General features: G+C 69.8%; 59 protein-coding genes (1 of these 59 only partly in view). 24 read left to right on the plus strand and 35 right to left on the minus strand.

Annotation, left to right across the window (positions count from 1 at the left end):
* Both KILIM_RS10060 and KILIM_RS10065 read right to left on the minus strand, forming a co-directional pair.
* Positions 1-743: serine dehydratase beta chain (locus KILIM_RS10060; RefSeq protein WP_006592561.1), on the minus strand; the 743-nt coding region annotated here is incomplete at its 3' end.
* A 249-nt stretch (positions 744-992) separates the two neighbouring features.
* Positions 993-1,907 (minus strand): LysR family transcriptional regulator, encoded by a 915-nt coding sequence (locus KILIM_RS10065; protein WP_006592562.1) that lies wholly within the window; start codon positions 1,905-1,907, stop codon positions 993-995.
* A gap of 176 nt (positions 1,908-2,083) precedes the next feature.
* On the opposite strand from KILIM_RS10065, the gene KILIM_RS10070 reads away from it, so the two are divergent.
* A complete protein-coding gene (locus KILIM_RS10070) occupies positions 2,084-3,004 on the plus strand; it encodes a Cof-type HAD-IIB family hydrolase (protein ID WP_006592563.1) in 921 nt (306 codons plus the stop codon).
* A 39-nt stretch (positions 3,005-3,043) separates the two neighbouring features.
* Here KILIM_RS10070 and KILIM_RS10075 read toward each other — a convergent pair whose 3' ends face one another.
* Both KILIM_RS10075 and KILIM_RS10080 read right to left on the minus strand, forming a co-directional pair.
* A complete protein-coding gene (locus KILIM_RS10075; RefSeq protein ID WP_040562917.1) occupies positions 3,044-3,700 on the minus strand; it encodes a response regulator in 657 nt (218 codons plus the stop codon).
* A complete protein-coding gene (locus KILIM_RS10080; protein ID WP_169330754.1) occupies positions 3,697-5,502 on the minus strand; it encodes a sensor histidine kinase in 1,806 nt (601 codons plus the stop codon). Before KILIM_RS10080 ends, KILIM_RS10075 begins: the two co-directional genes overlap by 4 nt.
* A 188-nt stretch (positions 5,503-5,690) precedes the next feature.
* On the opposite strand from KILIM_RS10080, the gene citC reads away from it, so the two are divergent.
* The 6 genes from citC (at position 5,691) to KILIM_RS10110 (ending at position 12,433) form a co-directional block, all read left to right on the plus strand.
* On the plus strand, positions 5,691-6,845 hold the full coding sequence (gene citC, locus KILIM_RS10085) for a [citrate (pro-3S)-lyase] ligase (protein ID WP_006592566.1): 1,155 nt from the start codon (positions 5,691-5,693) through the stop codon (positions 6,843-6,845).
* Positions 6,836-7,180, plus strand: coding sequence for a citrate lyase acyl carrier protein (gene citD / locus KILIM_RS10090; RefSeq protein WP_006592567.1), 345 nt, complete (start codon positions 6,836-6,838; stop codon positions 7,178-7,180). Before citC ends, citD begins: the two co-directional genes overlap by 10 nt.
* A complete protein-coding gene (locus KILIM_RS10095) occupies positions 7,177-8,112 on the plus strand; it encodes an aldolase/citrate lyase family protein (RefSeq protein ID WP_006592568.1) in 936 nt (311 codons plus the stop codon). Before citD ends, KILIM_RS10095 begins: the two co-directional genes overlap by 4 nt.
* Positions 8,109-9,644 carry a citrate lyase subunit alpha gene (gene citF / locus KILIM_RS10100; RefSeq protein ID WP_006592569.1) on the plus strand — a complete coding sequence of 512 codons (1,536 nt, stop codon included), beginning with the start codon at positions 8,109-8,111 and terminating at the stop codon, positions 9,642-9,644. Before KILIM_RS10095 ends, citF begins: the two co-directional genes overlap by 4 nt.
* Positions 9,644-11,002, plus strand: coding sequence for a citrate lyase holo-[acyl-carrier protein] synthase (gene citX, locus KILIM_RS10105; RefSeq protein WP_006592570.1), 1,359 nt, complete (start codon positions 9,644-9,646; stop codon positions 11,000-11,002). The genes citF and citX overlap by 1 nt, the downstream gene beginning before the upstream one ends.
* 66 nt (positions 11,003-11,068) lie before the next feature.
* Complete coding sequence (locus KILIM_RS10110; protein ID WP_006592571.1) at positions 11,069-12,433, plus strand: CitMHS family transporter; 1,365 nt, start codon at positions 11,069-11,071, stop codon at positions 12,431-12,433.
* A gap of 56 nt (positions 12,434-12,489) precedes the next feature.
* On the opposite strand, the gene KILIM_RS10115 is transcribed toward KILIM_RS10110, so the two are convergent.
* The 4 genes from KILIM_RS10115 to KILIM_RS10130 form a co-directional block, all read right to left on the minus strand.
* Positions 12,490-12,903, minus strand: coding sequence for a type II toxin-antitoxin system VapC family toxin (locus KILIM_RS10115; RefSeq protein ID WP_006592572.1), 414 nt, complete (start codon positions 12,901-12,903; stop codon positions 12,490-12,492).
* Positions 12,900-13,139, minus strand: coding sequence for a type II toxin-antitoxin system Phd/YefM family antitoxin (locus KILIM_RS10120; protein WP_006592573.1), 240 nt, complete (start codon positions 13,137-13,139; stop codon positions 12,900-12,902). The genes KILIM_RS10115 and KILIM_RS10120 overlap by 4 nt, the downstream gene beginning before the upstream one ends.
* Positions 13,140-13,206: 67 nt before the next feature.
* Complete coding sequence (typA, locus tag KILIM_RS10125; RefSeq protein WP_006592574.1) at positions 13,207-15,126, minus strand: translational GTPase TypA; 1,920 nt, start codon at positions 15,124-15,126, stop codon at positions 13,207-13,209.
* A 45-nt stretch (positions 15,127-15,171) separates the two neighbouring features.
* On the minus strand, positions 15,172-15,648 hold the full coding sequence (locus KILIM_RS10130) for a (deoxy)nucleoside triphosphate pyrophosphohydrolase (protein ID WP_255247636.1): 477 nt from the start codon (positions 15,646-15,648) through the stop codon (positions 15,172-15,174).
* A gap of 144 nt (positions 15,649-15,792) precedes the next feature.
* Here KILIM_RS10130 and KILIM_RS10135 point away from each other — a divergent pair, with 144 nt between their 5' ends.
* Positions 15,793-16,224: a CBS domain-containing protein gene (locus KILIM_RS10135; protein WP_040562919.1), complete on the plus strand. Its 432-nt coding sequence runs from the start codon at positions 15,793-15,795 to the stop codon at positions 16,222-16,224.
* A 99-nt stretch (positions 16,225-16,323) separates the two neighbouring features.
* On the opposite strand, the gene KILIM_RS10140 is transcribed toward KILIM_RS10135, so the two are convergent.
* The 4 genes from KILIM_RS10140 to KILIM_RS10155 are packed head-to-tail and all read right to left on the minus strand — an operon-like array spanning position 16,324 to position 20,234.
* Positions 16,324-16,974 (minus strand): response regulator transcription factor, encoded by a 651-nt coding sequence (locus KILIM_RS10140; protein ID WP_006592577.1) that lies wholly within the window; start codon positions 16,972-16,974, stop codon positions 16,324-16,326.
* Positions 16,971-18,263: a sensor histidine kinase gene (locus tag KILIM_RS10145; RefSeq protein ID WP_006592578.1), complete on the minus strand. Its 1,293-nt coding sequence runs from the start codon at positions 18,261-18,263 to the stop codon at positions 16,971-16,973. The genes KILIM_RS10140 and KILIM_RS10145 overlap by 4 nt, the downstream gene beginning before the upstream one ends.
* Before the next feature lie 25 nt (positions 18,264-18,288).
* Positions 18,289-19,167: an ABC transporter permease gene (locus tag KILIM_RS10150; protein WP_006592579.1), complete on the minus strand. Its 879-nt coding sequence runs from the start codon at positions 19,165-19,167 to the stop codon at positions 18,289-18,291.
* A gap of 35 nt (positions 19,168-19,202) precedes the next feature.
* Positions 19,203-20,234, minus strand: a complete 1,032-nt coding sequence (locus KILIM_RS10155) for an ABC transporter ATP-binding protein (protein ID WP_006592580.1) — start codon at positions 20,232-20,234, stop codon at positions 19,203-19,205.
* A gap of 281 nt (positions 20,235-20,515) precedes the next feature.
* Here KILIM_RS10155 and KILIM_RS10160 point away from each other — a divergent pair, with 281 nt between their 5' ends.
* The 3 genes from KILIM_RS10160 to KILIM_RS10170 all read left to right on the plus strand — a co-directional run bounded on the left by KILIM_RS10160 (position 20,516) and on the right by KILIM_RS10170 (position 23,443).
* A complete protein-coding gene (locus tag KILIM_RS10160; RefSeq protein ID WP_006592581.1) occupies positions 20,516-21,730 on the plus strand; it encodes a pyridoxal phosphate-dependent aminotransferase in 1,215 nt (404 codons plus the stop codon).
* Positions 21,731-21,975: 245 nt separating this feature from the next.
* Positions 21,976-22,596, plus strand: a complete 621-nt coding sequence (locus KILIM_RS10165; RefSeq protein ID WP_051988734.1) for a type 1 glutamine amidotransferase — start codon at positions 21,976-21,978, stop codon at positions 22,594-22,596.
* The gene (locus tag KILIM_RS10170) at positions 22,559-23,443 is read left to right on the plus strand and encodes an alpha/beta hydrolase family protein (protein WP_006592583.1); all 885 of its coding nucleotides are present in this window, start codon (positions 22,559-22,561) and stop codon (positions 23,441-23,443) included. The genes KILIM_RS10165 and KILIM_RS10170 overlap by 38 nt, the downstream gene beginning before the upstream one ends.
* Positions 23,444-23,499: 56 nt before the next feature.
* On the opposite strand, the gene KILIM_RS10175 is transcribed toward KILIM_RS10170, so the two are convergent.
* The 6 genes from KILIM_RS10175 to KILIM_RS10200 all read right to left on the minus strand — a co-directional run bounded on the left by KILIM_RS10175 (position 23,500) and on the right by KILIM_RS10200 (position 31,174).
* Positions 23,500-24,747 carry a kynureninase gene (locus tag KILIM_RS10175; RefSeq protein ID WP_006592584.1) on the minus strand — a complete coding sequence of 416 codons (1,248 nt, stop codon included), beginning with the start codon at positions 24,745-24,747 and terminating at the stop codon, positions 23,500-23,502.
* Positions 24,744-25,598 (minus strand): tryptophan 2,3-dioxygenase, encoded by an 855-nt coding sequence (kynA, locus tag KILIM_RS10180; RefSeq protein ID WP_006592585.1) that lies wholly within the window; start codon positions 25,596-25,598, stop codon positions 24,744-24,746. Before kynA ends, KILIM_RS10175 begins: the two co-directional genes overlap by 4 nt.
* Before the next feature lie 47 nt (positions 25,599-25,645).
* Positions 25,646-27,262, minus strand: a complete 1,617-nt coding sequence (locus tag KILIM_RS10185) for a glutamate synthase-related protein (RefSeq protein WP_006592586.1) — start codon at positions 27,260-27,262, stop codon at positions 25,646-25,648.
* Positions 27,263-27,385: 123 nt separating this feature from the next.
* On the minus strand, positions 27,386-27,895 hold the full coding sequence (locus KILIM_RS10190) for a DUF3817 domain-containing protein (protein WP_006592587.1): 510 nt from the start codon (positions 27,893-27,895) through the stop codon (positions 27,386-27,388).
* A gap of 110 nt (positions 27,896-28,005) precedes the next feature.
* Positions 28,006-29,775 (minus strand): heparinase II/III domain-containing protein, encoded by a 1,770-nt coding sequence (locus tag KILIM_RS10195; protein ID WP_083876060.1) that lies wholly within the window; start codon positions 29,773-29,775, stop codon positions 28,006-28,008.
* A gap of 286 nt (positions 29,776-30,061) precedes the next feature.
* Positions 30,062-31,174 (minus strand): acyltransferase family protein, encoded by a 1,113-nt coding sequence (locus tag KILIM_RS10200; protein ID WP_157551631.1) that lies wholly within the window; start codon positions 31,172-31,174, stop codon positions 30,062-30,064.
* Between the two features lie 93 nt (positions 31,175-31,267).
* On the opposite strand from KILIM_RS10200, the gene KILIM_RS10205 reads away from it, so the two are divergent.
* Complete coding sequence (locus tag KILIM_RS10205) at positions 31,268-31,546, plus strand: type II toxin-antitoxin system Phd/YefM family antitoxin (protein ID WP_006592590.1); 279 nt, start codon at positions 31,268-31,270, stop codon at positions 31,544-31,546.
* A gap of 3 nt (positions 31,547-31,549) precedes the next feature.
* Entirely contained in the window at positions 31,550-31,948 is a 399-nt protein-coding gene (locus KILIM_RS10210; RefSeq protein WP_006592591.1) for a type II toxin-antitoxin system VapC family toxin, read from the plus strand.
* Here the strand turns inward: KILIM_RS10210 and KILIM_RS10215 are convergent.
* On the minus strand, positions 31,945-32,334 hold the full coding sequence (locus KILIM_RS10215) for a hypothetical protein (protein ID WP_040562921.1): 390 nt from the start codon (positions 32,332-32,334) through the stop codon (positions 31,945-31,947). The two genes, KILIM_RS10210 and KILIM_RS10215, sit on opposite strands and share 4 nt — an antisense overlap.
* A gap of 273 nt (positions 32,335-32,607) precedes the next feature.
* On the opposite strand from KILIM_RS10215, the gene KILIM_RS10220 reads away from it, so the two are divergent.
* Both KILIM_RS10220 and KILIM_RS10225 read left to right on the plus strand, forming a co-directional pair.
* Positions 32,608-32,895, plus strand: coding sequence for a helix-turn-helix domain-containing protein (locus KILIM_RS10220; protein ID WP_006592593.1), 288 nt, complete (start codon positions 32,608-32,610; stop codon positions 32,893-32,895).
* Positions 32,892-34,124, plus strand: coding sequence for a type II toxin-antitoxin system HipA family toxin (locus KILIM_RS10225; RefSeq protein WP_006592594.1), 1,233 nt, complete (start codon positions 32,892-32,894; stop codon positions 34,122-34,124). Before KILIM_RS10220 ends, KILIM_RS10225 begins: the two co-directional genes overlap by 4 nt.
* Before the next feature lie 56 nt (positions 34,125-34,180).
* Here the strand turns inward: KILIM_RS10225 and vapB are convergent, their stop codons facing one another.
* From vapB to ychF, 10 genes are all read right to left on the minus strand, one after another.
* Entirely contained in the window at positions 34,181-34,402 is a 222-nt protein-coding gene (vapB, locus tag KILIM_RS25555) for a type II toxin-antitoxin system VapB family antitoxin (RefSeq protein ID WP_444542770.1), read from the minus strand.
* Between the two features lie 152 nt (positions 34,403-34,554).
* A complete protein-coding gene (locus KILIM_RS10230; protein ID WP_006592595.1) occupies positions 34,555-35,385 on the minus strand; it encodes an SDR family oxidoreductase in 831 nt (276 codons plus the stop codon).
* A 37-nt stretch (positions 35,386-35,422) separates the two neighbouring features.
* Entirely contained in the window at positions 35,423-36,124 is a 702-nt protein-coding gene (locus tag KILIM_RS22290) for a Uma2 family endonuclease (RefSeq protein WP_006592596.1), read from the minus strand.
* 212 nt (positions 36,125-36,336) lie between these two features.
* A complete protein-coding gene (locus KILIM_RS23980; protein WP_006592597.1) occupies positions 36,337-36,714 on the minus strand; it encodes a hypothetical protein in 378 nt (125 codons plus the stop codon).
* Positions 36,714-37,169: a hypothetical protein gene (locus KILIM_RS22295; RefSeq protein WP_006592598.1), complete on the minus strand. Its 456-nt coding sequence runs from the start codon at positions 37,167-37,169 to the stop codon at positions 36,714-36,716. The genes KILIM_RS23980 and KILIM_RS22295 overlap by 1 nt, the downstream gene beginning before the upstream one ends.
* A gap of 143 nt (positions 37,170-37,312) precedes the next feature.
* Positions 37,313-38,083 (minus strand): VOC family protein, encoded by a 771-nt coding sequence (locus KILIM_RS10245; RefSeq protein ID WP_006592599.1) that lies wholly within the window; start codon positions 38,081-38,083, stop codon positions 37,313-37,315.
* 159 nt (positions 38,084-38,242) lie between these two features.
* Positions 38,243-39,001 (minus strand): DinB family protein, encoded by a 759-nt coding sequence (locus KILIM_RS10250; RefSeq protein ID WP_006592600.1) that lies wholly within the window; start codon positions 38,999-39,001, stop codon positions 38,243-38,245.
* A gap of 60 nt (positions 39,002-39,061) precedes the next feature.
* Positions 39,062-39,457 (minus strand): type II toxin-antitoxin system VapC family toxin, encoded by a 396-nt coding sequence (locus KILIM_RS10255; RefSeq protein ID WP_006592601.1) that lies wholly within the window; start codon positions 39,455-39,457, stop codon positions 39,062-39,064.
* Positions 39,454-39,711 (minus strand): hypothetical protein, encoded by a 258-nt coding sequence (locus tag KILIM_RS10260; RefSeq protein ID WP_006592602.1) that lies wholly within the window; start codon positions 39,709-39,711, stop codon positions 39,454-39,456. The genes KILIM_RS10255 and KILIM_RS10260 overlap by 4 nt, the downstream gene beginning before the upstream one ends.
* Positions 39,712-39,766: 55 nt before the next feature.
* Positions 39,767-40,846, minus strand: a complete 1,080-nt coding sequence (gene ychF / locus KILIM_RS10265) for a redox-regulated ATPase YchF (protein WP_006592603.1) — start codon at positions 40,844-40,846, stop codon at positions 39,767-39,769.
* Between the two features lie 85 nt (positions 40,847-40,931).
* Here ychF and KILIM_RS10270 point away from each other — a divergent pair, with 85 nt between their 5' ends.
* Positions 40,932-41,585 (plus strand): histidine phosphatase family protein, encoded by a 654-nt coding sequence (locus KILIM_RS10270; RefSeq protein WP_006592604.1) that lies wholly within the window; start codon positions 40,932-40,934, stop codon positions 41,583-41,585.
* A 34-nt stretch (positions 41,586-41,619) separates the two neighbouring features.
* Here KILIM_RS10270 and KILIM_RS10275 read toward each other — a convergent pair whose 3' ends face one another.
* The gene (locus tag KILIM_RS10275; RefSeq protein WP_006592605.1) at positions 41,620-42,453 is read right to left on the minus strand and encodes a thioesterase family protein; all 834 of its coding nucleotides are present in this window, start codon (positions 42,451-42,453) and stop codon (positions 41,620-41,622) included.
* Between the two features lie 81 nt (positions 42,454-42,534).
* Here KILIM_RS10275 and KILIM_RS10280 point away from each other — a divergent pair, with 81 nt between their 5' ends.
* Complete coding sequence (locus KILIM_RS10280) at positions 42,535-43,785, plus strand: DNA recombination protein RmuC (RefSeq protein ID WP_006592606.1); 1,251 nt, start codon at positions 42,535-42,537, stop codon at positions 43,783-43,785.
* Between the two features lie 59 nt (positions 43,786-43,844).
* Here the strand turns inward: KILIM_RS10280 and KILIM_RS10285 are convergent, their stop codons facing one another.
* From KILIM_RS10285 to KILIM_RS10295, 3 genes are all read right to left on the minus strand, one after another.
* Positions 43,845-44,321, minus strand: coding sequence for an NAD(P)H-dependent oxidoreductase (locus KILIM_RS10285; RefSeq protein ID WP_006592607.1), 477 nt, complete (start codon positions 44,319-44,321; stop codon positions 43,845-43,847).
* Between the two features lie 203 nt (positions 44,322-44,524).
* A complete protein-coding gene (locus KILIM_RS10290; RefSeq protein ID WP_006592608.1) occupies positions 44,525-45,526 on the minus strand; it encodes a 4-hydroxy-3-methylbut-2-enyl diphosphate reductase in 1,002 nt (333 codons plus the stop codon).
* A 58-nt stretch (positions 45,527-45,584) separates the two neighbouring features.
* Positions 45,585-46,400 (minus strand): MerR family transcriptional regulator, encoded by an 816-nt coding sequence (locus KILIM_RS10295; protein WP_006592609.1) that lies wholly within the window; start codon positions 46,398-46,400, stop codon positions 45,585-45,587.
* Positions 46,401-46,491: 91 nt separating this feature from the next.
* Here KILIM_RS10295 and KILIM_RS10300 point away from each other — a divergent pair, with 91 nt between their 5' ends.
* The 3 genes from KILIM_RS10300 (at position 46,492) to KILIM_RS10310 (ending at position 48,869) form a co-directional block, all read left to right on the plus strand.
* Positions 46,492-47,034 carry a GNAT family N-acetyltransferase gene (locus KILIM_RS10300; RefSeq protein ID WP_157551632.1) on the plus strand — a complete coding sequence of 181 codons (543 nt, stop codon included), beginning with the start codon at positions 46,492-46,494 and terminating at the stop codon, positions 47,032-47,034.
* Positions 47,035-47,134: 100 nt separating this feature from the next.
* Entirely contained in the window at positions 47,135-48,580 is a 1,446-nt protein-coding gene (gene xseA, locus KILIM_RS10305; RefSeq protein ID WP_083876062.1) for an exodeoxyribonuclease VII large subunit, read from the plus strand.
* 4 nt (positions 48,581-48,584) lie between these two features.
* Positions 48,585-48,869 (plus strand): exodeoxyribonuclease VII small subunit, encoded by a 285-nt coding sequence (locus tag KILIM_RS10310; protein ID WP_006592612.1) that lies wholly within the window; start codon positions 48,585-48,587, stop codon positions 48,867-48,869.
* Positions 48,870-48,897: 28 nt separating this feature from the next.
* Here KILIM_RS10310 and KILIM_RS10315 read toward each other — a convergent pair whose 3' ends face one another.
* Both KILIM_RS10315 and KILIM_RS10320 read right to left on the minus strand, forming a co-directional pair.
* On the minus strand, positions 48,898-50,691 hold the full coding sequence (locus KILIM_RS10315; RefSeq protein ID WP_006592613.1) for an NAD(P)/FAD-dependent oxidoreductase: 1,794 nt from the start codon (positions 50,689-50,691) through the stop codon (positions 48,898-48,900).
* A 102-nt stretch (positions 50,692-50,793) separates the two neighbouring features.
* Positions 50,794-51,492 (minus strand): DUF4245 family protein, encoded by a 699-nt coding sequence (locus tag KILIM_RS10320; protein ID WP_006592614.1) that lies wholly within the window; start codon positions 51,490-51,492, stop codon positions 50,794-50,796.
* A gap of 146 nt (positions 51,493-51,638) precedes the next feature.
* Here KILIM_RS10320 and KILIM_RS10325 point away from each other — a divergent pair, with 146 nt between their 5' ends.
* The 4 genes from KILIM_RS10325 to KILIM_RS10340 all read left to right on the plus strand — a co-directional run.
* On the plus strand, positions 51,639-52,553 hold the full coding sequence (locus KILIM_RS10325; RefSeq protein WP_040562954.1) for a carbohydrate kinase family protein: 915 nt from the start codon (positions 51,639-51,641) through the stop codon (positions 52,551-52,553).
* 160 nt (positions 52,554-52,713) lie between these two features.
* A complete protein-coding gene (locus KILIM_RS10330; protein ID WP_006592616.1) occupies positions 52,714-54,429 on the plus strand; it encodes a fumarate hydratase in 1,716 nt (571 codons plus the stop codon).
* Positions 54,426-55,112: a carbonic anhydrase gene (locus tag KILIM_RS10335; protein WP_006592617.1), complete on the plus strand. Its 687-nt coding sequence runs from the start codon at positions 54,426-54,428 to the stop codon at positions 55,110-55,112. The genes KILIM_RS10330 and KILIM_RS10335 overlap by 4 nt, the downstream gene beginning before the upstream one ends.
* A gap of 127 nt (positions 55,113-55,239) precedes the next feature.
* Positions 55,240-55,434: the beginning of a carbonic anhydrase gene (locus KILIM_RS10340; protein WP_006592618.1), read on the plus strand. It continues 537 nt past the right edge of the window; 195 of the gene's 732 nt are visible here — the first part of the coding sequence; its start codon is at positions 55,240-55,242; its stop codon lies beyond the right edge, outside the window.

The raw sequence follows: 55,434 nt of genomic DNA on the forward strand, positions 1-55,434 counted from the left end.
CGGCGCACCCGCAGACCGCCGGGCAGCTCGCCGGCGTCGCGGTGGCAGCCGCGGTCGACGCAGTCGCGCATGACCGACCAGATGTTCAGCAGCGCGGCGCGGGTCGCGGCGGCCGGGCGCAGGGCGCTCTCGTTGGCGAGCATCACGTCGCTGATCGACAGGTCGTGCCGGGCGCACTGGTCCAGCAGCTGCGCGGCGTTGGCGAACGGATAGGGCAGCTCGACCTCGTCCGTAGCGGCCGCGCCACCGTTCTCCTGGGCGGCCGCGAACTCCTCTTGGGAGAGCACGAAGCCGCCGCCGATCGAGAAGAAGGTGCGCTCGAGCAGCACGTGACCCTCGGCGTCGAAGGCCGCGCACGTCATCCCGTTGGGGTGCCCCTCCAGCCGTCCGCGCAGGTGCAGGACGACGTCGCGGGAGCGCTCGAAGTCGATGGCGCGGGTGCCGAGCAGGGCGATCACGCCCAGGTCGGTCGCCATCGCGACGCGCTCGTCGGCGGTGTCGGTGTCGACGCTCTCGGGAGTGGCACCCATGAGGCCGAGGATCACGGCCTTGTCGCTGGCGTGCCCGCGACCGGTGGCGCCCAGGGAGCCGAGCAGGTCGACCTGCACCCGGGCGACCCGCTCGAGCAGCCCCGCGACCTCGAGCTCGACGACGAACCGTCGGGCGGCCCGCATCGGGCCGACGGTGTGCGAGGACGAGGGGCCGATGCCGACCGAGAACAGGTCGAGGGCGCTGAGCGTCACGAGGAACCTCCGGACGCGACGCGGGGCGTCGCAGGGCAGGCGGCAGCGACGCGTGGGCGCGCGTCATTGCGGCAAGGGAATCGGGATCACGGCACCCCGGTAGACCACTGAATCCGGTGTTTCCACCTGGCTGGCGCCGTGTCTTCAGCGTAGGAGATGCGTTGTGACGGCGTCCATCTCGACAATCTGGAGGCGCTGTTCAGGGTTGGTTAACGATCGCGGAGCCGGCTCGACTAGGGTTCGCCGCCGCTATGGTTCGCCGCCGCCGGAGCGCGCCCGGGAGCGGGTCGCGCGCCGCAACGCGCGCACGACGGCCCGCACCGACGGCGCCTGCACGCTGGACGCTCGCATCGCGACGAGGATCGTGCGCTGCACCGGCGGGTCGACGCGGCGCACCACCAGTTCGGCGGTGGCTGGACCGAGGTTCAGTTCGCTCATGAGCGCCACCCCGTAGCCGGCGCGGACGAGGCCGAACGAGGCGAGCAGGTTGCTGCAGTGCGCCACGACTCTCGGCTCGAACCCGGCCGCGCGGCAGACGGAGAGCACGAACTGCTCGAAGGCGCTGCCGTCGCTGTCGACGATCCACGGCAGCTGCGCGTAGTCACGCAGCTGCACGCTCGGCCCCGTGGCCGGTCGATGCTCCGGTGGCGCACACAGAACGATCTCGTCGCGGGCCAGTTCGACGGTGACGATGCCCTCGCCCTCGATCTCGTGCACGTCGTCGATGACCGCGATGTCGACGCCGCCCCCGCGCAACTGGGCGATGCTCTCCATGGGTTCCATGTCGCGCACGCTGGTGTCCAGTTGCGGATGGTCGCGGCGCAGCGCCATGAGCGCCACGGGGAGCACGACGCTGCAGAAGCTCGGAAAGGTGCTGATGGCGATCGTGCCGCGAACGTCGCTGTGGAACGTGCGCAGGTGCGCCTCCGCCTCCTCCACGGCCTCGGCGATATGGGCGTAATGGCCGACGAGCGCCTGCCCGGCCTCGTTGAGCACGACGTTGCGGCCGCTGCGGACCAGCAGGGGCAGCCCGACCTCCTTCTCCAGGAGGGCGACCTGCTGGCTGACGGCGGAGGTCGTCAAGTGCAGTCGCGCCGCCGCGGCGGTCATCGTGCCTTCGGCGGCCAAGGCGGACAGGATCGCCAGCCTGCGCAGCTCGAGCATCGTCGCCCACCTTTCGAGAGTCGCCTGCGGCGCGCCCCACCTACTCCGGGTGGCGCCGGACCTCCCCGGTCGATCCTGGCATCACCCGCCCGGCACGTCACCCACTCGAGCACCGCTAGCCGCCCACGTCGTGACCGTTCTGTGACCTGGTCGGCGTGGGCTGCCATGCTGGAGGCGTGACCAGGACACCTTCGCTCATCGCCGTGGACATCGACGGAACGCTGCTCTCTTCGACCGGCCGGGTGCTGCCCGGCACGCGGGCCGAGTTCGCCCGCGCGCAGCAGGCGGGCGCGACGATCGCGCTCGTCTCGGGTCGGCCCGTGGCCGGCCTGCGCCGCCTCATGCATCGGTTGCAGCTGGAGGGTGCGGGGTTCGTGCACGTGGGGTCGAACGGCTCCCGCAGCGCGGACGCCCAGACCGGCGAGGTGCTGACCTCACACACGCTGGGGATCGACGTGGTGCACGAGGTCGTGGCGCTGTGCAAGGAACACGGCATCACCGTGATGCTGTGCGACGGCGACGACCTCGTCGTCGATCGCCCGCAGGACCGTCAGGTGGTGTTCGAGGCCGAGGGTAACGACCTGCGGATCCGCGCCGTGCCCGATCTGCGGGCGATCGGCGCGGCTGAGGTGTCGGTCAACAAGGTGCTGATGAACGCCGATCCGACGGTGCTGCGACCCTTCGCGGAGGTCTTCGCCGAGCAGCTGGGCACCCGCGTGGAGCACGCGTTCTCGGCGCCGTTCTACTTCGAGGCGACCCCGGCGGGCATCGACAAGGGGTCGGCGTTGCGTGAGCTCGCCGCCGCCCGCGGCCTCGACGCGGCCGACAGCGTGGCCTTCGGTGACAACTTCAACGACCTGCCGATGCTCGCGGCCGCGGGCCTGGGCGTGGCCATGGCCAACGCCACCGCCGCGGTCCGCGACGCCGCCGACCGCGTCACGGCCTCCAACGACGACGAAGGCATTGCCGCTGTCCTGGCCGACCTCTTCGGCCAGGGCGAACCGGCTCCTGCCGTCCCCGAGCCGCAGGACCAGCAGCCCCTCTACGCCCTCGACCTGCGCGAGATCGGCGGCCTGGTGCACGCCGACGACCGCTGACGGCTGACCGCCCCCAACCAACCCGCAGCAGGGCGCGGGTCAGCGGCTCCAGATGTAGCTGTGCTGAGGGCGGCCGGCGGTGCCGTAACGCAGCAGCAGCTCGACCTCGCCGGCGGCGACGAGGTCGGCCAGGTAGCGGCGCGCGGTGGCGCGGGAGATGCCGATCGCGTCGGCGACGGCCATCACCGTGTGCGGTCGGCCGGAGTCGCGCAGTAGGTCGGCCACGGCGCTGGCGGTGACAGCCGAGCGACCCTTGGCCGGGGCGCCCGGATCGAGCCGGGGGCGCAGCATCCCGAGCTGCGCGTCGATCTCGACCTGGAGCAGGCGGCCCTCGGCGGCCAGGGACTGTCGGAACCGCACGTAGGCAGTGATCCGCTCGGTGAGCACCCGCATCTCGAACGGCTTGACGATATAGCCGATCGCCCCGCGCACCAGCGCGCGCCGCACGGTGTCCGCGTCGTCGGCGGCCGAGACGAGCAGCACCGAGGCGTCGCCGGCCCCGACCAACTCGGTGCCCGAGCCGTCGGGCAGGTATTCGTCAGCAACAACGAGGTCGGATCGCGGGAGCGCCTCGCGGGCCTGCGCAAGCGTCGTGGCTTGGGCGATCACCTCGCAGCCAGGCACCGCCCCCGCGACCGCCGCATGCACTGCGGCCACCCGAAAGTCGTCATCGACGATCAACACCCGCACCCTCATGGCCTCACCTCGCGCGACTCCTGCTCGCGCCGGTCGCGCGCCCCGTCGAGCATCCCGACCAGAAGTGCCTCGAACGCCGCGCCGTGCCCCCTGGCGCCATTCGTCGCCACACCGATCCGGCCCCTTGATGCCCGATCCTCGCCCTTGGACTCCGGCTTTCCCTCGCGTGCGGCCGCACCGGCAGCCGCACCTGCGACGGGGCCGGAGGCTGCGACGAGCCGCACGTCGCCACCGTGATGACGAGCGGTGACCCGCGCCAGAGCGAGCCCAACTCCGTGCGCGCCGCGACCGCCGGGCCCTGTCTCCTCGCCGACCTTGGTCGTCCAGCCGTCGCCGAAGATCGCCTCCTCGCTGCCGGGCCGCACCCCGTCGCCACTGTCGACGACGTGCACGAGCAGATCGGAACCGCCTCTGCCGGCCACCAGGAGAGTCACCTCCACCCACGCGGGGCGGCGCTGCCCGTCTGCCGCGGCGCGGATCGCGTTGTCGAGCAGGTTGCCGACGACGCTGACGCAGTCCAGGGGCCGCTGCACCCGGCCGGGCACCCACGTGTCCTCGTCGATGCGCAGGGTCACGCCGCGTTCGGCCGCGGCGGCGGTCTTGGCGGCGAGCAGCCCGGCGAGGTAGGGGTCGTCGACGTCGCCATCCCACGCCAATGTGCCCGCGAGATCGTCCAGGTAGGTCTGCGCCTCGGTCACGTGATTCAGGTGCAACATGCCGGCGAGCGCGTGCAGCCGGTTGGAATGCTCGTGGGTCTGGGCACGCAGGGCATCTGTCAAAGCCCGGGTGGCCTCGAGTTCGCGACCCAGGTCGTCGAGGTCGGTGCGGTCCCGCAGGACGACCACGCGGCCGAGGTCGTGGCCATCACGCTCGACCGGTAGGGCGCGCACGTCGAACACGCGACCCTTGGCCACGACCAGGCGACCGGCGGGTCTTGCCGGAGCGACCTGCGCCGCGGTCAGCATGTCGACGATCGGGGCGGGCAGCCCCGCCTGCGCAACAGGACGACCGGAGGGCTGTGCCGCGATGCCCAGGTAGCGACGGGCCGCCTCGTTGCAGATCCGCACCACGCCGGCCGCGTCGACCGCGACGACGCCGTCCAACGCCCCGGCGAGCACCGCCGCGTGCTCGCGCAACAAGTCGGCCATCTCCTCCGGCTCCAGGCCGTGGGTGGTGCGGCGCAACCGCCGCCAGAAGAACGCCAAAGCCAGCAGTCCTCCGGCGAGTGCGACGACGGCCACCCCGGCCAGGAACGCCGAAAGACGGCGCTGACCGGCATCGACCACGGCGAGCGGCACCCCGGCCGACACCGCACCGACGATGCGTCCCGAGGCGTCCCGCAGCGGCGTCTTACCTCGAGCCGACCAGCCGAGCGTGCCTTGCTCGATCGCGACCTCGTCGCGGCCGGCCAGCGCCGCCGACATGTCGGTCGATACGTGCTCCCCGATGCTCGCGGGGTCGGGATGGCTGTAGCGAATGCCGGCGGCGTTGGCGACGACGACGTGCATCGCCCCGGTCCGTGCCCGCACCTGCTCCGCCGCGGCCTGCACCGGTCCGCTCGCGCTGGGCGGGCTGCTCTGCACCCACTGCGCGTAGCGCGGATCGGCGGCCACGGCCTGCGCGATGGACAGGGCGCGCTGCTGCGCCTCCTGCTCCACCGATGTGCGGACGATGGCGAGGGCGCCACCGAGGGCGATCGACAGCGCCGCCACGAGCACGATGACCAGCAGCAACACCATCTGCGCGCGCCACGGTAGGTGGCGGCGCGGCGGCCCCCCGACCGCAGCGCCGGAGTCGGACATGGCTGTCACGGTAGTCCGCCAGACCCGCTGAGCACAACGCGCAAAACGCGAGTTACGCACCTTGTCGGCGCAACCAGCGCAAGCATTCCCGCCTGGGCAGCGGCTCCCTAATGTCATCGATCAAGCAGCCCGGCTCGGGACTCCCCCGGGCCCAGCTTCGGCACCGACGTCAAGAAGGAGGATCGCTGATGCGCGTCGTGAACGGTCTCTCGCCCTGGGATTCGGACGTGTCGCTCGGCACGCTGATCCCCGCCGTCGACCCGGCCGGACTCACGCAGGTCGCAGGCTTGCTCGCCACCCGCGGGCTCGGTCTGGACGCCGATATCGAGGTGTTCGTCACGGCCCACGCGGACGGCCGACTCATCGGCTGCATGGGCCTGGCCGGGGTCGTCGTCAAATGCGCGGCGATCGACGAAGACGCCCAGGGCGCCGGGATCGCCGCCCGCCTCATGGAGCGCCTCAACTACGAGGCGCTCGACCGCGGCCGCGCCAACCTCTTCGTCTTCACCACCCCCTGCAACCGAGCCGTGTTCGAGACGCTGGGCTTTACGACCCTGGCACACACCTCGCGGGCGGTGCTGCTGGAGAACACCCCGTTCGGACTGGCCGACTACCGGCGCGAGTTGCGCCGCCACCGCCGTGCCGCAGATCGGGTCGGAGCGATCGTGCTCAACGCCAACCCGTTCACGCTCGGGCACCGCCACCTCGTGTCCATCGCTGCCGACGCCCTCGACGTGCTGCATGTCTTCGTCGTGGCCGAGGACGCCTCCTTGTTCGGCACCGATGAGCGGCTGCGGCTCGTGCGCGCCGGAGTCGCGGAGCTGGGGCTCGGCGACCGGGTCGTCGTACATCCAGGCAGCCGCTACATCGTCAGCCGCGCGACCTTCCCCGACTACTTCCTCACCCGGGAGAGCGAGCGCGACGACGCCGCCGCCGGCCTGGACCTGCAGTTGTTCCGAACCGCGATCGCCCCAGAGTTGGGCGTCACCGACCGCTTCGTCGGCACCGAGCCGTACTCGGCCGTCACGGCCGCCTACAACGACCAGATGCGCCGGTGGCTGGCCGCGCCGGTGATGCCGACTCCGAGCCCGCTGCAACTGAGGCCACCGAGCCTGGCGTCCACACCGACTCCGGGCCTGCGACGGCAGGCGGACGCCCCGGCGATCACGGTGCACGAGGTCCCCCGACTGGAACTCGACGGCATGCCGATCTCGGCGTCCAGGGTGCGTGACGCGATCGGCGCCGGCGACCTGAACGCGGCCGCCCGCCTCGTCCCAACCCCGACCCTCGAATCCATTCGCACTCTCTTCTTTGCCGACAGTCAGGAGCCGTCATGCGAATAGCCCGCGACGCGCTGGCGGGCACGTTGGAATCCTCCGACGTCCTCGTCCGTGTGCACCCCAGCGACGAACTCGCCATCGAGGTCCGCTCGACCGTTCTCGCCCGTTACGGCGCTGACATCCGCCGCGTCGTCGCCGACCAGCTGGAGAGTCTCGAGGTCACGAGTGGGCAGGTGTTCGTCGACGACAAGGGCGCCTTGGAGTTCGTCATCCGAGCCCGGGTCGAAGGCGCCGTGACCCGCGCCGACCAGGGCGGGGCTGGCATCACCGGCCGCGATGAGGACGCCGTTCCCACCGGAATGACCGGTTCCCTACCCGTCGCCGGGGGCACGCCGTGACGGTCTCCGAGCTCGACTCCCTGCCCACGGTGGACGAGGAGCGCCCGAGCCGCTCGATGTTGTTCGTGCCCGGGTCCAACGCCGCCTGGATCTCCACCGTGCACGTCTACGGCGCCGACTACGTGATGTTCGACCTCGAGGATTCGGTGTCGCTACGGGAGAAGGACACCGCGCGGCTGCTGGTGCGCGAGGCCATCGCGAGCCCCATCTGGCGCGAGCGGTCGGTCGCGGTGCGCATCAACGCGATCGACACCCCGTTCTTCGCCGCCGACCTCGACGCGGTCGTCTCCGCCGGGGTCTCGATCGTCCGGCTGCCGATGGTCCGCGACGCCGAGATGATTCGCGACCTCGACGCAGAACTGACGCGGCTGGAGGAGCACTACGGGATCGAGCCGGGCCGAACGCGGATCCTCGCCGCGGTCGAGTCCGCCTCCGGGGTCGTCAACGCCGTGCAGATCGCCACCGCCTCGCCGCGTATGTGGGGCATCGCGCTGGCCGCCTACGACTACGTGATGGACATGCACACCGTGCACGACGCCGCGGTCGATGAGTCGCAGTTGTTCTATGCACGATGCGCGATCCTGCACGCCGCCCGGGTCGCGAAGATCCACTGCTACGACGTCGTGTTCTCGGAGGTCAACAACATCGAAGGCTTCCTGCGCGAGGTCGCCGTCCTCAAGCGGCTCGGCTTCGACGGCAAGTCGTTGGTCAACCCGCGCCAGATCGAGCCGCTGCACCGGGCGTTGGCGCCCACTGCCGGCGAGGTCGAGCACGCCCACCGGGTCATCGTCGCCGCACAGGAGGCGGACCGGATCGGCCTGGGGGTCGTCTCTCTCGACGGAAAGATGATCGACTCGCCGATCATCGCGGCCGCGCAACGCACCATCCGCCTCGCGCGAGTCTCGGGCGTCGACCCTAAGGCCGCCCGATGATCGCCGCCGCGCCCGTGACCTCAACTGATCGATGGCCTGCCGACGCCCCCGAAGTGCGCGGGCTGCGACCCTTCACCGGCTGGTCCGCGGCCACCCCATACCTGCGCGACGGGACCGCCAAGCGCCGCAAGGTGCTCGCGTCGCTGCGCGAGGCGATCGTGGTCACGGGCCTGACCGACGGAGACACCATCTCCTTCCACCACGCGTTCCGCGAGGGCGACCGCGTCATCCTGCCGGTGCTGGCGGAGATCGAGGCGCTGGGTATCCGCGATTTGACCCTGGCCGCCTCCTCGCTCAACGAATGCCACGAGGGTCTCATCGGGTTCATCGAACGCGGCGTCATCACCCGCATCTACACCTCCGGCATGCGGGGCGCCCTGGCCCGACGGATCAGCCACGGCGGCCTGCTGAGGCACCCGGTGCAGGTACACAGCCACGGCGGTCGGGCCGCGCTCATGGAGTCCGGTGAGCTACGCCCCGCAGTCGCCTTCCTCGGCGTCCCCGCCTGCGACGAGATGGGCAACGCCAACGGCATCAGCGGCACCAGCCGCTGCGGCTCGCTGGGCTACGCCCTCGTCGATGCGCAGTTCGCCCGCAACGTCGTGCTGCTCACCGAACAGATCGTCCCGTTCCCGCACACTCCGGCGGTGATCCGCCAGGACCGCGTCGACTTCGTCGTGCCGGTGCAGACGGTCGGCAACCCCAACCGCATCAACGTCGGCGCGACCCGCACGACCAGAAATCCACGCGATCTGCTCATCGCCCGCCTGGCCACCGACGTGCTGGAACACAGCGGACTCTTCGTCGACGGCTTCTCGGTGCAGACCGGCTCCGGCGGCGCGGCGACCGGAGTGACGAACTTCCTCGGCGAGCGCATGCGTACCGCCGGCGTCACGGCCCGGTGGGCGTTAGGCGGCATCACCTCCGGGCTCGTGGCCCTGCACGAACAGGGTCTCGTCGAGCGCCTGCTCGACGTGCAGAGCTTCGACGGAGTCGCGGCGGCCTCGCTGGAGCAGAACCCGCGACACACCGTGATCTCGGCCGCCGAATACGCCTCACCGCTGGCCAAGGCCGCGTGCGTCGACGAACTCGACATGGTCGTGCTGTCGGCTCTGGAGATCGACCTGGACTTCAACATCAACGTGCTCACCGGTGCCGACGGGATGATGATGGGCGCCTCCGGCGGGCACTGCGACACCGCGGCCGGCGCGCAGCTGGTCGTGGTGGTCGCGCCACTCATCCGCACCCGTATCCCCACGATCGTGCCCCGCGTGACGACCCTGGTGACACCCGGGGAGAACATCGACGTGCTCGTCACCGAGTACGGCATCGCCGTCAATCCGCGCCACCCGCAGCTCGCGGCCCGTCTGGCACAGGCCGGAGTGGGCACGACGACCATCGAGGCGCTGTACGACCGGGCACTACAGATCTGCGGTCGGCCCGCTCCGCTCGTGACGAGCGACGAGATCGTCGGCGTCGTGCGCTACCGCGACGGCAGCGTGATCGATGTCGTGCGAGCGGTGAGCAGCTGATGGCCGCCGTCAGCCCCGCGCGGATTCTGGCCCGTCGCGAGGAACGCCGGGGTGACCAGTTGCGACTGCTCGCTCGGGCGAGCGCAGTTGTCAGCGTCACGATCGTCTCCCCCGGTCCCGACAAGGACGACCGCACGGCGCGCCACGCCTGCACCAGGGCCGTGGCGGCCGTGCAACGCCGGCTGCGCGAGTCGAGGTGGCCGGTGCTCGGTGCCCAGAACGTGCGCGCCGCAACCGGACCGGAGTACCTCGTGGCCGTCGAGGCGCCAGCGGTCGCCCTCAAGGAGGCACTCGTCGACCTTGAGGAGACCCACGCGCTCGGGCGGCTGTGGGACCTGGATGTCGTGACGGGCCCGGATGTCGACGGGTTGCCCGTGATCATCGGACGATCCGCGCTGCACCGGCGGCCGCGCCGCTGCCTGGTCTGCGAGCAGGAGGCCGCCGGGTGCGCGCGATCTGCGCGGCACCCCTTGGCCCAGGTGCTCGCGTCACGGCGGCGACTGGTCGCGGCCGAGTCCCAGTCGCAGACGGACGCCGACCTGGCCGTCCGGGCCCTCATCACCGAGGCGCGCCTGTCGCCCAAGCCGGGCCTCGTCGACTCGTTCTCGACGGGCTCCCACGACGACATGGATCTCGCGTTGCTGGAACGCAGCGCGCGGGCGCTGCGGCCTTGGCTGCGGGCCTGCTGGCTTACCGGTGCGCGGCAACCGGGGTCCGTCGAGCCGCTGGTGCGGATCGGCGTTGCAGCGGAGGCCGACCTCATGGCCGTGACCGGCGGTGTCAATACGCATCGGGGTGCCCTGTTTGCGATGGGCCTGCTCATGGGTGCCCTCGGCGCCGAGCACTCGACACCCTCCTGCGCGGCCTTTGACGGTTGCCGACTAGAACGTCTGCGCGGTCGCGTCGCCGATCTCGCGGCCCCGCTGCTGCAAACCTGGCAGGCGACGGCCAGCGGCAGCGTCTCGCACGGGTCGGCCGCCTTCCGCGCGCTCGGAGTCACCGGAGCCCGTGGCGAAGCCGCCTCCGGATTCGCCACGGCCGCCACGATCGGGCTACCCGCCTACCGGGAGCGCCGACGGAGCACCGGTGACGAGGACGACGCACAGCGTTGGGCGCTCGTCAACCTCATGGCCGAGAACGCCGACACCAACCTCGTGCACCGCGGCGGCGAGCCCGGCCTGCGGTTCGCGCGCACCTGGGCTCGTGAACTGGTCGAGCGCCGACCCGATCCGGCGGCCCTGACCGCCGCGATGTCGGCCGCTGAGGCCCCCTTCGTCGCCCGGCGTCTCAGCCCCGGCGGCAGCGCCGATCTGCTCGCCCTCACCTGGCTGCTCGACCGACTCGCGCCGATCGCCTGAACGACACCGCTTTCCCCCTCCACGCGCCGCACTGCGCATCTGCCATCACCCTTCAAAGGAGAAGCCATGCTGACCGTCTACGGTCTGGCGATCGTCATCATCTTCATGGTGTTGATCATGACGAAACGCACCACCCCCTTCACCGCGCTGGTGCTTTCACCGGTGGTCATCGCGTTGATCGCCGGCTTCGGCCCGATGATCGGCGAATACAGCCTCACCGGTGTCAAGGGCGTCGCGGCGACCGTTTTCATGCTGTTGTTCGCGATCATGTACTTCGGCCTGATGCTCACCGCGGGCCTGTTCGATCCGCTCGTGCGTTTCATTCTGCGCATCGTCAAGGGTGACCCGCTGAAGGTGCTCGTCGGCACCGCCTTGCTCGCCGCGGTGGTCTCGGTCGACGGTGACGGGTCGACGACGACGATGATCGTGTGCTCCGCGATGATCCCGGTTTACCGTCGATTGAAGATGAGGATGATGGATCTCGCGGTCATCATCATCATGGCCAACTCGATCATGAACCTGTTGCCCTGGGGCGGTCCGACCGCCCGCATCATCGCCGCCCTGAAGGTCGACGAGGGTGAGTTGCTGCGCAACATCCTGCCCGGGATGCTCGTCGCCACGGTCTGGGTCGTCATCGTCGCCGTGTTGCGTGGCCTGGCCGAGCGCAAGCGTCTGGGCATCGTCGAAATCACCAGCCAAGAGGTCATGGCGCTGTCGCCGGCCAACGCGATGATCGCCGCATCGGAACACAACGTCGACTCCGCGCAAGCCCACCAGCAGGAATCCGAGAAGCTGAAGCGACCGCACCTGCTGTGGCCGAACCTCATCCTGACGCTGCTCATGATGGTGCTCTTGATCTTCGGCGGCATGGGCTTCGTGCCGAAGCTGCCGTCCGCGATCATCTTCGAGATCGGCTTCGCGATCGCGCTCCTCATGAATTACCGCAAGCTCTCCGAATCCCGCGAGATCATCGAATTGCACGGCGCGAACGCGATGCACGTCATCATCATGGTGCTCGCCGCCGGTGTTTTCATGGGCATTCTCAACGAGTCAGGCATGTCGGAGGCGATCGGCCAGTCAATCGGTACCGTCGTGCCTGCCTCGATGGGCAGCCATTGGGGCTTGGTGACCGCGCTCGCGTCGGTGCCCGGCACGTTCCTCATGTCGAACGACGCGTTCTACCTGGGTGTGCTGCCGATCCTGGCCCAGACGGGCGCCACGTACGGCTTCACGCCGATGCAGATCGCGGTGGCCTCGACGACCGGGCAGGCGTTCCACCTGCTCTCCCCGCTCGTCGGGTTCATCTACCTGTTGCTGCACCTCACCGGCGTCGACATGGGCGCGTGGCAACGCACCGCCGCCAAGTGGAGCCTCGGCACGTTCGCGATCTTCCTCCTGGGCGCCTTCACCATCGGCGGCGTCCCCCTCTGACCCGCGGCCGACCCTGGGGCGCACCGTGCGCCCCAGGGTCGCTGGATGGGTACGAATCAGCGGTCCCAGGGATTGACGACCGGGACCCCCATGGGAAGGAAGTCCGCAACATTCCGGGTGGCCACGATCAGGCCATGCACGAGCGCGGTGGCAGCAATCAGCGCGTCCCGCTCGGGTTGCGGATCGGGAACATGGAGCCCTCCCGCCCGTCGAGCGATTGTCACATCGATGGGCAGAAGGCGCTCGGCGTACCCCGAGAGCACGCTGTCTTCCAGCCAGGCGCGCAGTACCCGCCCCTGAGGTTCGTCGTGCCGCTCCACCAGCCGGACCCCCGCCTCCAGCTCGCGGATCGTGACCACGCTGAGGTAGGCGTCCCGCCGCCGGAGGGCCGAACCCCACGCCACCACGGCCTTATCCGCCGCGGGTCGTCGCAACTCGCTGACGACGTTCGTGTCCAGCAGAAACGTCACAGCTGAGGCACCTGACCGAGATCCCGAGCCACGACCGGCTCGAACTCGACGTCCACGTCGATGACCAACGAGTCGCGGACCGAGCCGCCACCGTCGCTGAGCCGCTCGTACTCGTCGTAGTCCATGACGACGATGGTCGGCCGGCCGCGATCGGTGACGATGACAGGCCCCTCCTTGGCCATCGCTTTGACAGCCGAGGGCGACTGATTGAACGTGCGGGCGCTGACGACAGACATGGCGACCACCTCCGCCCCTATAGTACTACGTACCTACTTTCCCGAGCGCGGGCCTCCAAACCAACACTCAGCCGTCTTTGCGGGCCTCGGAGCGGGCTCGGGCGGCGGTGCGGGCGCGGACCGTGGCGTCGAGCTCGGCCTTGCGGATGCGCACGGCCTCGGGGGTGACCTCGACGCACTCGTCCTCGCGGCAGAACTCCAGGCTCTGCTCGAGGCTCAGCTTGCGCGGCGGCACGACCTTCTCGAAGTTGTCGGCGGAGGAGGCGCGCACGTTGGTGAGCTTCTTCTCCTTCGTGATGTTGACGTCCATGTCGTCGGCGCGGGAGTTCTCGCCGACGATCATGCCCTCATAGACCTCGGTCGTCGGCTCGACGAAGAGGGCGCCGCGCTCCTGCAGGTTGACCATCGCGTAGGCGGTGACGACGCCGGCTCGGTCGGAGACCAGGGAGCCGGACTGCCGCGTCGAGATCGTGCCGAACCACGGCTCGTAGTTCTCGAAGACGTGGTGCGCGATGCCCGCGCCGCGCGTCTCGGTGAGGAACTCGGTGCGGAAGCCGATGAGCCCGCGGGAGGGCACGAGGAACTCCATCCGAACCCAGCCGGTGCCGTGGTTCGTCATCTGCTCCATGCGGCCCTTGCGCGCCGCCATGAGCTGGGTGATCGTGCCGAGGAACTCCTCGGGGGTGTCGATGGTGAGGCGCTCGACCGGCTCATGGATCTTGCCGTCGACCTCACGCGTGACGACCTGCGGCTTGCCGACGGTCAGCTCGAAGCCCTCGCGGCGCATCTGCTCGACGAGGATCGCCAGCGCGAGCTCGCCGCGCCCCTGCACCTCCCAGGCGTCGGGGCGCTCGGTGGGCAGGATCCGCAGCGAGACGTTGCCGACGAGTTCGCGGTCGAGGCGGTCCTTGACGAGACGCGCGGTCACCTTGCCCCCACGGACGCGGCCGACGAGCGGGGAGGTGTTCGTGCCGATCGTCATCGAGATCGCGGGCTCGTCGACCTTGATGAGCGGCAGCGGCACCGGGTTCTCCAGGTCGGCGAGGGTCTCACCGATGGTGATGTCGGAGATGCCCGCGATGGCGATGATGTCTCCGGGGCCGGCCTTCTCGGCCGGCTTGCGCTCCAGGCCCTCGGTGACGAGCAGCTCGGTGATCTTCACCGGCTTCTGGCTGCCGTCGTGGCGGCACCACATGACCTGCTGACCCTTGCGAATCTCGCCGTTGAAGACGCGCAGCAGCGCGAGGCGGCCGAGGAAGTTGCTCGAGTCGAGGTTGGTGACGTGGGCCTGCAGGGGCGCGCCGGCCGTGTAGGTCGGGGCCGGGATCGTCTCCATGATCGTCTTGAACAGCGGCTCGAGGTCGGGGCTGTCCGGCAGCGTGCCGTCGGCAGGGCGCTCCAGCGACGCGCGGCCCGCTTTGGCCGAGGCGTAGACGATGGGGAACTCGATCTGGTGCTCGTCGGCGTCCAGGTCCATGAAGAGCTCGTAGACCTCGTCGACGACCTCGGCGATCCGGGAGTCGGGGCGGTCGACCTTGTTGATGCACAGGACGACCGGCATCTTCGCGGCGAGCGCCTTACGCAGCACGAAGCGGGTCTGCGGCAGCGGCCCCTCGGAGGCGTCGACGAGGAGGACGACGCCGTCGACCATCGACAGGCCGCGCTCGACCTCGCCGCCGAAGTCGGCGTGGCCGGGCGTGTCGATGATGTTGATCGTCACGCCGCCGGCGAAGTCGGTCGCGGACGGGCCGTTGTAGTGGATCGCGGTGTTCTTCGCGAGGATCGTGATGCCCTTTTCGCGTTCGAGGTCCCCGGAGTCCATCGCGCGTTCGTCGACGTGCTGGTGCTCGCCGAAGGCGCCCCCCTGCCAGAGCATCTTGTCGACGAGGGTGGTCTTGCCGTGGTCGACGTGGGCGACGATGGCGACGTTACGGACATCGCCGCGGATCGCGCTGGCATCCGTGGGCGCGGAATTCTGCAGAGGCATGATGCAAATCCTCTCACCCCGCGCCAGGTGCCTCGCACCCGTGCGTTACCAGTCGGCGGCGATCGCGTCGACGATCGGCACGTCTCCCTCCAGCCACGGCACGTCGTGCAGGGTGCCCTTCGTCAGCCAGCGCACCTCGTCGTGCTCGTCCAGCGCCTGCGGCTCACCGTCGGCGATCTGGGCCATCCACACGGCGATCCGGTGTCGCGGTGAGAGTTGCCAACGCAGATCGGGCAGCGGCCCGGCCACGATCGGCCCGAGCTCGATCCGTACCCCGATCTCTTCGGCGATCTCGCGGTGCAGCGCCTCCTGCCACGACTCCCCCGGCTCGACCTTGCCGCCGGGCAGCTCCCAGAAGCCGGCCAACGCCGGCGGCTCGGTGCGGCGGGCGGCGAGCAGCCGCTGGGGGGCGTCCAGGTCGTCGACGATCGCCACTCCGACGACGTCGACGGCCTGGGGCCGGGGGCCGTCGTCGTCGGCGGTGGGCTGGTCGGGCTCATCGGCAGGCAGCGTTGGCGGCACGGCCCCAGTCTGCGGCACCCGCGGCGTGCTGCGGCGCCCGCCCCGCGCGGGAAACCAGCACGTAGGGAACTACGGCAGGTAACAACCCAGGACGAAACGCCGCTACTTCTGCCATCCGGGCGCGCGCTCGACTACCGTTCTGACATGAAGATCGCCGACGTTATGCGCAGCCGGGGTACCACCGACGTCGTCACGGTGTCCCCCGACCAGACCGTCACCGACCTCTTGGCCGTGCTGGCCGAACACCGCATCGGTGCGGTGATCGTCAGTGCGGACGGTTCGACCATCGACGGCATCGCCAGCGAACGCGACATCGTCCGTCGCCTGCACGATCGCGGCGCGGAGGTACTCCAGGCCCCGGTCAGCGAGATCATGACCACCAAGGTGCACACCTGCACCGACGACGACCAGATCGAGGCGGTGGCCCACCTCATGACCCAGCAGCGGGTGCGGCACCTGCCGGTGGTGCGCGAGACCACGCTGTACTCCATCGTGTCCATCGGTGACGTCGTCAAGTTCCGCATCGAGCAGTTGCAGGCCGAGCGCGACCACCTCGTCGAGTACATCCAGCAGTAAGCCCGCTCCACCAACGTCCGCCGCGGAGTTCGAGTCGGTCCCCGTTCGTCGGTCAGCGCCCCCGTCGTGTCACGGCGGGGGCTTTGACGTGAGTCCGCCTCAGATCCAGCCGTTGTCGCGGGCGATACGGGCCGCCTCGCGCCGGTCCCCCGCGCCGACCTTGGCGGTGGCCGCGGACAGGTAGTTGCGCACGGTGCCATTGGAGAGGTTGGCGCGACGGGCGATCTCCTCGATGCCGGCGCCCTGGGCGGCTAGTTCGAGCACGTCGGCCTCCCGGGCGGACAGGGGGCTGGCCCCGGCGGCAATGGCATCGGCCGCCAATTGCGGATCGACGTAGCGTTCGCCGCGATGGGCGGCGTGCACCGCCTGCGCCAGGCTCTGCGCGGAGGCGGTCTTCGGCAAGAACCCGCGCACCCCCGCCTCCAACGCCCGCCGCAGGTAGCCCGGGCGGCCGTGGCTCGTGACGATGAGGCAGGCGACCTCGGGCGCCTCGCGCGCCAGCGCGATCGCCGTCTCGATGCCGTCCTGGCCGGGCATCTGCAGATCCAACAACGCGACATCGGGGCGGTGCGCCCGGGCCATCGCCACCGCCTCCGGGCCGGAGGCCGCCTGGGCCACGACGTGCAGGTCGTCGCGCAGGTCGAGCAGCGTGGCCAGGGCGTCGCGAAAGAGCGTCTCGTCGTCGGCGATGAGAATCCGGATGGGCACGGCCGCCTGCTCGCCCGTCTGGTCACCCACGTGCTCGCTCACTGGTGCTCCTCGAGAGTCGATGGCTCGACGGTCGGTAGGTGGGCTCGGACGACGAACCGACCGTCCTCTGGGCCGGCACTCAAGCGGCCGCCGACAGCCTCGATCCGTTCGGCCAATCCGGTCAACCCGTGGCCGCGTCGCTCCTCCGCCTCGCCCCGGGCGGCGTGGGGCCGATCGTTCGCCAGCACGACGACGACCTCTCCCGCGACCGTATCGGAGGCAGTGCGGTCGGGCGCCGTTGTGCGGAGCGTGACCTCGCGGGAATCGCTGTGCCGCAACACATTCGTGGTTCCCTCCCGGATGAACCACCCCAGCGCCGCGGTCGCCGGCTGCCCGAGCCGCGCGACGAGGGGTTCCAGATCGTCACTACGCAGCGTGACGCCGGCGGAACGCAACAGCGACCGGGCCCCCGCCAGCTCGGTGGTCGGATCGACGGTGCGGTAGCCGCGCACCAGCCCGCGCATGTCCGCCAGGGCCTCGTCGGCGAGCGAGTGCACGGCGAGCATCTGCTCGACGGCCCGCGGGTCGCCGCGGCGGGCGAGCTCGGCCGCGAGCTGGCTCTTGACGCCGATCGCGGACAGGGCCCGCCCGGTGACATCGTGCAGGTCACGACCGAAGCGCAAGCGCTCCTCCGCGACGGCGAGCCGGGCCTGCGCCACCCGCGAGTCGTGCAGCTGTCGCACGACGTCCAGGGTCCACGCCGTGCACAACCCGCAGGCGGCGCCGCCCCAGCCCAGGGCGGTGGCGGCGACCCCCACGACGACCGCCGACGGCATCGACACACCGAACAGCAAGGCCGTCGTCGTGACGAGGGCTCCAGCCAGCAGCCCGATGCCGGTCCACACGCGCGCCCTGACGACCAGGCCCACGACGAGCAACGCGTTGAAGCTCACCCAGGTGGGCACCGGCAGGGCGCCACCGGGGGCGGGCAGGTCGCGCACCGACAGTGCGCCGACGACCATCGTCGCCACGGTGAGCGCGGCATACCCGATCCACCAACCCCGGCCGAGCCTGCTGCGGCCGAGGCGCCGACCCCCGACCGCGCGGCCGCGGAAGATCAGGGAGTGGGTCAGCCACACGGTCGCCACCACATGCAGTCCCAACGCCGCGGCGACCAGCGCAAGCAGTTCGCCGTGCGCCGGCAGCCGGACCGCGCCGCTGAACAGCCCCATGAACGCGAAGAACACGATGATGAAGTAGACCGAGCCGGCGGTGTACCACTCGAAGCGCCGCAGCTGTCGCTCACTGGCGCGGATCGCCTGCTCCTCGCGCTGCAGTGATTCGTCCATCACTCCATCCTCACCGATGCGGGCCTCAGGACCGGCTTTCCCAGCGCAGGGTGCGTCGCGACACCCACCAGCCGATGACGGTCCAGCCGAGCAGCACGGCGCACTCCACGGCGACCTCTCGGGCCAACGCCAGGCCGGTGAGGGTCTCACCGAGCACGGTCTGCCCGGTCATGCCCAAGTGCGTCAGTTCGACGACCGGCGTCATCGGCGCGAAGTGCGCGACGCTCTGCATGGCCTCCGGCATCATCGCCAGCGGCAGCGAGATGCCCGAGAGCAGCAGCGGCACGAGGATCATCGGCAACGTGGTGATCTGGGCGTGCTCGACGCTCTTGGTCGGGCCGGTGCTGGCGACGGCCAGCGACACCCACGCCAGCGAGCCGAGCACGGCGGCCAGCCCGATGAGGGCCATCTGCGGCCGGGCGGGCACGTCGAGCCACAGGACTGCGGCCAGCGCCGCGGCCCCGGTCTGCGCGATGGTGATGAGAACGAACGGGGCGGCGATCCCCGCGACGATGACTCCGTCTCCGGCTTCACCCGAGCGCAGCCGCTTGAGCAGCAGCGACTCGCGCCGCGCCACGAAGCTTGTCACAAGCGTGTAGTACACGACGAAGAGCAGCGCGGTCCCCAGCACGAGCATCGGCGCAAGCGCCCCGAACGAGATTCCGGTGAAGCCCCCGATGCCGGCGAAGAAGAACACCATGAGCGCCGGTAGGGCGAAGCAGTTCAGCAGCGCCACCTTGTTGTTCAGCAACTGCCCCCATTCGGCGCGGGCCAGCGCGTAAACCTGCCGCAGGCGCGGGGCCGGGTCGGGCGTCTGCGTACGCGGCGCGACGCTGATGCCGGCGGCGGAGCGGTCGAGGTCGGAGTTGTCGGTGTGGGCGGGCGAAGCAGTGCGGGAGGTCATGTCGGGTCCTTTCGCGAGGGTGGTCGGCGGCGGGTTCACGCGGCGTCGCGCAGGGTGATCGGGTCGCCGCCGCCGGCGATGCGTAGAAACACCTGCTCCAGGCTGGCGGCGCGCGCCTGCAGGCGCGGCAATTCGACGCCGTCGGCCCAGGTCAACACGCGGGCCAGGGTGTCTTGTAGGAGGTCGGTCTCGATCCGCACGCGCCCACCGCGGCGGGCGACGCGCGCGCCGGGCAGGTCGGGTAGCGCGGGCAGCTCGGCGGCGGCGGAGCCCGGCGCAATCTCGAACTCGATGGCCGCCGGTTCGTCGGCGACGACCTCGTCGAGCGTGCCGGTCCGCACGATCCGACCCTCGTGCATGATGGCGATCCGGTCGGCGAGGCGCTCGGCCTCCTCCAGGTAGTGCGTGGTCAGCACGACGCAGGTGCCGGACTCCAGCAACTGGGTCAGCAGCGACCAGGTGGCGCTGCGGCTCTCGGGGTCCAGACCGGTCGTCGGCTCGTCGAGAAAGAGCACGCGCGGGCGGCCGAGCACGGCCATGGCCAGGTCGAGCCGGCGGCGCTCGCCGCCGGAGAGGTTCTGCACCTCAACGCGGCGCCGGTGCGCCAGGCCGACGAGTTCGAGGGCTTCGTCGACGGGCATGGGAGCCGCCATCGTCCCGGCCCACAGCTGGCCGGCCTGGCGCACCGTCGTGCCGGAGGCGAATCCCGCCTCCTGCAGCATGATGCCGATGCTGGGACGCACCTTCCGGCGCTGGGTGTAGGGGTCGAGCCCGAGCACCTGGACCTGCCCGGCGCTGGGGCGGGCCAGACCCTCGAGCACCTCGAGAGTGGAGGTCTTGCCGGCACCGTTGGTGCCCAGCAGGGCGAACATCTCGCCGGCGCGGGCGTGCAGATCGACGCCGCGGACGGCCTCGAAGGCCCCGCTGCCGCGCCCGTAGCGCCGGCGCAGTCCGCGGCAGCGCACCGGAACACCCGGGTCGAGCCTCAGTTCAGTGCCGGGCTCGCCGTGCGCGCTCGGGTCGGTCGTCGGATCGGCGGTGGTCGCGTGCTGCTGCTGGAGTGCCATGTCTCCACCATCGCCGCCCAGCAGGGTCGCGCAGCGTGCACCGTGTCACGGGTCGATGTGACAACGTCACAAACGCCGAAAAGGGCCGCGGCCCGATCGGCCACAGCCCTTGCTCCCCACACCGTTGTTGGGGATAAGGCGGGCGGCGGCCCCTCCTCCGCCGCCCGCCGCGTTCCCTATCGACGCAGGTGGGGGCAACACAAGGAGATTTCTTGGGCAACGGCGCGCCGCTCTCGCGGAGTCGCGAAAATCCGCATGACTGTGGGTGCGACGATGGTGACATGCGTGCCATCACCCAGTCCACCAAGCTTGCCGACGTCCACTATGCGATCCGCGGACCGGTACCTGCTGCAGCCAAGCAGATGGAGGACGAGGGTCACCGCATCCTCAAGCTCAACATCGGCAACCCGGCGCCGTTCGGGTTCGACGCCCCCGACGAGATCCTCGTCGACCTCAAGGCGCAGCTGGCGACCGCACAGGGCTACTCCGACTCCAAGGGCATTCCCTCGGCGCGGCGCGCGGTGGTGCAGCACTACGAGCAGCGGGGCTTCGTCAACCTCGATGTCGAGGAGGTGTGGCTGGGCAACGGGGTCAGCGAGCTCATCACGATGTCGATGCAGGCCCTGCTGAACAACGGCGACGAGGTACTCATCCCCTCCCCCGACTATCCGTTGTGGACGGCGTCGGTGTCGCTGGCCGGTGGCCGACCGGTGCACTACCGGTGCGACGAGCAGTCCGACTGGGCCCCCGATCTGGACGACATCCGCGCGAAGGTCACCGACAAAACTCGGGCGATCGTCGTCATCAACCCGAACAACCCGACGGGCGCGGTGTACCCGCGGGAGGTGCTCGAGGGCATCGCGCAGATCGCCCGCGAGCACGACCTGCTGCTGCTGGCCGACGAGATCTACGACAAGATCCTGTACGACGACGCGGTGCACGTGCATCTGGCGGCGGTGGCACCCGACTTGCTGTGCCTGACGTACAACGGGCTGTCGAAGGCGTATCGAGTCGCGGGATTCCGCGCCGGGTGGCTCGTCGTCTCCGGCCCCAAGGAGCATGCCCGTTCCTTTTTGGACGGCGTCTCGATGCTGGCGAACATGCGGCTGTGCGCCAATCACCCGGCCCAGCACGTCATCGCCACGGCGTTGGGCGGCCGGCAGTCGATCCGCGAGTTGATCCTGCCCGGTGGGCGGCTGCTGGCCCAGCGGGACGCGGCGGTCGAGATGCTCAATCAGATCCCCGGGGTCAGCACGACGACGCCCAAGGGCGCGCTGTACGTCTTCCCGCGGATCGACCCGCGGGTGTACCCGATCGACGATGACGAACGGTTCGCGCTGGATTTGCTGCGGGAGGAGAAGGTGCTGGTCGTGCAGGGCACGGGCCTCAACTGGCCGACGCCGGACCACTTCCGCATCGTCACGCTGCCTTACGTCGAGGTGCTCGAGGACGCGATCGGGCGGATCGAGCGGTTTCTGTCGCGGCGGCGCGTCTGACGAAGAGGTCGAAGTCCACTGCGACGCTTGATCCTTCATTAAGTTACGAATCCTGAGCAAGTTAGCCGCCGGCGTCGCGGCGGCGCCGGCACCCGGATCCGTTAGCGTCTGCGGGTGCCTCAAGCCGTCCTGACGATCCAACATCAGGACATCTGCCCGCCCGGGCGCCTGTCGCAATGGGCGCAGGCCACGGGCGTCGAGCTCGACGTGCGCCGCCCCTACGCAGGGACCTTCTGCCGGAGTCCTTGGCCGGCCACGGTGGCCTCGTCGTGCTCGGCGGCACCATGGGCGCCTACGACGCCGGGCATTACCCGTGGTTGCTGCCCACCCAGCGGCTCATCGCCGAAGCCGTCGTGCAGGAAACACCCTTTCTCGGTCTGTGTCTGGGGCATCAGTTGGCCGCGGTGGCCCTCGGCGGATCCGTCACCCTGCGACCGCAGGGCCCGAGCCGGGGCCTGGTACCGATGACCGGGACCGAGCAGCTGGCCGACGACCCGCTCTTTCGCGGCATGCCGAGGCAGGGACCGACGGTCGCGTTCAACGCCGACGTGGTCGACACCCTGCCGCGCGGCGCGGTGGTGTTGGGGCGAGATCCGTTCGGACATCCCCACCTCGTGCGCTACGCCCCGCGGGCGTGGGGTGCGCAATTTCACCCCGAAGTGACTTCCGCCATGTTCGCGGCATGGGCAAGGATGAAGGCGGTATCCGAGGCGGAGGCCGAAGAGGCCGCCGCGATGATCACAGAGGTCTCGACGGCGCTACCGCGGATCGACACCCTGTGGCAGACGACGATGCGCTCGTTCTTTCGCCAGGTGAGGGGGCCGGGTCATGAGCATGGTGGGCATGGAGACCGAGGCGAGACGTGAGGACGCCGCCCTCGAACGGCTGGTGAACCAGGCCGGGCCGCCCGGCCGCACGGTGAGCTACGGCCCGGAGGCCGATCAGTGCGTCGAGCTGTTCGACGCTCTGACCGACGCGGGCGCGGCCGCCAGGGACGGCTGGTTGGTCGTCGTGCACGGCGGCTTTTTCCGGCCCACCATCGACCGGGTGCACACGCGGGCCCAGGCCCGGGCGTTGGCACTCAGCGGCTACTCGGTGGTCCTGGCGGAATACCGTCGGGAGCCCGGACACCCGGAGAAGTCCCTCGACGATCTCGTGGCCCTCGACGCCGCGCTGCCGCAGTTGCTGACCGACCACACCGCCGCGCGCGCCGCTGACCACACAGCGGCTCGCGCCGACCGGCAGCCTCTCGACGCAGGTGCCGCGCCGCGGGTCGCGGGGTGGGTCGGGCATTCGGCCGGGGGTGCGCTGGTGTTGTGGCGCGCGTTGACGGCCGACCTGCCGCCGGTGCGGGCCGTCGCGCTGGCTCCGTTGAGCAACCTCACGGAGGCGCTGCGTCGGGGCCTGGGCGACGGCGCGGTCCGCACGTGGCTCGGCGGCGCACCCGCGAGCCCGACGTCCGCCGAGGCGGCGGCTCCCGAGCACATCGATCCCGCGGCGTTGGCGGCACACGCGGGGCCGGAGCGCCTGGCCGACATCCTCATCGTGCACGGCATCGACGACGCCAGCGTGCCGGCGGACCTCGTCGAGGGCACGGCCATGGCCGGCGCCGTACGGCTCTTCCCCGCGGCCCACCACGTCGACCTCATCGATCCGCAGTCACGCTGGTGGCCGACGATGCTGGCCTCCATCGACGCCCACCTTCGCGGCTGAGTCCGGCGGGTCAGGAGGCGCGGACCTCGGGAGGCGGGGTCTCAGGAGGCGGGGTCTCAGGAGGCGTCGAGCAGTTCGGCGATGCGCGTGACCGCGAGCGCCGCCTCGGTGTAGCGGGTGCTCAGCGGCGCCAGGCCGAGGCGGATGGCGTCGGGCTCGCGGAAGTCGGGCACGATGTGCTCGCCCCAGAGCGTGGCGACGACCTGCCGAAACCTGTCGTGCCCCAGGCTCACGTGGCTGCCGCGCCGATCGGCCTCCCGCACCGTGCCCAGACGCACGCCGCGCGGCGCGAGCACGTCGTCGTAGGCCTCGATAGTGAACTCGGTCAACGCCACCGACTTGGCGCGGATGGCGGCGAGCCCGGCCCTTTCGGCGAGATCGACGGTGTCGGCGATGCCGGCCATCCCCAGGATCGCCGGCGTGCCCGAAATGAAGGACCGGATGCCGGGTGCGGGCACATGCTCGGGGCCCATGACGAACGGTTGCGCGTGCCCCATCCACCCCTGGATCGGCTGCCGCATGCCGGCCTCGAGATGCCGTCGGGCGACGTAGGCGAAGGCGGGCGCGCCGGGGCCGCCGTTGAGAAACTTGTAGCTGCAGCCGACGGCCAGGTCGACCTGGTTCGCGTCGAGGTCGGCGGCCACGACTCCGGCCGAGTGGCACAGGTCCCACAACACCAGGGCACCGGCGTCGTGGGCAATCTGCGTGATGGCCGGCAGGTCGGCCAGCCACGCGGACTTGTACGCCACCTGGCTCAACACCACGAGGGCAGTCCGCTCATCGACGACCGCGGCCACCTCCTCCGGTCGAACGCCGGCGGCGGGGTCGGGGTGCAGCCAGTCGAGCTCCAGGCCCAGCTCGGCGGCGATGCCAGCGACGACGTAGCGGTCGGTGGGGAAGTTCTCGCTGTCCAGCACGATGCGGGTGCGGCCGGCGGGGGCGGCGGACATGGCGGCGCGCACGAGCTTGTAGAGCAACACGGTGGTGGAGTCGGCGACGACCGTCTGGCCGGGCGCGGCACCGAGCAGCACCCGCCCGATCCGGTCACCGAGGCGGGTGGGCAGGTCCATCCACTGCTCGTCCCACGAGCGGATGAGGCGGGTGCCCCAGTCGTGCGCGACGACGTGCTCGAGCCGGGCGGCAGTGGCACGCAGGGGTCGGCCCAGGGAGTTGCCGTCGAGGTAGGCACGCACCACCTGGGCGCCCTCCCCGGCGGGCACGAACGCGTCGGCGCACCAGGCCAGCGGGTCGGCCTCGTCCAGAGCCGCCGCCCGCGTGAGCAGGCTGCGGTCTCCGGCGCTCACTGCCCGATCCTCGTGCGCACGGCGAACAGCTCGGGGAAGAACGTGAGGTCGAGGGCTCGCTGCAGAAAGCCGGTGCCGCTGGATCCGCCGGTGCCGGTCTTGGTGCCGATGGTGCGGGTCACGGTTTTCAGGTGCCGGAAGCGCCAGAGCTGGAAGTTGTCTTCGAGGTCGACCAGCTCCTCGCAGGCCTCGTAGACATCCCAGTGCCGCTCGGCGTCGGCGTAGATGGAGACGAAGACCTCGGTGAGCTCGTCGTCGGCGGTGTGCGCGCGAGTGACGTCGCGGTCGAGCACGCGCTGCGGGATCGCGTGCCCGCGCCGGGCCAGGCAGCGCAGAAACTCGTCGTACAGGCTCGGGGCGTGCAGCACTTCGGTGAGCACCGCGTGCGCGCCCGGATCGGCCTCATGCACCGGCAGCATGCCCGCGTGCTTGTTGCCGAGGGCGAACTCGACGGCCCGGTACTGCCAGGACTGGAAGCCGGAGGCGTGCCCGAGAAAGCCGCGGAACTGCGCGTACTCGGTGGGGGTCAGGGTTGCCAGCACCGACCACTGGTCGGTCAAGGTGCGTTGGATGTGTTTGACGCGGGCGATGCGCTTGAGGGCGATCCGCATCTCGTCGCCCGCCAGCAGGCTCATCGCCGAGCGCGTCTCGTGCAGCATGAGTTTGAGCCAGAGCTCGGAGGTCTGGTGGGCGATGATGAACAGCATCTCGTCGTGATGCTCGGGGTCGCTCACCGGCCGTTGCGCGTCCAGCAGCGTGTCGAGGGCGAGGTAGCCCCCGTAGCTCATCTCGTTGCGGAAGTCGGTGTGGATGCCGCCCTCGATGTCGCGGCTGTTCAGCTGGCTCACCATGCCACTATCCCCCGTGGTCGTCGTGTGTGTCGGCGGTCACCGGGCGGCTAGGGCCGCGAGTCGCCGGCGAAGTGAATGCCCGCGAGATCGGCCATGTTGCGGTCCCAGGCCGTGAGGTCGTGCGGCTCGAAGTCGGCGAGCCGCCGGTGCCCGCAGGCGCGGGCCAACACCTGCATGAGCTCCACCGACGCGGTCAGGAATCGAGCCAGGCGTTGCGAGGCCTCGTCCACCGGCAGTCGGGCGCGGAGCCGAGGTTGCTGAGTGGCGATGCCGACCGGGCAGTGATCCGTGTGGCAGGCCCGCATCGTCAGGCAGCCGATCGCCTGGATCGCGGCGTTGGACAAGGCGACCGCGTCGGCGCCCAACGCCAGCGCCTTGGTGAAGTCAGCGGGGGTGCGCAAACCGCCCGTGATGACCAGCGTCACGTTCGGAACGTTCATGCGGTCCAGGTGGCGGCGCGCTCGGGCGAGCGCCGGGATCGTGGGCACCGAGATGTTGTTGCGGAACAGCAGCGGTGCGGCGCCCGTGCCGCCGCCACGCCCGTCGAGGATCACGTAGTCGACCCCGATCTCGAGGGCCGCGTCCAGATCCGCCTCGATGTGCTGCGCCGACAGTTTGACTCCGATGGGGATGCCGCCGGTCACCTCGCGGACCTCCTGCGCCACGCGCGCGAAGTCGGCCGGTCGGGTGAGGTCGGCGAACCGGGCGGGCGAGATGGCGTCTTGGCCCTCGGCCAATTCGCGAACCTCGGCGATCTTCCCCACGACCTTGTGGCCGGGCAGGTGGCCACCCGTACCGGTCTTCGCGGCCTGGCCCAACTTGAAGTGGAACGCCTGACACCCGGCGACCTTGTCGAGTGAGAAACCGAACCTCGCGGACGCCAGTTCGTAGAAGTACCGGGAGTTCTCCGCCTGCTCCTCGGGCAGCATTCCGCCTTCCCCGGAGCAGATGCCGGTGCCGGCGCGTTCGGCCCCGCGGGCCAGCGCTGTCTTCGCTTCGGCGGACAGGGCGCCGAAGCTCATATCCGAGACGAACAGGGGGATGTCGAGCTGTAGGGGCCGCCCGGCCCCCGGCCCGATGATCGTCTGCGTGTCAACCGGCTCGTCGTCGAGCAAGGGCGCACGGTGCAACTGGGCCGTGGTGATCTGGATGTTCTCCCAGGCCGGTAGCTGGGGTCCGGGGACGCCCATCGCCTCGACGGGGCCGTGATGGCCCGTGCGCTCCAGGCCCTCCGCGGCCAGCCGGGCGATCTCCGCGCGGTGCGGTTCGTCCTCAGTTCCCTTGGTGTCGGCATAGAGGCCCTGGTACCTGTCCCGACGATAGGGCTGCGGGTTGCCTTCAGCCCATCGGGCGACCTCCGCGCTGTCCACCCACACCTGCCCGTCGTCGACGAACGAGGTGAACGGTTGCAGGTCGGAGCCGCGGTACTTGACGTTGACGCCGGTTCGAGCGTCGTAGGTCGAGCCATGCAGGCCGCAGACCAGGCGCCCCTTGTCGACGCGACCGTCGGAGAGCAGCGCCCCGCGGTGCTGGCAGCGGCCGTACATCACCGTCACTTCGTCGCCTGGATGTCGCAACACCACGAGGTCGACGCCCGCGACCAAGGCGTACGCCGGCCGCTCGGGCTCCAGTTCGACGAAGTTGGCCACAGCTACCGGGGTCATCGTGGGCTCGCCTTCACACAGTGGGCTCGGAATTGCTTCGGCGTTCAACATCCTGGCAAATGGCTCGGGGCGTCGGGCGATTTACCAGCACTGCAGTTCGAGCGTGCCGGCACGCCGGCACCCTCAGGAGAACCATTGCGTGGGCGGACCGGCCAGGAGCAACGCGGAGAAGACGGCGACGATCGTCAGCCCGGCGACGAGGGCGGCGGGCAACGGGTGCCGCACGGACTCGGCGACCACCTTCTCGACCGGCCCACGTCCGGGCTCGTCGCGCAGCCGCCACCGCTGGCCGAGGAGGCCGCGGCGCAGCGCCGACCGCTCGAACGGCACCGTGGCGTAAGGGATGACGGCGCTGGCCAGCCCCATGAGCAGGTCGCGCACCGACCAGCGTTGGTCGACGGCGACGAGCACCGTGACGAGGCAGAAGCACAGGAACGCGAACCCGTGCAGGCTGCCGCCGATCCGCACTCCCAGGTCACCCAGATCGCCGAGTTGCAGCACGTACTTGCCGATCATCCCGAGGATGAGCAGGGTCCAGGTGACCATTTCGGCGAAGGCGACGACAGCGAAGAGGCGGGCCGGATTGCCCTGCGTCGATCGCGTGTCGTCGGTGCTGCTCGAATACGTCGTCATCGTTCGCTTTCCTGCGCAATCGGGTACGGGCGGTGCCCCATCCTTTCAGCCGCGCGCGACCGCCCAGGCTCCTTTGTCGGTCAGCGCGAGTCAGCCCGCGGTCGACGCGGTCAGCGAACGGTGAACGTGGTGCGGACGGTGCCGCCGTTCCAGCGGACCTTCACCTGCCAGGCGGCCACGCGCTGTTGCGGGCCGGGGTAGTTCCAGCCGGCAACGGGCCGGGTGGAGCCGCGCACGGCGGAGGCGAGGGCTCCGGTGGTGTCGATCCGCAGGCTGCGGCCGTCGGGGTGGCGGAAGATCGCGATCTTGGCGCCCCCGCGCGCGGAGACGAGTTGCCAGGCGGGGTCGAGGTTCCAGATCTGGTGACCGGCCTGCCCGGCCGGGAAGGCGTCGGCGACGATGAGGGTCTTGCTGGGGTGGTCGACGTCGACGGAGCGGGAATGGTTCACCCCGTAGACGCGGTCCGTGAGCATGTAGCGGTGGCGGGTGGAGCGCAGCGTGGCGGAGTGCAGGCGTGCGCTCTGGCGCACGTCGAGCTGGCGACCGACGGGGATCGCGACGTTCGCCGACTCGGGGCTGCGCTGGTAGGCCGCGAAGGGATTGGTGCGTTCGTAGCTGAAGTATCCAGAGCCCACGAGCACGCGCGCGCCAGCGGTGCTCCACGTCACCGACGTCTTGTCATGGTGCCCGTGGGCGCGCAGCCGGGGGCCGTAGCGCACGGTGTAGTAGCTGGTGTTCGGGTCCTTCCACGACCAGCGACCGACGATGAGGCCGCCGGCGTCGTCCCGGAACGCGGTCTCGGTGCGGCCGGTGGCCACGCGCCCGGGGGCCTTGGTGGCGTCGCCGATCTGCACGATCTTGCCGTCGGGCTCGGTGAGCCATTCGGCGACGTGGTAGGCGCGGGCGACCGCCGCGCGGATGGGCGCGATGGCGGGATCGCCCGGGTGCACCGCCTCCAGGGTACGGGCGGCGTCGTTCCATAGCGTGGCGTTGATGGCCTGGTACTGGGAGGACTGCTCGTAGCTGGTGCCGCGGCTGGTGAACGCGAGCCCGGACTCGCTGCGCAGGCGAGCGCTGGCTCGCTGAACCCAGTCGGGCCGGTCGACGAGGGTGCCGGCGTCGACGACGCGCAGATTGGCCATGAGTCCGTGGTTGTGCACCGCGTGATACGGCGGGCCGTAGTAGCGCGGCCCGAACTGCACGTTGACCTCTTTGGCCATGAGGGCGGGCAGGCGCGAGTCACCGGTCATGCGGTAGAGGCAGTTGAGAGTCTCGAGTCGACGCAGCGACCCGCCCTCGTCCCAGCCGAGCGTCGACTTTCCGGTGTCGGGGTTGTCGACGTAAAAACGCGCCACCTGCTGCAGCAGCGCCTCGACCGAGACCTTCTGATCGTCGGCCTGGGCGCGGCGCACCAGCGGCCCGACCCAGCGCAGACTCCAGAAGTAGAGCCGCCACGTCGGGTCCTTGACGGGCGGGTTCTGCCAGAACTGCTTGTTGATACCGCCGACGCGGAACGCTGCCGCGGGGGGCAGCTGCGCGAGGATCGGGCGCCCGTCGACGACCGGTTGTTCGGCCATGGCCGCGCAGGGACGCGCGGCCGACGGGGGCGACGGGGGCGACGGCGTCGGAGCGGGGGAAGGCGCCGGTGTGCCGGCAGCCCGGAGGCGATCGTTGGGGACGATCGTCGGGGCACCGCCGTCGGGGGCGAGCGCGGAGTCTTGGGTGAGCGCGAAGTCTTGGGCGTCGAGGTCCGGCGGCACCTGAAAGACGTTCGGCCTGGGGGTGGGTTCTGGTGCGGCACCGGCCTGCCCGGCGCCGACGCCGGTGAGTCCGAGGCTCGCGAGCAGGGTCACCGCTAGCGCCGACGTGATTCTCTTCATGGCAGGCGGCCCCCAACGGGCATGTGGCGACAAGGAATTCGCAGTGCCCTTCGGCCGGGGCGGGCCGTTGTTGAGCGCGCTCCACGGATTCGCCCGATTCGCCCGGATGTGTTACCGGGCCCCCCTTGGGCCGAGGCCCCACCCCCGGCGGGCTCGGCGGAAGGAGCAACACTCCGCCCGCTGCACCTAGCAACCAACCGCAGGCACCCCTAAGCCACCCCGCGCGCCGGGCACAACGAGCAACATGCCGCCCGCTGCACCTAGCGCTCCTGGGGCCCCGGGGGGCTCAGCTCCGGGGTCGCTCGACTCGGCCGACGAGCGCGACGAAGGCGGCCAGCACGGCCGCAGGTGCCAGCAGCCACAGCGGTCGTTGGGCCCACCAGGCGGCGGTCGGCGCATCGATGAGCACCCCGCCAAGCGCCTCGAAACCCCAAATGACCACGAGCAGCGCGCTCATGTGCCACAGGAAGATCGTCATGGCGGTGGCGTTGACGGCGACGACCGGCCGCCACCATCGGTCGCGGCGCAGCGCCCGGTCGAGCGCAGGCGTGGCCAGGGCGAGCAGTCCGAGCTGGAAGACCGCGAGCGCGGCGACGGTCGCGTTGGTGGGCAGCAGGTTCGAGCCGTCGGTATCGATGGTCGCGACCAGCGGGCGGGGGTAGCCGCCGGGGCCGGTCAGGAGCAGGAGGGCGGCGAGCCCGACGGCCGCGATCCCCAGCCGCACGGGCAGTGACCGGCGGCCGAGGTCCCAGGAGCGCCAGGCGTACCCGAGCTGGTGCACGAACACCCAGACGAGCGGCGCGATCGCCCACAGCACCCACGACCATCCGGTCGTCACGTCCAACACAGTGCCGGCGGCGACGAGCCCGGCCAGCAGGGCCAGGGTGGCGACCGGATGCCGTTGGTGGGCGGTCGCGGTCAGCGGCGCGGCGGTGATGAGCAGGGCGTAGACGGCGAGAAACCACAACGGGGTGAGGTAGCCGGGAAACCACTGCCAGATCCAGCGGTGCTCCCCCGGCAGGGCTGCGGCCAGGAGTTCGGTCGTGATCCAGACTCCGGCCCACACTGCAGTGGGCCGGGCGAGGCGGCGCAGTCGACGCCCCACGAACCTCCGGGCGCCCTCGGCGCCCTCGTGGGCGCGGGCCCAGCCGAGCCCGTTGACGTAGCCACCGACGAGGAAGAACACGGTCATCACCTGGAAGACCCACGTGATGACCCACCCGCCGGGCACGACGTGCAGCGGGTTGGCCATGGCCAGGGCGCCGCTCTCGGTGCGGAACGTCACCGACACCGTCCAGTGCCAGAGCACGACAACGACGATGGAGAACGCGCGGGCGGCGTCGACGACCCGGTCACGGTCGTCCGGAGTCGACTCGGCGATCCGACCCAGCGACGTCATGTCCCGAGCCAACCGCACGCCCCCTGCCCGGCACAATCGCAGCCTGCCTGCACCGTATCGCCGATGTCTGACATAAGTAGTACCTTGGGTGATATGGGCACGATCACCAAGCGGGAGCTCAATCAACGCACGGCTGCCGTGCTTGCCCTGGTCACCGACGCGGACGAACTCGTCATCACCGAGCGAGGGACCCCGCGCTGGCGGATCACCACATTCCGCGACCAGGAGGCAACTCTCGCGCGACTTGAGCGCGAGGGGCGCTACGCCCCGCCGTCCACGACGCCGACACCCTGGCCGATGGAGCCAGGTGGACCTGCGTACACCGAGGCAGAAGCGGACGCCTTGCTTGCCGAAATGCGCGGCGAGCACTGACCCGTGACCGGATCGCTCGTCTACCTCGACACCTCGGTCGCGCTCCGCACGATTCTGGACGTCCCCGAACGCGAACGCCTCCAGGCCTGGACGCAGTCGCCGGGGCTGACCCTCGTCTCTTCCCGGCTGCTGCGCACGGAAGCGATCCGGGTGCTGCGGCGCGACAACAGGCCGCCCAGCGATGCGAAGCCACTGTTGGAGCGGGTCGGCCTGCTCGATATGACCCGCGAAACGCACGCCGTTGCCGAATCCATCGAGCGCCACATCAAGACGCTCGACGCCTTGCATCTCGCGACCGCGCTCCTCATCGGTGATCCGGTGCCCGTCGCCACTCACGACGCCACGATGAAGGCGGTGGCTCGCGGCCTCGGACTCTCCGTCACCGACCCCGTCGAACGTTAACCACCAGCGCCGCGCGGGCTCGCTGCGGGCTTCATGCCGAACCGCGACACCGCCGCGAAGAACGCCCAGGTGACGAGCGCGCCGACGGCACCGTAGTGGGCATCGGCCAGATCCAAGGTGTTCCAGAGCGTGAGCAGTCCCTCGTAGAGGTAATTGGCCGCCAGCACAATGAGTGTGAACGCGGTGATCTCGCGGAGTCGCGCGCCGTAGAGCAGGCGCACCATCGCGTAAATGAGAACAAGCCCGCACGAGAGCACCAGATTCGAAGCGTGGTCATAGAACCCCGGCACCGCCGCCTCCAGGCCCGCGATTCTTGAGTCGGGACTCGTGTACCCCATCGCAATTACGGCGGCTACCGCGAAGATCAGGAAATAGCCCACAAACACCCACGGACGAAATGCCCGAGAGGAGCGATCACCTCTCATCAATCCCCCACGCCGAAGTCCCCCAGTGTCGCCATCACGCACACGGAATCTTAACCCGCGGCCGCAAAGCGCCCAACGACACACAGGGAGCCGGCGGCGAGGTGCTGACTACCGTGGCGGGGCACGAGGGTCGCGACCCGATTGGTCGGACCACGCATCGATCCTTCCGTTATGGCTAGTTTCATCTCCATTAGAGCACCCTTTGACTGCTAGCATCGTCATAACGGAGGCAGCATGGTTGGCTACAAGATCGACCGGCAACTGGCCGAGTTCGGCGCGCACGTTCGGGGTTGGCGTATGGTCTTGGGCCTCACGGCCCAGCAGGTCGCCGAGCGCGCCAGCATCACACGCGACACGCTGCGTAAGGTCGAGACCGGCGACCCGAGCGTTGGCTTCGGCAACGTCGCCCAGGTGCTTCGCGCGCTGGGCACACTGGATCGGGTTGTCGACTCGATCGACCCGCTCAACAGCGACATCGGCCGTCTGAGGGCGGCCAAGCTCGCGAAGAAGCGTGCACGATGACCACCGTTGAGGTACTGGTCGACGAGGCGGGGCACACCCGCCTGGTGGGCCAGGCTCATGTCACCCGTACGCGTGGCGAGGTCTCGACGACGTTCCTTTACGACGCGGGCTATCTCAGCGGCGACGGCATGGCCATCGATCCGGCGTTCCCGCTGGCCGCCGGTTCCCAGCATCAGAGCGGGCTGGTCCGCGCCTTTTCCGACAGCGCCCCCGACCGCTGGGGCCGAAACCTCATCGAGAAGGCCGAGCGGATCCGCGCCCGCCAGGAGGGCAGCGCTCCCCGCCACCTCGACGACCTCGACTTCCTTCTGGGAGTCAGCGACAACACGCGCCAGGGCGCCCTGCGCTTTCGCCTGCCCGGGCGTGAGGAGTTCCTCGGTAGCCCCTCAACAGTGCCGCGGCTCGTCTCGCTGCCGGAGCTGTTGCGAGCCGCCGACGACGTGGCTTCAGACGACGATCCAGCCGCGGCCGTCAAGCGGCTTCTGGACACCGGGACCACGGGGCTGGGAGGTGCACGCCCGAAGGCGTCCGTGCGCTTGGATGACGGGAGCCTGGCGATCGCGAAGTTCCCGCACTCGAGCGACGATTGGGACGTCATGGCCTGGGAGGCGACCGCCCTAGGCCTGCTGGAGGGCGCGGGGATCCGCACGCCGCAGCATCGGCTGACGCGCGTGGGTCGGCGCAGTGTCCTGATTCTGAGGCGGTTTGACCGCACCCCATCTGGCGAGCGCATCGGCTATATCAGCGCCATGACCGCCACGGGCTCTGCCGACGGGCAACACCGTGACTACGCCGACATCGCTGAGGCGATACGCGACCACTCCCTGTCGCCGAGGCAGGACCACCACAAGCTGTTCGACCGTGTCGTGGTCAGCGTGGCCCTGGGCAACACCGATGATCACCTGCGCAACCACGGATTCCTCGCCGAGAGTGGCTCGTGGATCCTCAGCCCCGCCTTCGACGTGAACCCGAATCCGGATCGGTCGCGGCCCCGCTCGACCTCGATCATGGGAGCCGATGCGCTCCCCGATGAGGTCGAGGGCCTACGAGCCTTGGCGCAGGAGTGCAGCCTGACCGCCGACCAGGCAGCCGAGCGGATGCGCCGCGTCGCGAGCGCCCTGTTGGACTGGCGCGAGCAGGCCCGTCGACACCGCATCAGCGAGCACGAGATCGCCACGATGGCCGAGTCGATCGAGCCGCGCCTCCAGGCCGTCACCAAGGCCATCTGATCGGCGCTCGCCCGCCTGCATGCGGACATAGGCCGACTTGTCAACGAGCCAGCCCTTCACCGCCACGCGGCATCCATCACGGAGGGGTCATCCAGATCGCCGAACACGGCGGCGGAGCGGCTCCAGTCGCTGGCCGTGACGGTGACACCGACAGGCCGCAGAGCTTCCCCTTCTAGTCGGCGGCGCAGTAACTCGTTGCGAGACAAGCCGAGCGCCGCCGCCTCGGCGCCGCCGCCTCGGCGCCGCCGCCTCGGCGTCGATGCGTTCGACGGCCGCATCACTGAGCCCACGGATCAGAATGTTCGTCATGAGCCGCACCTCCACCTGTTGATATCACGATAGCAGCCGCAGGTTGTGTGCCGCCTGGGTCGCGCCGGCCGCGTGGGGCCGCACCTGTAGCGATGTCCGCCTCCGCGAGCCAGAGGCAACGTCACCCCTCGGAGTAGTCAGCGGATGCCGGGGCACGCCAGCGGGCGAAGCCACCTTCGGTGTTCAACACCTGGCCCGTCATCCAGCGGCCCTCGTCGCTGACCAGCCACTCGATGAGGCGCGCCGGGTCGTCTGGCTCGCCGACGCGGCCGAACGGAACCATGGGGGCCAGGTACCGGGCGAGTTCCGGTGTCATCCAGCCGGTGTCGACCGGTCCCGGATTCACCGTGTTGAGGGTGATCCCCGCGTCCGCCAACTGATCTGCCAAGGTCACCGTGATCCCGGCGAGGGCGGCCTTGGCGGCGGCGTAGGCGACCTCCCCGGGCAGGGGTCCCAGCTCTTGGCCAGAGGTCAGCAGCACGACGCGACCTCCCGGACGACCGTCGTGTTGGGCGGCGAACGCCTGCACGAGGAGCAGCGACGAGCGCGTGTTGACCGCCCAGTGGGCGTCGAGCATGTCGGCGGTGAGTTCGCCGAGGGCGCCGTCGCCACCAGATCGCGCGTGGTTGCAGACGAGGATGTCGATGTGGCCGAGCTCGCCGGCCGCGCGCTCCAGAACCTCTTCCGGCGCGCCCCCTATGGCGAGATCGACCGCCGCGTCGACCACCTTCTGATCCGGTCGAACGCAGATCTCCCGCAGTTCGGTCAGCAGTTCCCCGAGGTCGTCGGCGCCCCACGGCTGGTCGAGGTCATGCGGACGGTGGTGGGTGAGGAAGAGGTCCGCTCCGCGAGCGGCCAGCCGCGAAGCGACGGCGAACCCGATGCCCTTCCGGCGACTCACGCCCGTGATGACGGCCGCTCGCCCGCGCAATGACTGCTCGACGCTTGGCACACCCACTCCTGAAATCCGCCCCGCTGCCGGGGCATCCTTATCGCCCGAGCACCTTAGCCACGTCAACGGTCACTTTGACGAGTTCCTCATCCACCGGAACGAGGACGGCAGCCTCGGTACTCTCGCCGTAGACATCGGGCTTGGGGTAGGTGCCCGTCGTCGCGTCGAGCGTGTACACGAGCAGCGCTCGACGCTCGCGGTCGAGCACCCAATACATCGCGATCCCCATGAACGAATACGCATCGCGCTTGGGGCCCAGATCGGTGGCCCGGTTCGTCGAAGTGACCTCTATGACGAGGGTGGGCGCAACATCGTCGTCGGCCATCGGCACCAGCATGGCGTCCGGGCACAGCACGGAGGTTTCCGTACGCAGGTCATTGCCCGGCTGCGCCTCCCAGCCGAACTGCTCGAGGGCGGCGCTGATGACTCGAATGAGCCGACCGACAGCCCGCTGATGGTTGCGGTTCGGCGACGGCGACACGGACAACTCTCCTTGGATCAGCTCGTAACGACGGTGATCGCCGGCCAACTCAGCGGCCTGCGCCATCGCGTCGAAAGCCGTCACGGGCAGCTGCGTCCGCTGCGGCTGATAGGCCCGCAGCACCGCGACCGGACGCCCCTGGTCGGTGATGATCCGGTCATCCCCATCGTCATGAACCTCGTCGATAACCCGCCGCGTGTGCCGCGCAAGGTCCCGCATCCCGACCGCTACCCGTGGATCGACCGCCCCGATACTCATGCCTCAACGCTACCCACAGTGTCTGTCAAATGTCTGCCAGCAGGATGGCAGCGCGACGCGAGGTTCAATCGCGCGGCGGCTGGATGATCTGGAAGGCCCCGCCGAGGGAGTCCGCGACGGTCGCCACCCGGTCGAACGGTGAGTCCATCGGCCCGCCGACACCTTGCCGTCCCAGCTGGGACGGCGGGGGTTCTTGTCGACGCGACCCGACCTCAGCGATTGCGAGGCGCGCGTTTGCTCTTGGCCTCGGTCGCCCTTGGGTGACCTGCTGCTGCGAGCGTCAGCCAGACGACGCGCGACTCGGAATCAACGCAGTACCACAGGCGGGCACCTGCCGAGATGTCGTACTGCCACTGACTCATCTCGACGCCGCGGATTGCGCGTCGCCCCAGCGCGCCGCGCAACGGCTTCTGCACGTCGGTTCTGGTGGTCGGCGCCGTCCTCAGGCGTTCCTTGGCTTCTTGCGCGTTATCGGGGAACCGCTTTTCCAGCTCTGCGAACGCCAGCGACTCCTTGGTGGCGTATCGCAACTCCCACTGATCGCCTTTCGGAGGGGGTGGGAGTTGCTCCCCGCGCTTGGGCCGCGCCATCAAACAGGCTGGTCCAGCGGGTCTGGGACGCCCTCGAGGAGATTCGCGGCAAGCTCCGGGTCGGACCACACGTCGGCAGTGTTCCTCCAGTCCTCGATCAGCACCACCAGTGCCGTGAATCGGCCGACGGAGGCACATGCGCGAAGAGCTTCGGCGGCCTCCGTCACGAAGCTCGCGCGGTCGACCTCCGGCAGGAAGCCCACCCACGGCAACTCATCCAAAAGCCTGGTGACGTAGCTGCTCAGCAGCATCTCATCATGCACGAGAGCAGCAAGAGCGTTGGACAACAGGCGAGTTGCCTCAGACGTGGCCTCGGCGCGGCGGGCACTCTCAAGCACCCACGACGGTCTACCCCCGCGCTGTTCGAGCACCAAGGTGTCGTCGGTCCGCTCGGCCTCGACCAGATGCTGGTTGTAGTTCTGGATGAAGCGACTCATCGGCATCGTCTTCGCCATGCGACCATTCTACGCAACTACTTACGTAAGGCGAGCGGCCCGATGGTGAATCGCTTGGGCATCGCTGAAGAGCCCAAGCCTCGAGGCTCGTCACACCCACTCCTGCCCTTCCGACGTGTTGCCGGACCCCCCTCGGCAGGGGTTCAGTTGCGCGGCGGCTGGATGATCTGGAAGGCCCCGCCGAGGGAGTCCGCGACGGTCGCCACGCGCCCGAACGGTGAGTCCATCGGCCCGTCGAGCAGCGATCCGCCCAACTCCTGGATCCGAGCGACCGTGGCGTCGGTGTCGTCGACCGCGAAGTACGCCCGCCAGAACGAGGGCGCCTCGTCGGGCAGCCAGGCGTTGGCCTCGCAGAGGCCGGCGGTCGCACCGTCGCCCGAGTGGTTGGTGGCGTAGCGAATCTCGCCTTCCATGAGGGCGTTCTCCCAGCCGAGCACGGCGGCGTAGAAGGCGGCGTCGGCGTCGAAGTCCTTGGTCAGCGTCTCGAACCAGGTCGGGGTGCCGGGGCGGCCACCGATGTCGAACCCGTCGAAGCTGCCCGACTCCCACAGACCGAAGGCCGCCCCCGACGGGGCCGCGACGATCGCCATCCGGCCCATGTCACCGATGTCCATCGGCGGGACGAAGACCGTCCCCCCGTTCGCACCGACGGCCTCGAGGGTGGCGTCGACATCGTTCACCTTGAGGTAGACGGTCCACCAGACCGGCATGCTCTCGTCGACTTCGCCGTCGGCGTTCATATTCAGCCCGAGCCCGCCCACCGGCACCCCGGCGTCGATCATCTCGTAGCCGCCGAAGTCGGGGCCGGTGGAGGTGAAGTTCCAACCGAAGAGCTCGCGATAGAAGTCCCGGGAGGTCTCTTGGTCGGTGGTGCCGAGGTCGATCCAGACGGGGGAACCGGGTGCGATGGCCATGGGAATGCCCTTTCGTGTGCAGTCACTGCCCGCAGGGCGGGCGGGGGGCAACGCGACGGTGAGTCAGGCGATGTCAGGTAGCAGTCGCAGAGTAGGCCACGAACGATCAGGCTCGGCTGGCAGTGATCCGCTCGCCGAGGACCGCCGCGGGCGACCTACTCACTCGACGCGTGCCTGTGACTCGGTCTGTGCCAGGATCGCCAGGTCGCGGCGGATATAGCGCAAGTGAGCCCACTCCTCTTCCAGGATGACCCGGAGGCAGTCTCCGACGGTAGGCCGCCAGTCGTCGCCGCCCCAGGGGTTGCTGCGCTCCTCGTTCAGCGTCTCGGGGCGCACGTCGGCAAGGAAGTCGGTGACCATCTGCTGCCGCTGCTCGCGAACCGCGAGCACCTCCTCGAAGCCGGGCGGCTCGTCACGGAAGATCGACATGTCGAAGCCCATCTGCGCCGCACCCGTGAAGATCAGGCCGATCTCGTGGAACGGCTGCTGCTCCTCCTGGATTCCGCCACGCAGCCAGGCGTCGGTGGCCAGGATGAGGTGGCGCTGCGTCTGGGCCAGCGACCACTCGTCCTCGACGTGCGCGTCCACCTGCTCGCGCGGCGTTTGCGAGACCGTCTCTTCCCACGCGGCCTGGACTGCCTGCCAGCCCTCGCGCAACCCCTCCGGGGTTTGCGCCTTCTGCAGTTCGCGGCCGGGAAACTGGCGGTTGAGTTCGGCATCCACAAGCGGCACCACGTCGACGCCGTTGACCAGCAGCGTGCCGAAAAACAGGTCGTGACCGTCGATGTCCAGCCCGTCGAGGTCCATGCCACGCATGGTGACTCCGCTGACATCGGAGAAGCGCAGCGTGGCGCCCTTGAAGCTGGTTCGAAGGAACGTCGCGCCCTCGAACTCGTCGGTTCCCTGGTAACTACCCATGCCCGAGTATCCCGCCAGGTGACGTGAGCGTCGACTCGTGAATCGATCGACAGACGCCGGTCAGCGGGGAGCCAACACCTCGAGACCGGACTTTCGGGCGGCTTCAGTTAGCCGGTCGTCATAGGTGATCATGGCGTCGACGCCGACGATCAGCGCTGTCGCCAGGTGGATCGCATCCAACGAGCGCAGTTGCGGCCCAACGACGCTGCGTGCTCGCGTGATGACGCGCTCGTCGATCGCGCGCAACGAGACCCCCGACATCGCCGATTCCTGGTCGTCCTCACCGAGCCCAGCACGCAGACAGCTGCGGGCGACCTCGACATCGGCAAGATCGCTGGCGATCCAGCGGTTGCCGTCGGCCCGGTCTTGGGTCAGCCAGGAGCGCAAGCCCCCGCTCTCGGACTCTTCGACGACGCGTTTGAGCAGTGCCGACGAGTCGATGTAAGCCAACCTCACAGGCGGTCCTCGCGGTCGAGGAGGTCTCGCGTCGTCCTGCCATCAGAGAGCCTCACCAGCTTCGTCGCTGGGCGAAACGGGGTCCGCGGCGGACGAATCGCGGGGTCTTCCAGCCGTGGGTCACCGCCGGTGTCGAGCCCGAAGCTACGGGTGAGGGCGTCGATGATGACGTCGTGCTGAGAAAGCCCCGACGCGGCGGCGCGGCGGCGCAACTCGATCTCGATGTGCTCCGGGAGTCGCAGCGTGCGCGCCATGGCTTGATGGTATCAGTGGTATCTGCCAACGGTCACCGTCGCCTTGCCGGAAACGCTAGACGTTAAACCTGAACTCGACGACGTCTCCGTCGGCCATGACGTAGTCCTTGCCCTCCATGCGGACCTTGCCGGCGGCCTTGGCGGCGGCCATGGACCCGGCGGCGACGAGGTCGTCGAAGGAGACGATCTCGGCCTTGATGAAGCCCTTCTGGAAGTCGGTGTGGATGACGCCGGCGGCCTGGGGAGCGGTCCAGCCCCGGCGGATCGTCCAGGCGCGCGACTCCTTGGGCCCGGCGGTGAGGTAGGTCTGCAGGCCCAGGGTGCGGAAACCCTTGTGCGCCAGCTGCTCCAGGCCTGGCTCGGTCACCCCCACCGACTCGAGCAGCTCGGCGGCCTCCGCGTCGTCCAGTTCGGCGAGGTCCATCTCGAGTTTGGCGTTGAGGAAGATCGCCTCGGCGGGCGCGACGAGCGCCTGCAACTCGGCCTGCAGCGCCTCGTCCGTCAACTGGTCCTCGTCGACGTTGAAGACGTAGAGGAACGGCTTGGTCGTCATGAGCCCGAGCTCGCGGATCGCCTCGAGATCGATGCCGTCACCCTTGGCGAAGAGCGTGTCACCGGCCTCCAGGACGGCATTGGCCGCGACGGCCGCGTCGAGCACGGCCTTGTCGACCTTCTTGCCCTTGACCTCCTTCTCCAACCGCGGGATCGCCCGCTCCAGGGTCTGCAGGTCGGCCAGGATCAGCTCGGTGTTGATCGTCTCCATGTCGCCGCGCGGGTCGACCTTGCCGTCGACGTGCGTCACATCGTCGTCGACGAAGACCCGGATGACCTGGCAGATCGCGTCGGCCTCACGGATGTTCGCGAGGAACTTGTTGCCCAGGCCCTCACCGGTGGAGGCGCCGCGGACGATCCCGGCGATATCGACGAACGAGACCGTGGCGGGCAGGATCTTCTCACTGCCGAAGATCCCGGCAAGCGTCTTCAAGCGCGGGTCCGGCAGGGGCACCACCCCGACATTCGGCTCGATCGTCGCGAACGGGTAGTTCGCCGCGAGCACGTTGTTTTTGGTCAGGGCGTTGAACATGGTCGACTTGCCGACGTTGGGCAGACCGACGATTCCGATAGTGAGGGCCACGAGGACAGGAGTCTAGTGGCCGTCGCCCACAGCCGAGACCCCGCTGCGATCCTCCCCGGCATCACCTCGGGCGTACGGTGAGGCGGTGATCACCGACCCGTTGCCTGATCGGCCTGCACCGGACAATCCGTCCGGCAAGCTCGTACTCCTGCGGCACGGGGAGACGGAGTGGTCGAAGTCCGGCCAGCACACCGGCCGCACCGACATCCCCCTCACTGCGCGCGGTGAGGAGTTGGCGCGGCACGCCGGCTCGCTCGTCGGCTGCTACGACTTCTCCCTCGTGCTCAGTTCGCCGTTGGAGCGGGCCCGGCGGACAGCCGAACTCGCCGGCCTGTCCCCACAGATCGATCCGCTGCTCGTCGAGTGGGACTACGGCGGCTACGAGGGCCGCACGACTAAGGACATCCGCGCCGAGCTCGGCTACAACTGGACCGCGTTCACCCACGGCGTGATCCGCGGACAGACCCCGGGCGAGACGGTCGAAGAGGTCGCCGCACGCGCCTCACGGGTGTTAACGCGGGTCCTACCCGCCATGGTCGACGGCGATGTCGCCCTCGTCGCCCACGGCCACTACCTGCGGATTCTCGCCTCGGTCTTCCTTCGGCTCGCCCCGCGATTCGGAGCGGCGCTTACCCTCGACGCGGGGTCGGTCAGCGTTCTGGGCTTCTACCGCGAGGAGCCCGCGATCCTCGTGTGGAACCAGGGCCCGGAGCTGCCCATCGTGCCGTCGGAGTCCTGACCGAACGCAGGGCCCAAGAGCCGCCGAAGGTGGGTCACGTCGGCGTCCGCACCGCGGCGAGCTGCCTCGATTGGACTACGAGGCGACCCGTGGAGTCCCAGACCCGAGCGTCTTCTTCCATGAGTCCACCGGCCAGCGTATCGCTGGTCAGTTCGACGAACACCCAGCCCGGAGCCGGATGGGCCCGCACGTGGGCGGTCAGCTCCAGGGTGGGCACCCAGCCGCCCAGGCCGAGGTCGAACGCCACCGGAGGCATCGCGTCGACGGCCATGAGCAGCGAGATCGCATCCATGTCCCGACCGTCGGAGAACCGCATCCACCCGCGAATGACGCCGCGACGCGCCGGCTCACCGAATACCCAGCCGACGCACGAGGGGTCGAGTCGCAGCTCGAGTCGGGACATCATCGGCGGCAGCAGATGTTTGGGTGCCAGCTGCGCGTCGAGGCACTCCCCCGGAGGCGGGACGTCGGGCATGGCCGGGGCTCGCGCGACATCGCTCGCCGCACCCAGGTCACCGAACGTCGCCAGCGCCCGCACGCGCTCGATCGGCCCGTCCGGGCCATCCTGGTAGACCGACACCTGCCCGGTGCTCATCGAGCGCCCGACACTGGCGACCTGCGGAAACACCCGCACATCGCCGGGCCGAGTCGCCGAGAGAAAGTAGGCGCTCAACGCCAACGGATCGGGATGGGAGACGGAGCCGGCACCCTCTGACCGCGCCAGTTCGTCGCGGAGCGCCGTCGCGGCCACCGACATCACCACGCCGCCGTTGATGGCGTCGATGATGTTCCACCCCGCGTCGAGGTACCCCAGTCGCCCGCCGTCCGCCTGCGCCCGCAGCGCCATCGCCTCGTCGAATGCACTCACGAGGTCGTCCCTATCACGGCATCACCGCAGGTCGGCGTGGCGGCACCGAATCTTGTCGTAGGTCGATGCGAGCGTTGCCTCATGACCCCGATCGTGACTTTCGTCGGTGCGCTGATCATCGGCGCGACCCTCGGCATCTTGTTGACCTGGCTCGTCGTGCGGGCCGGGTACGCGGCCCGCCTGGCCGCCGCCGACGCCGAGCGCGAGGGGCTCAAGGAGCGCCTGCAGGACCTCACCGACCGGGTGGCCCACGAAGACGAGGCGGCGATGGCGCTCGCGCCGCTGACTTCGGCGCTGGCCCGGGTCGAGCGACAGGTAGGCGTGTTGGAGCGCGATCGCGCCGAGCAGTTCGGTGTGCTCGGTGAGCGCCTCGGCGAGGTCAACGCCTCGACCCGCGCCTTGCGCGAGCAGACGGCCACGCTGGCCGGATCGCTCAACGCCTCGAGCGTCCGCGGCCTGTGGGGGGAGACTCAACTGCGCCGGGTGTTGGAGCACTCCGGGATGCTGGCCCGCTGCGACTTCGAGGAGCAGGTGCGCGCCGTTAGTCGCCACGAGGCGCAGGTCAGACCGGATGTCGTTGTCCGGCTACCGGGTGAGAAAGTGCTGGTCATCGACGCCAAGGCGCCGCTGTCGGCATTTCTCGACGCCCAACGGCCGGACCTGTCCCCGGCCGACCGGCAGGCCCGTATGGCGGCCCACGCGAAGGCCTTTCGCCGACACGTCTATGGGCTCGCCGACAAGGACTACTGGTCGGCGTTCGAGACCTCGCCCCGGCTGGTGGTGTGCTTCGTGCCCAACGAGGCGGTGCTGGCCGCTGCGGTCGAGCACGACCCTGAGCTGTTCGAGGCGGCGATGCGCCGGCATGTGGCGATCGCCTCGCCGGCGACCCTGCTGGCGGTGCTGCGCACGAGCGCGCATGCCTGGCAGCAGGACGCGCTGACCAGCAACGCGCGCGAACTGCTGGTGCTCGGTCGGGAGTTGCACGAACGGCTGGCCACCCTCGGGACGCACGTGACGCGGATGGGGTCGAGTCTGCGCCGCAGCGTTGAGACCTACAACGCCATGGTCGGCACGTTGGAGAGTCGCGTGCTCGTCACCTCGCGGAAGTTGCACGAGCTGGACCTGGCCCCCGAGGCCGTGCCCGCTCCCCCGCCCGTCGACCTCCCGACCCGGCCGCTGACCGCGGCCGAGCTCATCGAGAACACCGCGCTTGAGAACACGGCGCTTGAGAACACGGCCCTGGAGGGCTGCGACCTCGAGCGAGATGCCCGACATGTGCGCGACACCGTCACAGACGCCCGGCCACTCGGTCGCCGAGCCGACTCGGCATGACCTGGCGGCACCGAGTGACTCGGGGCGACTCGGGGTGACTCGAGGTGACTCAGGGTGATTCAGGCGGCAACGAGGGTGTCTTCGACCAACCGCTCGACCAGGGCGCCCACCGCGACGAGGTCGACGTGGTCCTCATCGGACAACACCTCATGGACCCGGCCGATACCCGCGGAGCGATCCTCCACGACCGCACCCGCGACGGTCAGCACCTTGACTGCATCCTCCCGCGCCCACTGCGCAGCGCGCGGCGACGGACTCACGCTGAGCACCGCAGTCGGGAGCCCGTCGATCGGGGCGTTCCCCCGGGGACGCGACGCCCAGTCGATGGCGTTCTTCAAGGCACCCGGCAGTGACCCGTTGTACTCCGGAGTCACCACGAGCACCGCGTTCGCCGCGGCCACCTCGCTCCGGAACGCCGCAACAGCGGTCGGCAGCAACTCTGGCCGGTCGAGGTCGTCGTCGTAATGCGGCAACTGCCGCGCAGCGTCGCTGATGATGAGACCGATTGGGCACGTCGACTCGGGCTCGACCAGCACTCCGACTTACGACGGACGCTGACCGCCATCATCGAGCAGACCGCCAGCGAGTGCCGCTGACAAGCCCCCGAAGAGAGCGTCTTGACGGTTGCGGTCGCCGCCCAGGTTGCTGCCCCGACCGCAACCCTGGGCAGGGAGCCCAACAGTCGAAGCCCAGCCGCGGCCGGCTGTCGCCGCCGAAGTCCGAGGGCGGCCGCAGCTGGTCAGTGCAGGTGCGTGGCGGCGTCGTGGCGCACGGTCTTGGCGGCGATGCCGGCGGCCTTCAGGTCGCGCCGCAGCTCGTTCGGCAGGGCGAACAGCAGGCTCTCCTCGGCGGCGATGACCGGCTCGACATCGTCGTACCCGCGCTCGGACAGCCAGTCCAGCACGTCGCGCACGAGCACCTCGGGCACCGATGCCCCGCTTGTGACGCCGACCGTCGCGACGCCGTCGAGCCAGGCCTCGTCGATCTCCTCGGCGTAGTCGACCAGGTGTCCGTCCCGGGCGCCGTGTTCGAGGGCGACCTCGACGAGCCGCACGGAGTTGGAGGAGTTGCGCGAGCCGACGACGATCATGAGGTCGGTCTTGGGCGCCATCGCCTTGACGGCGAGTTGCCGGTTCTGGGTGGCGTAGCAGATGTCGTCGCTCGGGGGGCTCTCCAGCTTGGGGAAGCGTTCGCGAAGGCGCGCGACCGTCGCCATCGTCTCGTCCACCGACAGCGTGGTCTGGGAGAGCCACACGACCTTCTCCGGGTCGCGGACCTGCACGTTGTCGACGTCGTCGGGGCCGTCGACGATCGTGATGTGGTCGGGCGCCTCGCCCGAGGTTCCGACGACCTCTTCGTGGCCCTCGTGGCCGATGAGCAGGATGTCGTAGGCGTCGTCGGCGAAGCGCACGGCCTCGCGGTGCACCTTGGTGACCAGCGGGCACGTCGCGTCGATCGACTTCAGCGAGCGCGCCTTGGCCTCTTCGTGCACCACCGGTGCGACACCGTGCGCGGAGAACACGACGGTGGCGCCCTCGGGAACCTCGTCGGTCTCCTCGACGAAGATCGCGCCGCGCTTCTCCAGCGTGGAAACGACGTGCTTGTTGTGCACGATCTGCTTGCGGACGTACACCGGCGGACCATAGAGCTCCAGCGCCTTCTCGACGGTGACGACAGCCCGGTCGACCCCGGCGCAGTAGCCGCGCGGGGCCGCGAGCAGGACCTTTTTCTCGACAGTCACCCCGCCATCCTAGGGAGCCCGCCTGGACGCGCCATCCACGCGCACTGTGCGGGTCACGTCACGCACCGGGCGAGGCGCAGTCCGGTGGCAGGGGCCGCACCCCCGCCTGCAGAGTGACGGCGCCGTCGGCGGCGACGAGCTGTCGGTAGACGCCGTAGCTGTGCAGGCCCACAGTCTCCAGGTGAGAGTCGATGACGACCCAGGCGTCGGACACATCCGAGGGGCGCTCGACGAAGTGCACGGAAACCCCGTCCTCGACACCAGCGATGGTGATTGGGGCAACGATTGCGTCGCGAGTGCCCTCTGCGGTCTCACCCGAGTGCGCGAAACCCACGGTGACGGTGATCTGGTCGTCGTCGGTCCCATCGAAGACGAGCGCGAGCGCGGCGGCCCCTTCGATGTCGCCACCGAGCCGTTCGCGCAGTTGCGTCACGGCAGCGGGGATGTCCGTCTCGTCACGGACGCTGGCTTGCAGCCCGCGCAGGCTCAGGGAGGGTAGGGATTGACGGGTGATGTTCATGGCTACCTCACGGGCTCTCGTCTCCAGGGTGTCCAGCCGGTGCCGGACTCGGGTCAGACGTACTGTGGCCTCGTCGATCTGCTGCACCAGGTCACGCTCCTGCGCGCGCAGCACCGACTCCAACCCGCCGCGTCCGAGCGCGGGATCGAGGAGCACCCGGATGTCCTCGAGCCCGAAGCCCGAATCGCGCAGGGTCGCGACGGCGTTGACGCGACCGACCTGGGTCGGCTCGTAGCGGCGATACCCCGTCGCGGGGTCGGTGCGGGCAGGCTCGATGAGCCCTTGTTGCTCCCAGTGCCGCAGCATTCGCCGCGATACCCCGGTGCGGTGTGCGATTTCTCCGATGCTCAACATGTCAGCTCCCACGACAGGCCATCCCACAGTGTGAAGGTCAAGCGGCGCGGTGCCGGTAAAGGGCACGCCCTGCGGTGCGTACGGTGGGAGGGTGTCGAGTTCGCTCTTGCCCATCACCACCGAGCGGCTGCGGCTGCGCGCCCACACGGCGGCCGACGCCGGCTGGCTGCAGCGCGTGTACGGGCGCCCGGATGTCGCGCTCTACCTGCTGGACGAGCCGTGGACTGCCGAGCTGGCAGCCGTCAAGGTGAGCGAGCGCATCGCGCGCGTCGATCTGGACGGGGAATCCCGCGGGCTGGCTCTCGCAGTGGAACGTGACGGTGAGGCGATCGGCGATGTCGTGCTGTGGCGCACGGGGCCTGATGCGCGCCTGGCCGAAATCGGCTGGGTGCTCGACCCGGCGCACGGCGGTCACGGCTACGCCCGCGAGGCTGTCTCGGCCCTGCTGACGCTCGCGTTCGAGCACTACGGACTGCACCGGGTCGCCGCTCAAATGGACGCCCGCAACACCGCCTCCGCACGCCTCGCGGAGGCGGTCGGGATGCGCCGTGAGGCACACTTGCGGGCCAACTGGTGGAGCAAGGGTGAATGGACCGACACCCTGATCTTCGGCGCCCTGCTCACCGATCGCTGATTGTCGAACAGCAGGGCCAGCACGAGCGCCGGAGCAGCGACGCGCCGATGCGGACGGCGGCGGGGCGGCGTTGTCGGTGCTCTGTTGAATACTGGCGCGCGTGACTCAACCAGCCCGAGCGCCTCTGCCGGAGAGGGCGGCCGACACCACGGCGGAGCAGCCGTGGCCGGTGCGGCTGCTCTCGGCCAAGATGGGCGAGTACATCGCCAAGATGTCGGCCGTGTGGGTCGAGGGGCAGATCGTCGAGCTCAACCATCGCGGTGCGGCGCAGTACTGCTACCTGACGCTGCGAGACCCCGACGCCGACGTGTCGCTGTCCGTGTCGATGCCGGTGCGGGCCTTCGACGTGGCCGGCATGCCGATGAGCCAAGGCGCGCGGGTCGTCGCGCACATCAAGCCGGGCTTCTGGCCCAAGCGCGGCACCCTGCAGATGGAGGGTCGGGCGATCCGGCCCGTCGGCGAGGGTGAACTGCTCGCCCGGCTGGAACAGCTCAAACGCATCCTTGCCGCCGAGGGCCTGTTCGCGGCCGAGCGCAAACGCCGCCTGCCGTTCCTGCCCGGCTGCGTCGGGCTCATCTGCGGGCGCAATTCCGCCGCCGAACGGGATGTCGTCGAGAACGCCCGGCGCCGCTGGCCGGCACTGCGGTTCGAGATCCGGCAGGTGCCGGTGCAGGGCACGGATGCGGTGAGCGCGGTCCGCGCAGCGCTGGTCGACCTCGACGCTCAAACGCACGTCGACGTCATCGTCGTGGCCCGCGGCGGCGGCTCCTTCGAAGACCTGTTGCCGTTCAGCAACGAGGCGCTGATCCGCGCGGTCGCCGACGCCCGCACTCCGGTTGTCAGCGCCATCGGCCACGACATCGACACTCCCCTGCTCGACTTCGTCGCCGACCTGCGCGCCTCCACCCCGACCGACGCGGCCAAGCGCATCGTGCCCGACGCGGCCTCCGAGCTGGCCGGCCTCGACCGTGCCCGCGGCCGCATCCGCGCCGCCCAACAGCGCCGACTACACGGGGAAGCCGACCGGTTACGCACGCTGCGTTCCCGCCCAGTGCTGGCCTCCCCCGCCGCGATGATCGAGCCGCACCTGCGGCAGATCCAGGCCCTGCGGCTGCGCGCGCGACAAGTCGTGAGCGCCCGCGTCGACCGCGGCGCCGACGAGATCGTGCACCTGCGCGCCCGCGCCCGCGCCTTGTCGCCCCAGTCGACCCTGGACCGCGGCTACGCGGTTGTTTCGCACGCCGACGGCCGCACGGTCACCGACCGACTGGAGGTCGAGGCGCGAGAAGTGCTGCGGGTGCGGGTCGCCCGCGGCGACTTCGCGGTCACCCCCGTGACAGCCCGCTCCGGCGAGCCGGAGCCGAGCAGCACCCAGGCAGCAAAGACCGCTACGGCAACCAAGACCACGTCGCGGTCGACCAGGAACAAGAGCACAACGAGCGCCAGGCCCGCCCCGAGAGCCAAAGCGGCCACGCGGGCCAGAACCCCACCGGCCGTCACCGAGAAGTCCACGAAATCCTCCGAGCCCACCGACGCGAAGGCGTGACGACATGACCGACCCCAGCACCGACCGCAGCGAGGCCGAGCTCGCGGCCGTCTCGACCCTCACCTACGAGCAGGCCCGCGACGAACTCGTCGCGATCGTCGCGCGACTGGAGAGCGGCCAACTCGACCTCGAGGCGTCGATGGCCCTGTGGCAGCGCGGCGAGAGTCTGGCCGACCACTGCACCCGCTGGCTCGACGGCGCCCAAGCCCAACTCCAGGGCGAGGCCCCGGACGACGAGCAATCGGCCGGTTCACGGCCACCGGCCGATTCCGACACCGACGAAGGCTGAGACTCAAGGCGCCCTACGACGACGCGGCTCACTCCTTGTGGTGGCTTGGTGCCAACTCGTAGACAGGCGTGTCCAGCCCCTCGAGGCGCGCCTTGAGCTGCAGGGACAGGTAGCGCGAGTAGTGCCGCGCCTGGTGCAGGTTTCCGCCCATGAACCACAGGTTGGGCACCTGCGTCGGCTTCCACATGTTGCGCAGTTCGCCCTCCCAGGGGCCGGGGTCCTTGGGGGTGTCCGAGCCCAGACCCCAGCACTTGCCGACCGCGTCGGCGACGTCCTGGCTGATGAGTTGCGCAGCCCAGCCGTTCATCGACCCGTAGCCGGTGGCGGCCACGACGAGGTCGGCCTCCAGCTCCGTGCCGTCGTCCAGCACGACGCTGCGCGCCCGCAGTTCCTTGACCCGCGCGGGTGACACAAGTTTGATCTCACCCTTGGCGACCAGGTCGGAGGCGCCGATGTCGATGTAGTAGCCGGAGCCGCGGCGCAGGTACTTCAGGAAGAGCCCGGAGTCGTCGGCACCGAAGTCGAGCATGAACCCGGCCTGCTCCAGTGCGTCGTAGAACTCCTGGTCCTGCTCGCGGATGGCGTCGAACGCCGGCCGCTGGAAGTCGGGCAGGATGCGATACGGGATCGAGGCGAAGATGAGGTCCGCGGTGTCGTGATCGACACCGGCCTCGACCGCCTCCTCCGAATACAGCGGGCCTAGCACGTGCTCCATCAGCGAATCGGAGCGCACGATGTGCGTCGTCGATCGCTGCAGCATCGTCACGTCGGCGCCGTTCTCCCAGAGGTCGGCGCAGATGTCGTGGGCGGAGTTGTTCGAGCCGATGACCACCGCCTTCTTGCCGCGGTACCTCTCACCGCCGGGGTGGGCCGAGCTGTGGTGCAGGTCGCCGGTGAAGACGTCGGCACCAGGGATATCGGGCATGTTCGGGATGCCGGACATCCCCGTGGCCAGCACCAGGTGCGTCGGGCGCAGCACCCGCTCCTGCCCTTCGCGTTCGACGGTCACCCGCCACGTGCCAGTCGGCTCGTCGAAGACTGCATCGGTGGCGCTTGTGTTGCTCCAGTAGTCCAACTCCATGATCTTGACGTAGCTCTCGAGCCAGTCACCGATCTTGTCCTTGGGCGAGAACACGGGCCAGTCGTCGGGGAACGGCAGGTACGGCAGGTGGTCGTACCAGACCGGGTCGTGCAGGCACAGCGAGTGGTAGCGGTTGCGCCACTGGTCGCCGGGCCGCGGGTGCTTGTCGATGACGAGGGCCGGCACGCCGAGGCGGCGCAGCCGAGACGCCAGCGAGATGCCGCCCTGCCCGCCCCCGACGATGAGCACGTACGGCTGCTCGTCGAGCCCGAAACTCTCCAGCCGCTTGGTGCGGCGGTCCAGCCAGTTGTCGGCGTTGACGTTGATGCCGTGCTCGGCACCGAGGATGCGGCGCCGCCCGCGCGGCTCGCGGTGCTCGAGCAGCTCCTGCGCGCTGGTCAGGAACGTCCAGCAGCCGCCCTCGCGCAGTCGGGCGATCCCCTTGCCGGTGAAGGTGTCGTTCTCGAAGGTGAACTGCACGGTCGTCACTCCGTCGGCGACCTCGGCCGCGGTGACTGCGATATCGCGCGGCCAGCTACCGGGGTCGACGGCGCCGAGCATGGCAGCGATCGCGTCGCGGCCTTCGGCCGTGTGCAGGTTCCAGGTCATGGCGATCAGATCGCGCCAGTAGCACTCTTGGGCGTCGAACAGATCGGCTACCTGCTGCGCGTCGCCGGAGGTCACGGCTGCGGCGAAGCGGTCGAGCCACTCCCGGGCGACGTGGTGGGCGTCGGTCGTCATCCTCAAACTCCCTTGTTCGATGATGGCGCCGGGTTTCCCCAGCGTTGTCGACCGACCCTAGGTCGCGCCCAGCGCGAGCGGAAGGGCTATCGGCTGGCGCGCTCAGGAGCCGGTGGGCGTGGGTACGCCAACAGTGAGCTCGGCGGCGGGACGCAGGGAAGCGGCGGCCTGCTGCAGGGCCTCGGAGTCGGTGAGGCCGGTGACGACGACGATAGTGCCGTCGATGGTGGCTACATAGCTGGTGCGCACCGGATCGCCGGAGGTCGCGTAGCTCGCCCACTGCCGCCCGGCGATGTCGACCGGCTGCCCCGCAGCGCCGTGCTGCGTGCGGGCCGCGATCCACGCCTGGTCGGTCTGTTCGTCCTTCGCCCCCGCCTGCTCGGTGCCCAGGTAGGCGGATTCGTCCTGGCCGTGGGTCCAGCCGGCGTGCCAGCCGGTCAGCCCCTGCTCGCTGGTCTGCCGCACGCTGGTCGGACGCCAGGGCGCCGGCACCTGCGGCACGAACAACGTGAGGCCGGTCTGGCTGGAGACGTACTGCGCGGACGCCACGACATCGACCGCCGGGCGGTCGATCCGCGAGGGGCGCGGCAGGAGCGCGAGCCACACCGTCACGACCGCGAGCACGACGACCATCGAGAGCACGAGGCTGCGCCAGTTGCCCCGCCCGTGCGCGCGCCGCGGCGGCGGACCCGGACGGGTGGCTGCGGGGGGCTGGCCCGACCCCTCCCCTGCGGGCGGCGTAGAGGCGGGCGCGGACGTCGGGGTCGCGGGAGGCGTCGGATCGGAGGGCGTCGAACTCACGGCCCTATCCTCCCCGACTCGGCTGCATCCCCGCTCCCCGGCCCGACGCACGAATACCGCCCCACCCGCACACCACCCGGCAGCGCCGCGCAGGATCTCGCCGCCTGCCACCCATCCACGTCCGCCGGAGCACTACGGTGTGGGTCATGCACGCGCCCGTGATCGTCGCCGGAGAGGCCCTCATCGACATCGTCGTCTCCCGCACCGGAGAGGCGGAACACGTCGGTGGCAGCCCCGCCAACGTCGCCATCGGTCTGTCCCGCCTCGACCACCCGGCGCAATTGGCCTGCCACATCGGCACCGACGAGCGCGGCCAGCGCATCGAGAAGCACCTGGCGGGCGAGAACGTGGGGCTCTTCCCCGGCAGCACCAACGCCGAGCGCACTCCGACGGCGACCGCGCTCCTGGGCCCCGACGGCGCCGCCACCTATGCCTTCAAGATCACCTGGGAGTTCGATCCGCAGCTCAATGTGCCGGCGGGCGTGCACTTCCACACCGGCTCCATCGCCGCCGTGCTGCAGCCGGGCGGCGACGGGGTACGCGACGTCATCGCGCGCATCCACGACGAATCGACGATCTCCTACGACCCCAACGCCCGGCCGCAGCTCATGGGCCACCCCGAGGACGTGCAGGCCCGCGTCGACGAGTTGGTCTCGCTCAGCGACGTGGTCAAGGCCAGCGACGAAGACATCGAGTGGATCTACCCCGGCGAGCAGCTCGAGGACGTGCTGCACAAGTGGTCGGATCTCGGCGTGTCCGTCGCCGTCGCGACCCGCGGCGGCAAGGGCGCGCTCGTGCTCGTGCAGAACCAGCTGCACTCGGTGAGCCTGCCGGAGGTCGAGGTGGTCGACACCGTCGGCGCCGGCGACTCGTTCATGTCCGGCATCCTGTCGGGCCTGCTCGACGAGGGCCTGCTGGGCGGTCCGGACGCCCGGGAGCGGCTGCGCGCCGCCGACTGGCCCCAGATCCAGCCGTGCGTGGCCCGCGGCCTGGCGTGCGCCGCGATCACCGTGGCCCGCGCCGGCGCCAACCCGCCCCGCCGCGTCGAACTCGCCGACTGACGCCGCCGCACTCCGACGCGTCCCCCAGCCATGAGGCCGACCGTACGGCGTCATCCGCGGACCTACGGCCTGAACGCCCGAATCGTCGCTGGCTAGGCTGAGCCCAGCAACCTCCGGGCCCGCGACGCGAGCCCAGGAGCCGGTGATGAAGGAGCGCGCGATGGCCGAGTTCGCTTACGAAGACCTGCTGCCTCTGGGGCAGGACGAGACCCCGTACCGGTTGTTGACCAGCGAAGGGGTCAGTACGGTGCAGGGTCCCGACGGGATGACGTTCCTGCGGGTCGAACCGGAGGCGCTGCGGCTGCTCACCGAGACCGCGATGCACGACATCGCCCACTACCTGCGCCCCGGCCACCTGGCCCAGCTGCGCAAGATCCTCGATGACCCGCAAGCCAGCGACAACGACAAGTTCGTCGCCCTCGACCTGCTCAAGAACGCCAATATCGCCGCCGGTGGAGTCCTGCCGATGTGTCAGGACACCGGCACGGCGATCGTCATGGGCAAGCGCGGGCAGCACGTGCTCACGCAAGGCACCGACGAGCGGCCGATCAGCGAGGGCGTCTACGACGCCTACACCCGGCTCAACCTGCGCTACTCGCAGATGGCCCCGGTGACCATGTGGGAGGAGAAGAACACCGGCTCCAACCTGCCGGCGCAGATCGAGCTGTACGCCGACACCCTGCCCGGGCACGAGACGACCTACAAGTTCCTCTTCATGGCCAAGGGCGGCGGTAGCGCCAACAAGTCCTTCCTCTTCCAAGAGACCAAGGCGATCCTGTCGCCGAGCCGGATGATGGACTTCCTGCGCGAGAAGATCGCCTCCCTGGGCACCGCCGCCTGCCCGCCGTACCACCTGGCCATCGTCATCGGCGGCACGAGCGCCGAGTTCGCGCTCAAGACCGCCAAGTACGCCTCCGCCCGCTACCTCGACCCGCTGCCCACCAGCGGCGACGCGGCCACCGGTCACGGCTTCCGCGACGTGGAGATGGAGGAGAAGGTCCACGAGTTGACCCGCGAGTTGGGCATCGGAGCCCAGTTCGGCGGCAAGTACTTCTGCCACGACGTGCGGGTCATTCGCCTGCCCCGGCACGGCGCCAGCCTGCCGGTCGCGATCGCCGTCTCCTGCTCGGCCGACCGGCAGGCCCTCGCCAAGATCACCCCCGAGGGTGTGTTCATCGAGCAGTTGGAGACGGACCCGGCCCAGTACCTGCCCGAGACCACGCACGAGAACCTGGGTGAGCACGCCGATGAGGCGGTGGGCGCCGCCTCCACGGGCGCCGGTGGGGTGGTCAAGATCGACCTGACCCGACCGATGCCCGACATTCTCGCGGAGCTGACCAGGCACCCGGTCAAGACGCGCCTGTCGTTGACCGGAACGCTCGTCGTGGCCCGCGATATCGCCCACGCCAAGATCCGCGAGCGGCTCGAGGCCGGCGACGACATGCCGCAGTACCTCAAGGACCACCCGGTCTACTACGCGGGTCCGGCCAAGACACCCCAGGGCATGGCCAGCGGCTCGTTCGGTCCGACGACGGCCGGGCGCATGGACTCCTACGTCGATGAGTTCCAGGCCAAGGGCGGGTCGATGATCATGCTGGCCAAGGGCAACCGCAGCCAGCAGGTCACCGATGCGTGCGCCTCCCACGGTGGCTTCTACCTCGGTTCGATCGGCGGCCCCGCCGCGCGCCTGGCCCAGGACTGCATCACCAAGGTCGAGGTGCTGGAGTACCCCGAGCTGGGCATGGAAGCCGTGTGGAAGATCGAGGTCAAGGACTTCCCGGCATTCATCGTCGTCGATGACAAGGGCAACGACTTCTTCGCCTCCGTCGGCGGCACCCCCGTGGCGCGCACCATCCCGAAACGGCCAGGACTGTGAGCGAGTCCCAGCCCGAGGCCGAGTCCAAGCCCGCGAGCGAGAAACGGCACAAGGCCTCCGCGGTCGAGCAGCGGCCGCAGACGCCGGCGCAGGCCTGGGCGGCGCTGCAGGCCGGCAACGACCGGTTCGTCTCCGGGCACCCCGCCCACCCCAACCAGAGCGTGGAGTACCGCGGCGAACTGGTCGGCGGGCAGGCGCCGTTCGCAACGTTCTTCGGCTGCGCCGACTCCCGGGTGGCCGCGGAGGTGATCTTCGACCAGGGCCTGGGTGACCTCTTCGTCGTGCGCACCGCCGGGCACGTGCTCGGCGCGACAGCCCTCGGCTCCCTGGAGTTCGGCGCGGTCGTGCTCAACATCCCGCTCATCGTGGTGCTCGGGCACGACTCGTGCGGCGCGGTCAAAGCCGCGATGTCGGCCCACGAAACCGGCACGATGCCACCGGGATTCATGCGTGAACTCGTCGAACGGGTCACCCCGAGCGTCATGGCCGCCTACCGCGCCGGGTCCTCTCGCCCCGACGAGGTGGAGGCCGAGCACGTGCGGCACACGGTCAAGCTCATCAGCGAGCGTTCGCAACTGCTCGCCCAGCGCATCGCCTCCGGCCACGTCGGCATCGTCGGACTGACGTACGCCCTGGCCGAAGGGCGCGCGCGGAAGGTGGCCAGCATCGGCGACGTGGAGTGAGGCGTCCGGCCGCCAGCGCAGCTTGGGCAATGCGGGCGGCGGGCCGGGTAGACAGTTCTCAGAACGGGATTCGCGGGGCCGATGGGTAACGGCGTACAGGCCCCGTGAGTCCTAAGGATTTGAGCCCATGTCCTCTTCCTCGTCCGCTGCCGCCCCCCAGACTCCTCGGGAGGCCTTCGACCTGCTGCTGGCGGGCAACCGCCGGTTCGCGGCGAACTCGCAGCACTACCCGAACCAGGGTTCGTGGCGCCGGTCCGCTCTGACGCAGGGGCAGGAGCCGTTCGCGGTCATCTTTTCCTGCGCCGACTCCCGCGTGCCGCCG

It is taken from the genome of Kineosphaera limosa NBRC 100340, from assembly GCF_000298215.1.
GTDB lineage: Bacteria > Actinomycetota > Actinomycetes > Actinomycetales > Dermatophilaceae > Kineosphaera > Kineosphaera limosa.

Excerpts from the sequence above, each read along its gene's own strand:
- KILIM_RS10065 (WP_006592562.1), bottom strand. The coding sequence starts at position 1,907 with ATGCTCGAGCTGCGCAGGCTGGCGATCCTGTCCGCCTTGGCCGCCGAA.
- KILIM_RS10075 (WP_040562917.1), bottom strand. The coding sequence starts at position 3,700 with ATGAGGGTGCGGGTGTTGATCGTCGATGACGACTTTCGGGTGGCCGCA.
- KILIM_RS10080 (WP_169330754.1), bottom strand. The coding sequence starts at position 5,502 with ATGTCCGACTCCGGCGCTGCGGTCGGGGGGCCGCCGCGCCGCCACCTA.
- citC (WP_006592566.1), top strand. The coding sequence starts at position 5,691 with ATGCGCGTCGTGAACGGTCTCTCGCCCTGGGATTCGGACGTGTCGCTC.
- citD (WP_006592567.1), top strand. The coding sequence starts at position 6,836 with ATGCGAATAGCCCGCGACGCGCTGGCGGGCACGTTGGAATCCTCCGAC.
- citF (WP_006592569.1), top strand. The coding sequence starts at position 8,109 with ATGATCGCCGCCGCGCCCGTGACCTCAACTGATCGATGGCCTGCCGAC.
- citX (WP_006592570.1), top strand. The coding sequence starts at position 9,644 with ATGGCCGCCGTCAGCCCCGCGCGGATTCTGGCCCGTCGCGAGGAACGC.
- KILIM_RS10110 (WP_006592571.1), top strand. The coding sequence starts at position 11,069 with ATGCTGACCGTCTACGGTCTGGCGATCGTCATCATCTTCATGGTGTTG.
- KILIM_RS10120 (WP_006592573.1), bottom strand. The coding sequence starts at position 13,139 with ATGTCTGTCGTCAGCGCCCGCACGTTCAATCAGTCGCCCTCGGCTGTC.
- typA (WP_006592574.1), bottom strand. The coding sequence starts at position 15,126 with ATGCCTCTGCAGAATTCCGCGCCCACGGATGCCAGCGCGATCCGCGGC.
- KILIM_RS10135 (WP_040562919.1), top strand. The coding sequence starts at position 15,793 with ATGAAGATCGCCGACGTTATGCGCAGCCGGGGTACCACCGACGTCGTC.
- KILIM_RS10145 (WP_006592578.1), bottom strand. The coding sequence starts at position 18,263 with ATGGACGAATCACTGCAGCGCGAGGAGCAGGCGATCCGCGCCAGTGAG.
- KILIM_RS10150 (WP_006592579.1), bottom strand. The coding sequence starts at position 19,167 with ATGACCTCCCGCACTGCTTCGCCCGCCCACACCGACAACTCCGACCTC.
- KILIM_RS10155 (WP_006592580.1), bottom strand. The coding sequence starts at position 20,234 with ATGGCACTCCAGCAGCAGCACGCGACCACCGCCGATCCGACGACCGAC.
- KILIM_RS10160 (WP_006592581.1), top strand. The coding sequence starts at position 20,516 with ATGCGTGCCATCACCCAGTCCACCAAGCTTGCCGACGTCCACTATGCG.
- KILIM_RS10170 (WP_006592583.1), top strand. The coding sequence starts at position 22,559 with ATGAGCATGGTGGGCATGGAGACCGAGGCGAGACGTGAGGACGCCGCC.
- kynA (WP_006592585.1), bottom strand. The coding sequence starts at position 25,598 with ATGGTGAGCCAGCTGAACAGCCGCGACATCGAGGGCGGCATCCACACC.
- KILIM_RS10185 (WP_006592586.1), bottom strand. The coding sequence starts at position 27,262 with ATGACCCCGGTAGCTGTGGCCAACTTCGTCGAACTGGAGCCCGAGCGG.
- KILIM_RS10190 (WP_006592587.1), bottom strand. The coding sequence starts at position 27,895 with ATGACGACGTATTCGAGCAGCACCGACGACACGCGATCGACGCAGGGC.
- KILIM_RS10195 (WP_083876060.1), bottom strand. The coding sequence starts at position 29,775 with ATGAAGAGAATCACGTCGGCGCTAGCGGTGACCCTGCTCGCGAGCCTC.
- KILIM_RS10200 (WP_157551631.1), bottom strand. The coding sequence starts at position 31,174 with ATGACGTCGCTGGGTCGGATCGCCGAGTCGACTCCGGACGACCGTGAC.
- KILIM_RS10205 (WP_006592590.1), top strand. The coding sequence starts at position 31,268 with ATGGGCACGATCACCAAGCGGGAGCTCAATCAACGCACGGCTGCCGTG.
- KILIM_RS10220 (WP_006592593.1), top strand. The coding sequence starts at position 32,608 with ATGGTTGGCTACAAGATCGACCGGCAACTGGCCGAGTTCGGCGCGCAC.
- KILIM_RS10225 (WP_006592594.1), top strand. The coding sequence starts at position 32,892 with ATGACCACCGTTGAGGTACTGGTCGACGAGGCGGGGCACACCCGCCTG.
- vapB (WP_444542770.1), bottom strand. The coding sequence starts at position 34,402 with ATGCGGCCGTCGAACGCATCGACGCCGAGGCGGCGGCGCCGAGGCGGC.
- KILIM_RS22290 (WP_006592596.1), bottom strand. The coding sequence starts at position 36,124 with ATGAGTATCGGGGCGGTCGATCCACGGGTAGCGGTCGGGATGCGGGAC.
- KILIM_RS23980 (WP_006592597.1), bottom strand. The coding sequence starts at position 36,714 with ATGGCGCGGCCCAAGCGCGGGGAGCAACTCCCACCCCCTCCGAAAGGC.
- KILIM_RS22295 (WP_006592598.1), bottom strand. The coding sequence starts at position 37,169 with ATGGCGAAGACGATGCCGATGAGTCGCTTCATCCAGAACTACAACCAG.
- KILIM_RS10245 (WP_006592599.1), bottom strand. The coding sequence starts at position 38,083 with ATGGCCATCGCACCCGGTTCCCCCGTCTGGATCGACCTCGGCACCACC.
- KILIM_RS10250 (WP_006592600.1), bottom strand. The coding sequence starts at position 39,001 with ATGGGTAGTTACCAGGGAACCGACGAGTTCGAGGGCGCGACGTTCCTT.
- KILIM_RS10260 (WP_006592602.1), bottom strand. The coding sequence starts at position 39,711 with ATGGCGCGCACGCTGCGACTCCCGGAGCACATCGAGATCGAGTTGCGC.
- KILIM_RS10280 (WP_006592606.1), top strand. The coding sequence starts at position 42,535 with ATGACCCCGATCGTGACTTTCGTCGGTGCGCTGATCATCGGCGCGACC.
- KILIM_RS10295 (WP_006592609.1), bottom strand. The coding sequence starts at position 46,400 with ATGTTGAGCATCGGAGAAATCGCACACCGCACCGGGGTATCGCGGCGA.
- KILIM_RS10310 (WP_006592612.1), top strand. The coding sequence starts at position 48,585 with ATGACCGACCCCAGCACCGACCGCAGCGAGGCCGAGCTCGCGGCCGTC.
- KILIM_RS10315 (WP_006592613.1), bottom strand. The coding sequence starts at position 50,691 with ATGACGACCGACGCCCACCACGTCGCCCGGGAGTGGCTCGACCGCTTC.
- KILIM_RS10325 (WP_040562954.1), top strand. The coding sequence starts at position 51,639 with ATGCACGCGCCCGTGATCGTCGCCGGAGAGGCCCTCATCGACATCGTC.
- KILIM_RS10330 (WP_006592616.1), top strand. The coding sequence starts at position 52,714 with ATGGCCGAGTTCGCTTACGAAGACCTGCTGCCTCTGGGGCAGGACGAG.